This window comes from Moraxella sp. CTOTU48268, assembly GCF_032069585.1.
In the GTDB taxonomy this organism is placed as follows: domain Bacteria; phylum Pseudomonadota; class Gammaproteobacteria; order Pseudomonadales; family Moraxellaceae; genus Faucicola; species Faucicola cinerea.
This window is the reverse complement of record NZ_DAMALV010000007.1, coordinates 69,927-118,174: the sequence shown is the minus strand read 5'-3', so window position 1 is coordinate 118,174 and position 48,248 is coordinate 69,927. Positions and strand designations below refer to the sequence as shown.

Here is a 48,248-nt window from a genome sequence, read left to right as displayed (position 1 = left end):
CGCTCTAGCCTTTGCTTATCATTGGCTGAAGCTTTGAATGTTCAACAGAACCTAAAAGAACCGATAACAAAAAAATCATTTACCTTAGCTTGCATCGCAGTATTAGGCGTGGCATTGACAACGCTGAGTGAGAACTTTACATTGAGTTGGGGGATTGTGTTTGGTTTATTGTCTGGGGTGTGCTATTCACTGTATGGCATTTTAGGCAAAAGAGCCTTACACAAACACTATCCGCCGACCTTGGTGTTTTTTAGCTCGGTGGTGATTAGTGCCATGGCTTTATTATTACTACCGATGACCTATCAAACCTATGCCAAAGCCTTCACCATGCCTGCTATCACTTGGTTGTGGGTGATGGGGCTAAGCCTAGTGGGTACCGTGATTCCGTTTTTCTTGTATATGTCAGCCCTGCACAAACTCCCTGCAACCAAAGCCTCGGTCTTCACCGTGTTTGAACCGTTTACCGCGATTGTATTATCGATCGTATTACTGCACCAATCGCTCAATGGCATGCAGTACTCAGGGATGATATTAATCCTTTTAGCCACCCTACTAAACTCTATCAAATTGCCCTTGCAGCGTCATCGGCAACTGACAGAAGTCGATGCTCAAGTCTAATAACAGCCCACCACCGTGTAAACATCCCTGATTTGGGCTTCAGCATGTTGGTATCAATGCTCACTGCCTAATGTGGCACAGCCCTTGCATTCTATAAAACCATATATTTTTCATATAGTTAGATAGATATGGCTTGGCACTCAGTACTTACCTTAGCTTTTGACGCCCAACATGCGGGTGAGCATGCGCGCACCAATTTGGTACAACGCCATCACCAAGGCGCCTTGCGGGTACAAAAAGCCTTGTATCCTGAAAGCGGTGAGCAGCAAGGTATTTGTCATGTCATCATGCTGTATCCGCCCGCCGGCATCGCCTTAGGCGATAAACTCGATATTGACATTGGCGTAAAACATCACGCCCACGCCGTGATTACCACGCCCGGGGCAAATAAATGGTACGGTAATTTACCAAGTTACACCCCTAACAAGCAAACCAATGATAGTGCACCAATCGAAAAAACTCAAAAGACCCAAGAATCTCAAAAAACCCAAGAAAATTCAAATAGTTATGCTGTGCAAAATGTCACGGTTTATCTACAAGATGACAGCCGTTTTGAATGGCTACCGCAAGAAAACTGTTTTTATAACGCAAGTTTTGCCCATGCCACCAATCAGTTTTTTATCAGCCCAGCTGCCAGTGTTATCGCTTGGGAAATTAACCTATTAGGGCGAGAGCATCATGGCGAGCGCTATAGTACAGGCGAGATGCGGTTATCAAATTTATTTTGGCGCGTGGATGAGCAGCCCAAATTGCTGCTTGCTGATACTTTACATCACTGTGCCGAACACGATTGGTTTGGCTCACCCGTGGGGCTAAATAACCATAGCGTCTTTGCCAGCTTATGGGTTGTGCCAAGCGTTGATGCCCAAAAACAGCTGATTGAATGGGTTAAGCAATTACGATTATTTATCGACCACCATAGCTTGCCTGTCTCTTGCACCCAAACAGGGGAGGTGATGATTATTCGCTATTTGGGGGATGATGTCCGCCAATGTTTTGACAGTTTTGGTGCAGTCCGTGGTGAGATTCGCACTTTAATGTGGCAACAAGCCAGTCATTTGCCCCGAATTTGGGCAACCTAATGGCAGTGATGGTCTAATTTTTAATACTAAAAAAAACAATTGGAGTAACCCATGCATTTAACCCCCGCTGAAAAAGATAAATTACTCATTTTTACCGCAGGACTGGTTGCCGAACGCCGCAAACAACGTGGCTTAAAACTTAACTATCCAGAAGCGATTGCTTATATCAGTATGTTGGTACTCGAAGGGGCAAGAGAGGGCAAAACAGTGGCACAGTTGATGGGCGAAGGCACCACGTGGCTTAGGGTTGAGGATGTGATGGATGGCATCGCTGAGATGATTGACGATGTGCAAGTGGAAGCAACCTTTCCCGATGGTACCAAACTGGTGACCATTCACCAACCGATTGTGTGATTTAAACAGTATAAGGGGTAAACCATGAAAGTTGGCGAATATAAGCTAAAAGACCAAGCCATTATCCTTAATGAAGGGCGCGCCGTCCAAACTATTTTGGTCAAAAACACCGGCGACAGACCGATTCAAATCGGCTCTCACTACCATTTTGCCGAAGCCAATGACGCACTGGCGTTTGACCGTGACAAGGCGCTCGGGTTTCGCTTAAATATCTTATCGGGTACGGCAGTGCGCTTTGAGCCCGGGCAAGCGCGGTCAGTGGAACTGGTCGAGTTTGGTGGCAACAAGGCGATTTTTGGGTTTGCTGGGCGGGTGATGGGGCAAGCCACCGCATCTGTGGATACCGCAAGTTTGCCAAAATCACAAAAATCCGTACCCCGCCAAATGTATGCCGAGCATTTTGGCTTAACCGTGGGCGATAAACTGCGTCTTGCTGATACCGAGCTGTGGCTGGAAGTGGAAAAAGACTTTACCAGCTATGGTGAAGAGGTCAAGTTTGGCGGTGGCAAAGTGATTCGTGATGGCATGGGGCAAGGGCAGCGCCCATTTGCTGAGGTGGCTGATACCGTGATTACCAACGCGCTTATCTTGGATTATACCGGGATTTATAAAGCCGATGTGGCGATAAAAGACAGCCGAATTTGGGCGATTGGCAAGGCGGGCAACCCCGATGTTCAATCCAATGTCACCATCGCCATTGGCGCAAGCACCGAGATTATTGCAGGTGAAGGCAAAATTTTGACCGCGGGCGGGATTGACACCCATATTCACTTTATCGCGCCGCAGCAAGCGGAAGTTGCCTTGATGTCTGGGGTGACGACCATGATTGGCGGGGGTTCAGGGCCTGCCCAAGGCACACTTGCCACCACCTGCACCAACGGCAAATACCATATCGAAACCATGCTCAAAGCCCTTGATGACATTCCCATGAACATTGGGCTACTGGGCAAAGGCAATGTCAGCTTGCCGCAGCCGATTGTCGAGCAAATCGAAGCGGGTGTGGTCGGGCTAAAACTGCATGAAGACTGGGGTACCACGCCGCAAGCGATTGACAACTGCTTGAGCGTTGCCGAAGAGTATGATGTGCAAGTGGCGATTCATACCGATACGCTCAACGAAAGTGGCTATCTAGAAAGCACGCTAAATGCCTTTAAAGACCGCTGTATTCACACCTTTCATACCGAAGGCGCAGGCGGCGGGCACGCCCCTGATATTTTGCGGGCGATTGGCGAGCCGCATGTGTTGCCGTCGTCGACCAACCCCACGCGACCGTTTACCATCAACACCATTGATGAGCATCTCGACATGCTGATGGTCTGTCATCATTTGAGCCCTGCAATTGCCGAAGATATCGCCTTTGCTGAGAGCCGTATCCGCCAAGAAACCATCGCCGCTGAAGATATTTTGCACGATTTGGGCGCAATCTCGATGATGAGTAGCGACTCGCAAGCGATGGGACGGGTGGGCGAGGTGATTATTCGCACTTGGCAAACGGCGGATAAAATGAAACGCCAACGCGGATTTTTAGCACCCGATACAGTGAGCCAAAATGCGTCTAATATTGAGCTTCATGACATCGACCCAGTGACAGAAGATACAGTGACAGAAAATGACAATTTTCGCATCAAACGCTATATCGCCAAATACACCATTAATCCTGCCATTACCCACGGAATTGCCGAGGAAGTCGGTTCGGTAGAAGTCGGTAAATGGGCGGATTTGGTGTTATGGTCGCCCAAATTCTTTGGGGTCAAACCTGACACGATTTTAAAAGGTGGTAGCATCGCCGCTTACCCGATGGGCGATATCAATGCCTCCATTCCAACCCCGCAGCCGGTGCATTATCGTCCGATGTTTGCAAGCCTTGGCAAAGCCACCCACCAAACCAGTATCACCTTTGTATCCAAAATCGCCTTTGACAACAATATCCAACACAAGCTCGGCTTGCAAAAAGTGATTCGCCCTGTGCAGGGGATTCGTAACATTCGCAAAAAAGATATGCGGTTTAATAGCTATTGCCCCGAGATGTCGATTAACCCAGAAACCTATGAAGTGCGGGCGGATGGTCAGCTTCTCACTTGCGAGCCGTCAGCTGTGTTGCCAATGGCACAGCGGTATTTCTTGTTTTAAATGGGATTTTAGCTATGAATGCCAATGTGATGACTAAAACCGAACAATCTCATGTAACCTGTGATGAATGTGGTAGTGAGTTTTTTAACAATGTATCGCCAATGCAAAATCTTTGCCCAAACTGTTCGCATTTACTGTATGGGCTTAACAACTGTGAACATATTTAAATAGGATCGCTGTCAAAAATGCGGTTGTCATGGGCAAACTTCTGAGTAGGTAGAAAATTTAACAAAGGATAATAATGAAAATTTATAATCAGCGGGTGCAACAGTTAACTCACCAACAGCAAGCCGATTTGGTCAACCAACAAGCAAACGGGCAGTTTTTGCAGCTCGATTTTGACACACGCCAGCGGTCACGGTTTCGTGCAACCCTGCAAAATGGTGAAGCGGTCGGTATCGACCTGCCACGCACAGGTACGCTCAAAGACGGTGATGTGGTGCAAAATGCGTCAGGCGACATCATACAGATTTTTGCCAAACCACAAACCCTCACCAAAGTCACCGCCGACAATGCTTTTGAACTGATGCGGGGGGCGTACCATTTGGGCAATCGTCATGTACCACTGATGCTCGTTGAGCAGGGTCAAGCGCAGCATGCCTTGTACTTTGAGCCCGATTATGTGCTTGCCGATATGCTAGTGAAATTAGGCTTAACCGTGAGCGAGGTGGAACATGCTTTTGAACCCGAAACAGGGGCATATGGGCATTCACATTCACATTCACACGCACATGGACATGGACATGATAATCGGTTAAGCCATGCCGACACGCAAAGCACAATCGTCGGTGATTTAACCAAAGCCACGTTTTTTTCATGAAAACGATGACAAAAATATCACACCTTACACAGACGGCGCCGCCACAACAATTGCTCAAGCTGATGATGCTGGCGTCGAGCAATTTGCCGATTGGCAGTTATACCTATTCCCAAGGTGTGGAGTCTGCTATTGAGCAAGGCTTTATCCATGATGAAGCCAGTAGTTTGGTGTTTTTGCAGGCGTATCAACAAGAGGTTTTACTCAATTTTGAACTGCCGCTGATGGCAAGTATGATGCAGCTGTCAGCGCAAACAACTCACCATAGCTTGGTGGATAGTCTAGCCAATTTTTATGGGGCAAGCCGTGATAGCCATGAGTTTTTATTAGAGAGTCAACAATTGGCACAGGCATTTTGTGCCTGGCTCGATGGCGTGCTCGACCTTGCGATGCCACAAGATTGGATAGCGCAAGGCTATTTACCGTTATTCGCTCGCTTGGCGTATTTTTGGCAACTGCCGATAGCCGATAGCCTGACGACCTATGTGTTTGCTCAAATGGAAAATCTGACCTTAGCGATTGTCAAAACCTTACCGCTGGGACAAATGGCAGGGCAACGTATTATTTGGCAATTGGGGCAAGCGATGGATGAACCGATTGCCAAGCTTTGCCAAACGCAAGCCAGCAAAGTCAAAACGGCATTGACAGCCATCCATCATCAGCAAGCGGTTATGGCTAAGCTACAAGACATTGCGCCACAATTTTTACAGGCACAGCAGCATGCCCAAACATTACTGATTTTAATCAACCACTTGCAACTATCAGCGTCTGTACCGTCGTTGGCAGAATTATCCTGTCATCATGAACAACAATATAGTCGTCTGTTTCGTTCCTAAACCCTGTCTTTAATATCATTCACAAGGAAACACCATGACTGGCTTTACCCAAAAAACCCCAACCCAACAACCTCGCTTATCCCCGTTACGCCTTGGCATTGGCGGGCCTGTTGGCTCTGGCAAAACCGCTTTGACCTTGAGTCTGTGTCGCCGTCTCAAAGACGTGTACAACATGGCGGTGATTACCAACGATATTTATACCAAAGAAGATTCGGAGTTTTTGACCCGCCATGATGCCATGCCCGCTGAGCGGATTATTGGGGTGGAAACGGGCGGCTGTCCGCACACAGCGATTCGTGAAGATGCGTCGATTAATCTTAATGCCGTAGCCACCTTGCAAAATCGCTTTGACGGTCTTGAGCTGATTATCATTGAGTCGGGCGGTGATAACTTGGCGGCGACCTTTAGCCCAGAGTTGTCGGATTTGACCATTTATGTGATTGATGTGAGTGCAGGCGACAAAATCCCCCGCAAAGGTGGACCCGGGATTACCAAATCAGATTTGCTGATTATCAATAAAACCGACCTTGCACCACTCGTGGGCGCGGATTTGTCGATTATGGACAAAGACGCCAAAAAAATGCGCGGCGATAAGCCGTTTGTGTTTAGCAACATGAAAACCCAAGGCGGTTTGGATGACATTATCAAATTTATCCAACAACAGGGCATGCTAAGAGCGCTAGAGATTCCGTCACAGCCGGTCCAACATTTACCAAGCTCAAGCGAAAATATGTAAAATGCGATAAAATCAAGGAGACATAATGAAAACTTTAACCCAAAAAACGGCGTTGGCAACCGCGCTTTTTAGCCTTTCAAGTGTGGCAGTGGCGCATGTTGGTCATGGCTTAACCCAGCATGCAGGTGCAATTTCGATAGATTTAATGGCTGCCGTCACCGCAGGGCTCATGCATCCTATCTCAGGTCTTGACCACGTGGTGCTTGCAGTTGGCATGGGCATGGTGTTTGCCCGGCACAAAAAACTGGGTTTAGGCTTATTGGTGACGAGCTTACTGTTAGGCTTTGCTTTGGTGCAACTATTTCATGTGGCGATTGGCTCATCGATTATTGAAGGTGCGATTTTGCTATCGGTGGTGTTGACAGCGGTCGCAGTTTTGGCGCAGCGCACCAAGATAGCACAAGCGAATCAAAAAAGCTTTTCGCTCATGATGGCGATCAGCTTATTTGGTTTAACGCTATTTCATGGTATGGCGCATGCCGTGGAGATGCCAGTCAGTAGCGTGAGTCAAGGGTTTGGCTTAGGCATGATAACCGCGATGTCCGCCTTGTTTGCTGTGGGTGCAGGGGTGATGAATTGGGTAAAAGCACAATCCCATGTGCATCCCAAGCTGTCTTGGCTACCTTCCATTATGGCGGCATTGGGTATGGCACTGGTATTGGCTAACTAGCGATTAACAACATTTTTGATAAAAAGTGCAAGCTGTCTGGCTTGCACTTTTTTTATGCAACAAATTGGGTAATGTTATAAAGGCACTGACGATAAAGCGTTGTTTAGCGACAATTAATGCTAGCTGAATGCTAGAGCAATGCCATAGGAAATCTAGAGCAATGACAGATGAATGGTAATAGTGCAAAAAACCATTCCAGTTCATCAGATTGGTGAAATCGCTAAGGTCGCCAAAGTTTGCCCATTTTTTACCTAGTAGCAGCATTTAGCCAATGGACGATTGTTTAAAATAAATTTTTTCAACTATATCAATTTAACCTTTTGATTTAATTGATAAAATTTTCAAAAATAGCTTTTAACATGCAGATTGGCACACTAATTGAATTGTCACTATAGTCAGTTAAGACAACCAGCAACCGATAGCCAAAGCCTATCCGTTACGCTCTACCTTAAAACGGCAATCCAACTATTTTAGGAGTGACACATGTTAGACAAAAAAACCACCGAGCTAACCACGACTGAGCGTCAATTAAGCCGTCGTGCATTTGGCAGATCCTTGGTTGCCCTAGCGGTAACGGGCAGTATGATGTTGACAGGTTGTTCAAAACCGCAATCATCAAGTGACGCCAAACCAGCCAGTGGCACGTCAACCACTGCTGCCACCGGTAGTGCGCCTGCCCCTAGCAATGGTGATACTATCAAAGTGGGTATCTTGCACTCACTCTCAGGTACCATGGCAATCTCTGAAACATCGCTTAAAGACACCGCGTTGATGGCGATTGATGAAATCAATGCCAAAGGTGGGGTGATGGGCAAAAAACTTGAGCCTGTGGTTGTCGACCCTGCGTCAGACTGGCCATTGTTCGCCGAAAAAACGCGCCAGCTGCTGACACAAGACAAAGTCGCGGTTATCTTTGGTTGCTGGACATCGGTTTCTCGTAAATCTGTGTTGCCTGTGGTTGAAGAATTAAACGGCTTATTATTCTACCCTGTGCAGTACGAAGGACAAGAGCAGTCCAAAAACATCTTTTATACCGGCGCCGCGCCCAACCAACAAGCTATTCCTGCGGTTGAATACTTGATGTCACCAGAAGGCGGCGGTGCCAAACGCTTCGTCTTACTGGGTACTGACTATGTGTACCCCCGTACCACCAATAAGATTTTACGGGCGTTCTTAAAGTCTAAAGGCGTGGCAGATAGCGACATTATGGAAGAATATACCCCATTTGGCTTTAACAATTACCAAACCATCGTGGGTAATATTAAAAAATTCTCAGCGGGTAAAAAGACCGCGGTTATCTCCACCATCAATGGTGACTCAAACGTCCCCTTCTATCGTGAGCTTGGTAACCAAGGCATCAAAGCGGCGGATATTCCTGTGATGGCGTTCTCTGTGGGCGAAGAAGAACTTCGCGGTATCGACACCACCCCATTAGTCGGACACTTGGCAGCATGGAACTACTTTGAATCAGTCAAAAACCCTGTAAACATCAAGTTTGTGAATGCTTATAAAAAATACGCCATTGACCACAAACTGCCAAATGCCGATAAAGTAGTGACCAATGACCCAATGGAAGCCACCTATGTGGGTATCAATATGTGGAAGCAAGCGGTTGAAAAAGCGGGCTCCACCGACGTGGATAAAGTCCGTGCTGCCATGGCAGGTCAAAGCTTTGCCGCGCCATCGGGCTACACGCTAACCATGGATGCCGAAAATCACCACTTACACAAACCTGTGATGATTGGGCAAATCCGTGCCGATGGTCAGTTTGACGTGGTTTACAAAACCAAAGATGCCATTAAAGCGGAACCTTGGAGTCCTTATATCCCAAAATAAGCCTTTCAAATCACCTTGAATGAAGTTAACAATCGATGTTGTGACAGCCATACCGCGCATCAATACCCCAGCTGGTATGGCTTATTTTTTTGCCAAAATTTTACGATTTCACCTTTTATTGATTTAAACATTGATCCGTCACACCACCAAACAGATGGACTAATCATAAAGACTAATCATACAAACTAAGGAGCGACCATCATGCTCAATGGTAATCATTCTCTCGGGCAGTTTTTGCAAAAAAGTAAAAAAATTGTGCTCGGCATGTCGCTAGCGACCACGATGGGCATTGCGTTGCCAAGCGTGAGTAATGCACAGGCAAGTACCGCTTCGGCCACTACCATAACCAGTACAGTAACCACAGCAGCCTCAACCACCACAGCTACAAGCACGTCAGACACTAGCACTACAGCCAGCGCGGGCGATGATATTCAAAAATTCGTAGCCGCCGATTTTGCGGGACGTCAAGCCATGCTCAACAACTGGACAGGCACGAGCCAATCCTATGACAAACTGGTCGAGCTGATTAACAAAGACGAGCTGTACCGTGATGATGCCGGCAATGTCTATACTTTAGAAAATACCGACCAACTCTACCGCTATCCTGCGCATACTTTGGTAAGCAATTGGCCAAGCGACCTAAACCAAGTCACACTCAATAACGCGCTGCGTTCGGCGTTGACCTTAGGGCAAACCAAAGCCAAACTCAAATCCGACGATGCCAGCGAGCGTCTTAAAGCGGTGGATATCCTAGCTGACAATATCGCCACGCTCGATAAAAAAACCGTTGCCAATATTTATGCCAATGAAAAAGACAGTACGGTAAAAGCAGCATTGGCGCAACTGCAAGCACGTATGGATTTGCAATCGGGCGATGAGATGACCCAGATTGCGGCATTAAAAACCTTGGCGTCCAGTAACAGCCCCGATGTGTTAGCCGATATCGAAGGGATGGCAAAACAAACTAGCCATTCACCCGAGCTCAAACAAGCCTTACAAACAACCCAAGACAAAGTCAAATCGCGTATCAAAGCCAGTGAGTGGACAGGACACGTGTTTTCTGGCTTCAGCACCGCCAGTATTTTGTTGTTGGCGGCGTTGGGACTTGCCATTACTTACGGTCTATTGGGTGTCATTAACATGGCGCATGGTGAGCTCATTATGATTGGTGCCTATACAACCTATGTGGTGCAAAGTTTTTTTAAGAGCCATTTGGCAGGCTATGTCGATTGGTACATGCTTGCCGCGATTCCACTGGCGTTTTTGGTGAGCGCCGTCATTGGCATGATTATTGAGCGGGTAGTGATACGTCCGCTATATGGCAGACAGCTAGAAACCTTGCTTGCCACGTTTGGCGTAAGTTTGATTCTGATGCAGTTAGTTCGCATGATTTTTGGGGCGCAAAACGTCGAAGTCTCCAATATTTCATGGCTAAGCGGTGCTGTCGCTTTGACCCCAAGCTTGATGTTGCCATACAACCGTATTGCCATTATCGGTTTTACCATTATCGTATTGTTATTACTGGTGTTTTTACTCAAATACACCCGTTTTGGTCTGTTTGTACGTGCTGTGACCCAAAACCGGCAAATGGCGCGTGCGGTGGGTATTCGCTCGGCGCGTGTCGATATGATGGCGTTTGGGCTTGGCTCTGGCTTGGCAGGTTTGGCAGGCTGCGCTTTGGCGCAAGTGGGCAACGTCGGTCCTGATTTGGGGCAAAACTACATCATCGATGCTTTCTTGGTGGTGGTGGTCGGCGGTGTCGGTCAAATTTGGGGGGCAGTACTGGCCGCCTTGGGTCTAGGGGTGAGTGGCACCGTGCTTGAGATTGGCATGGGTGCGGTGATTGCCAAAATTATTTTGTTGGTGCTGGTGGTGCTATTTATCCAAAAACGCCCACAAGGTCTGTTTGCCCTTAAAGGTCGCTTTGTCGAGTAATCATTGGAGAGTTAAAAAATGCGTATTTTACAATTATTTGCAGATAAACCAGTGAGTCGCTTGGCAATTATGGGCTGTTTTGCGGTGTTGATGGTGTTGCCTTGGTTGCATTTGCTGCCTGCTGATTCGACGCTGCATTTATCCGCTTATTGGGTCACTTTGATTGGCAAAATCATGTGTCTAGCGATGGTTGCTTTGGCACTGGATTTGGTATGGGGCTATGCGGGGATTTTGAGCCTTGGGCATGGCTTGTACTTTGCCCTTGGCGGGTATGCGATGGGTATGTATCTGATGCGCCAAGCATCAGGCAACAGCTTGCCAGAGTTTATGCGGTTTTTGAGCTGGGATAAAATGCCTTGGTTTTGGGCAGGCACAGACAACTTTGCTTGGGCAGCGATATTGGTTGTGCTAGTGCCGGCAGTGGTGGCTTTTATATTTGGGTTTTTTGCCTTTCGCTCAAAAATCAAAGACGTGTATTTCTCAATTATCACCCAAGCCATGGTGTTTGCCGCATCACTCCTATTTTTCCGTAACGAAACTGGGTTTGGCGGTAACAACGGTTTTACCGGGTTTAAAACCATCTTAGGCATGGACATCGCTGCTCCCATAACGCGCACCTTGCTATGTTTTGCCACAGCATTGGTGCTGATGCTTGCCTACCTTGGCTTGCGTTATTTGATGCACAAGCCGTATGGTCGCGTACTGGGCGCCGTGCGTGATAGCGAAAACCGTTTGCAATACCTGGGCTACCGTACCCTATGGTACAAGCTATCTGCGTGGGTGTTATCGGCGATTATCGCAGGGATTGCTGGCGCGTTGTATGTGCCACAAGTGGGCATTATCAATCCCAGTGAGATGAACCCTGTCAACTCAATTGAAATGGCGGTCTGGGTCGCCACAGGTGGACGCGGCACGCTGATTGGGGCGATATTGGGCGCAGGTGTGGTCAATGCGGTGAAAACTTACTTTACCGTGGCATATCCCGAAGCTTGGCTATTGATTTTGGGCGGGTTGTTTGTGGTCGTCACCTTGTTTTTACCCAAAGGCATTATTGGTCTATTGAACAACATCACGCATGGCAAAAAAACGGCCAAGCCAAGCGCAAAAAATATGGAAACAAATATTGAAACAAACATAGAAGCAAAAAAAGAATCTTAGGCGGCAGGGGCTTCAGGGGCGGCACCGGCGTCATGCTGACCGCCTGCAACCAAGTAGTTAGTTTGATTATACCTGATGACTAATACCCCATTAACACCCCATTAATAACACATCAAAGAGTCTGTTATGAATACAAATGATAATAATATCAATGACTTTGCTGAGACCAACTACGGACGGCTAAAGTCACAAGAAGCGGATTTTAGCAAAGGCATTGCCCTATATATGGAAGATGTCAGTGTGTGGTTTGATAAATTCCGCGCCTTAAACAACTTATCTTTGTACATCAAAGAAGGCGAGCTGCGCTGTATCATCGGACCTAACGGTGCGGGTAAAACCACGCTAATGGACGTGATTACCGGCAAAACTCGCCCCACGGAAGGGTCAGTGTATTTTGGACAAACCCACAATCTTGCCAGCATGACCACCGAGCAAATTGCCGAAGCTGGCATTGGGCGAAAATTTCAAAAACCCACGGTGTTTGAAAATTTTACCGTCATGGAAAACCTACTGCTAGCTGCACCCAAAGACAAGCGGGTCAAAAAAAGCCTGTTTAGCAAGCTTGACCCAGATGCCCAAAATGCCCTCGACCAGACTTTAGCGACGATTCGCTTGGGTGAGTTTGTCAATAAACCTGCAGGATTGTTGTCGCACGGGCAAAAACAATGGCTGGAGATTGGGATGCTACTGATGCAGCGTCCCAAGCTGATTTTGCTCGATGAGCCAGTCGCAGGCATGACCGATGCCGAAACCGAACGCACCGCCGAACTATGTTTGGAGCTCAAAAAAGACCATACCTTGGTAGTGGTTGAGCATGACATGAGCTTTATTGACACCATCAGTGAGCAAGTGACGGTATTGGCGCAAGGGGCGATTTTGGCAGAAGGGACGCTTGCTGAAGTACAAGCCAACGACGATGTCATCGAAAAATATCTAGGGCGATAGGGGATAGCGATGTTAGAAGTAAACACAATCAATCAATATTATGGCGGTAGTCATATTCTGCGCGATGTCAGTTTGACCGCGCCTGTGGGTGAGTGTTCTGTGGTACTCGGTCGCAATGGCGTGGGTAAAACCACACTGTTAAAGTGCCTGATGGGGGTTTTACCGATTAAATCGGGTCAAATTTTGCTCGATGGCAAAGATATCAGCAAATTATCGCCCGAAAACCGCGTGCGCGCAGGCATGGCGTATGTGCCACAAGGGCGAGATATTTTTTCAACCTTAACCGTAGAAGAAAATATCTTGATTGGCATGGCAAAGTTTAAAGGCAGCAAAGCCAAAAAAGTCCCGAGCCATTTGTACGAGATTTTTCCTGTGCTCGATGAAATGAGCCAGCGCCGGGGCGGTGACTTGTCAGGCGGTCAACAACAACAATTAGCGATAGCCAGGGCGCTGGCATCTGAGCCACGGGTGCTGATTTTGGACGAGCCGACCGAAGGGATTCAGCCATCGATTATCAAAGATATCGGACGGGTGATTCGTCGCTTGGCTGACCAAGGTGATATGGCGATTATTTTGGTCGAGCAGTTTTATGACTTTGCTGAAGAACTTGCTGATAACTATACGGTTATGGCACGGGGACAAGTCATTGCCCAAGGCATAGGCAGTGATATGCCAGAAAAAGGCATCAGGGAGCTAGTAGCGATTTAGTAAATAGCAACGATACATGAGTTAGCTTTTAGCCAGATGACAGCCATCTGGCTAAAAATTTGCTGATAAAAATTGATTGATAAAAAAGTGCCATTACGCTGCATTAATCTTCACATTACTTTGGACTAGTCATGGCTTCAGGTTTGACCCACTCATCAAATTGGGCGTCAGTCAATAAACCGAGTTCAACGGCAACTTGTTTTAAGGTTTTATTTTCTTTATAAGCAGTTTTGGCAATTTTTGCTGCATTTTCATAGCCGACATGGCGATTGAGCGCGGTGACTAACATCAATGAGTTGTGTAGGAAATAATCAATTTTTTCTGTCACAGGCTCGATGCCTACCGCGCAATGGTCATTGAAGCTGTCACAGGTATCGGCAAGTAAGCGAATCGATTGCAGTAGGTTGTAGCCAATGACTGGCATAAACACATTGAGTTCAAAATTACCCGAAGCCCCCGCCATATTGATGGTGACATCGTTACCCATCACTTGTGCCACGACCATCGTCATGGCTTCAGACTGGGTCGGATTGACTTTACCTGGCATGATGGATGAGCCTGGCTCATTTTCAGGGATTTTAAGCTCACCAATCCCACATCTAGGACCTGAAGCCAACCAGCGCACATCATTGGCAATTTTATTGAGGCTTGCTGCCAAGGTTTTTAGGGCACCTGAGGCAAAAACTTCAGCGTCTCTTGCCGCTAACGCTTCAAATTTATTGGGCGCCGTGACAAAAGGCACATCGGTCAACGCAGCTAGAGTTTGCGCGACCTGCTCGGCATAATCAGGGTGAGCGTTTAATCCTGTACCGACTGCAGTACCGCCTAAAGGCAGTTCATACAAACCCTGTAGCGCGGCATCCAGACGAATGAGCGCATGATCTAACTGACTGACATAGCCGCTAAACTCTTGTCCTAGCGTCAAAGGCGTGGCGTCTTGCAAATGGGTACGTCCGATTTTTACAATGCCAGCAAACTGCTCAGCTTTGCTTGCTAAGGTGTCACGCAGTTTTTGCACCGCAGGGATAAGCAGATAGACAATCTGACGCGCCGCCGCTACCCGAATCGCGGTGGGAAAGCTGTCATTGGTAGACTGGGCATGATTGACATCGTCATTGGGATGAATCGGCTGATAACTGCCTTTGCCTTGACCCACAAGTTCATTGGCACGGTTGGCAATCACTTCATTCATGTTCATGTTTGACTGGGTGCCAGAGCCTGTCTGCCAAACCACCAAAGGAAATTGGTCACGCAGTGCCCCGTTGATGATTTCATCGGCTGCCTGCACGATAAGGTCACGTTTGTCATCACTGATACGCTGTAATTTGGCATTGGTGATGGCGGCGGCTTTTTTGACCAGTGCCATGGCTTCAATCAGCGGCTGTGGTAAGGTTTCGCCACCGATTTTAAAGTTATTGCGACTACGCTCGGTTTGCGCGCCCCAGTAGGCATCTATAGGGACGTTGACGGCGCCCATAGTATCTTTTTCGCTGCGAAATTGCTGGGTATCGGTTTGGTTGTCGGTTGTCATTATTGTTCTCTTTTTTAGTGAATTTTTTGATTCTCTCATTATCAAAGCGGCTAGTTATCGCCACGTATGCACCAAAGCACAGGGTAAAGTTTAACAGAGTTATCGACCATAAAAGTTTGAGAATATGTGTCGTTTGTTATCTTTGTTAAAGTAAGCGGTAAAATGACGGGTGATAACGAAAGATAGTTAACATTTTATTGCGATATGTTGTTGAGCAATCGTTTACTATGAACGAAATTTTGCCAGCCTCGGGAGATTTTTTGGCCTTTCGATACGCTTTGGTTTGCTATCTAACACTGTATAAAATTTACCTAACAGGTAGGTAGTAAAAAAATAATTAAAATAGCCATCGTTATCATTATTATTAAGATTATTAAGTAAATTTGACGGTATGAAAAAATCACAACAACTTCCAGATTTTAGTTCGGTCGGCACGCTATGGCGACCGTTTTTGTTTTTCTTGTTGCCTTTACTGCTGACCAACATCTTGCAATCGCTGTCAGGAACGATTAATACCATTTTTGTTGGACAGATGCTAGGGGTACAGGCGATTGCCGCCGTGTCGGTGTTTGCGCCAGTGCTGTTTTTTTTGATGGCATTTATCATCGGTATCGCTTCAGGCTCATCGATTTTGGTAGGGCAGGCTTGGGGTGCCAAAGAGTTGGATTTGGTCAAACGAATTACGGGCAATAGCTTTGCAATTATTTTGATATTAGGGGGAATGATTGCGATTGCGGGCAGCTTGCTCAGTCAATTGATTATTGTGCAGATGGGTGTCCCTGCTGAGATTCAAGGCTTAGCAAACCGTTATGCCAAATTGATGTTGGCAGGAAGTCCGCTACTGTTTTTATTTATCGCTTATACTTCGTTATTGCGCGGGGTCGGCGATTCGGTGACGCCCCTGTTTGCCGTGGGTATTTCTATTGTGATTGGGATTGTGGTGACGCCTGCGCTCATTCAAGGTTGGTTTGGGTTACCCAAGCTCGATATCCAAGCCCCTGCGATTGCGACTTTATTGTCACAGTTGTTGGTATTGCTGTTTTTGTTTTTTTATACCCGTGCCAAAAATCACCCCTTACAAATTGATACTCAATTACTCAAATATATACGCATCCAACCCGACATCGCGCGTAAAGTGATTCGGTTGGGGTTGCCTACCGCGTTTCAGATGGTCACGGGCGCGATATCTGGGTTGGTGATTATTGGGCTGGTCAATGGCTTTGGTACCAATGCCACCGCAGCTTATGGCGCAGTCAACCAAGTGTTGAGCTATGTGCAATTTCCTGCCATGTCGATTGCGATAGCGGCATCAATTTATGCCTCGCAAGCGATTGGCGCAGGTAAAGCGAGTGCCTTAAACTGCGTCACTCGCACCGCCATGATGACCAATCTGATTATTACGGGTGGGTTGATTGTTTTGGCGTATCTTTTTTCCCGTTATTTGATGGCGATGTTTATCACGGTGGAAGGCGTGATTGTACTGGCGCAGCAGTTATTGCACATTGTGTTATGGAGTTTGCTTTTCTTTAGCAGTGGCATGATTTTTAGTGGCATGATGCGTGCGACGGGCATGGTGTGGCAGCCCATGTTTATCAGTATCGGCAGTATCTTATTGGTAGAGATTCCCAGTGCGATTTTACTCAGTCGTCATTTTGGACTGCAAGGCATTTGGTGGGCGTATGTGGCGAACTTTATAGTGATGAGCGTGTTACAAGGCTTGTATTACCAATTTGTTTGGAAGAAAAAAGCGGTCGAGCGATTGGTGTAAGTAGTATTTATTTCAATGTGGCAAAAGTAAGCCATCTAGATACCGACAGCGACTATTGCTCAAAACACCCATACGCCAAACTTAGATAGCGACAGTGAGATTTCGCTGTATCATTATCTGGCAGCGGCAGCACTTGGCATTCCAACAAACAATCATACCAACAGGCAATCATGCGTATCTGACTTACCAGCTTGACGTCATCAAATGCGAGCATCGGTATTATTTGCTTGATTTAGCCGCTTGATAAAGCCTTGAATTCATTAACGGATTGCCGCAGTCAAGTCACATCCGATGACTGACAAATCTGATAGCTACCAAGTCTGATGGCTACCTAATCTATTGGCTAAGAGGCGCTTTTTTTCCAACCGGGTAAACGATAATTAAACGCCAGCGCGGCAATACGCAGCCCTGTGGTAGTGACGGTACTGATGAACATAATCACCCAAGCGGCAAGCGAGCTGTAAACTGCCAAAATCGCATACACCCAGCCGCCAACCAACGCACACATGGCATACGGACGATGGTCAAAAAACGCGGTGGGCATCTCACCACAGGCAATATCACGCATCACCCCGCCAAATACCCCAGTGATAATCCCCATGATGACTGACACCGCCATCGGCATACCGCTTGCCAGTGACGCTTGTACCCCAGAGGCGACAAACAAGCCCAAACCTAACGCATCTGCCAATTGAATCGCCGCAGGCGTAATACGAAACGGACGGCGGCTATTGACTAGCATTACCACAATACAAAGCGCAAACACCAACCATAACATCAGCTCTTGGGATACCCAAAAAAACGGCCGCCGCTCTAGCAAAATATCACGCAGCGTACCACCCCCATACGCCGATAAAAATCCCAGCACCGCTACCCCAAACATATCCATACGTTTGCGCACGCCTGCCAAGATACCTGACAAGGCAAAAGCAATCGTGCCGATGACTTCTACGGCGATTCTGAGTGATTCACCCCAAGGTGCCAAATCAGTTAGCTGCATAGCATAAAAACCAAACAATCATAAAAAATCACATCATACCATACCCACCAAAATTACCGGCTAGCAAAAACCCAAGGTATTTTTATTATCTATGACAAGACAATTGCCTAAGACAGGTCGATATAGACGGGAGCGCATTATGCTTCAAGAACGGTATATGCTATAAACGGCATAACCAAAAACGCTGTATAAATCGACAGGCATGACACAGTAAAGAACCTGCCAAATAGCTCGATGTTAGTTGATTTTTATTTTTAACTGTGTGACAGTTGCTATTGCCAATAGCTCATCGGTGAGTCTTCAAGTTCATTCAGAATTTTTCTTAGCCCATCTGACCAGTGTTGGCGGATGCTGGCAAAGTATTCATCGTTTTCATCAATGCGATACCCTTGTGGCATCTGTAGGCTGTCATTGTGATAGACCAACACGTCAATGGGCATACCGACGGATAGATTGGAACGGATGGTTGAATCAAAAGAAATCAGAATGGCTCGCATCGCTGATTTGAGTGATGCGTCATAATTCATGGAACGGTCTAAAATAGGTTTGCCGTATTTACTTTCGCCTAACTGGAAAAAAGGCGTATCGGTTGTTGCTCTGATGCAATTACCTTCAGGGTAGATAAAATAAATTTCGGGGGATTGCCCCTTGATTTGCCCACCCAAAATAAAACTGCTTCTAAACTTGGTATCCGTTTCTTGTGCGATGGTTTGGGCATGGATGGTGGTTTCTCGCAGGCACTCACCCACCAATTGCGCGGCATCATACAGGGTAGGGACGGTATGCAAATTACGCTCTTGCGCAAGTTTGATGGCGTTATCTAATTTGGTAAATACCGCTTGTGACGTAGCCAAGTTCCCCGCGGTCTGTAGCACCAAAAACCGCTCGCCTTCAATGCCGTATTGATACATTTTGCGAAACATCGATACTTGGTCGACGCCCGCGTTGGTGCGAGTATCACTGGCGAAAATCATCCCGTCTTTGAGTCGGATACCCACACAATAGGTCATGGTTGTTCCTTTTTAGCAAATACTGGTTTAGCAAATATTGGTGAATGAATAGTGGCAAATCACTGCTGCGCTGCAAACTGCGCGTTAAGCTGTGGTATGTACTGGGGGCTTGTAGATACCATGACTTGACTATACAGTCGCTCGTCACCGCCCCCTGTTCGCACCCCGCGCACTGGCGCTGCATCGGCATAGTCACGCCCAAAGGCGATGTAGACATGGGAGTTGGGGGTAAAATGTTGGTTAGAGATATCAAAGGTGTACCAATTACCCGCAAGCCAGACCTCTGCCCATGCATGGCTTGCCATATGCGCTTGGGTCGCTTCATAAATATAACCCGATACATAGCGCGCTGCAATGCCTTTATCCCGTAGCAGTGCCAAAAATACATGGGTATGGTCTTGGCACACACCAGCCGCCATCGCAAACGCTTGCTCTGCTGTGGTACCGACATGGGTCACGCTTTTGGTATAGGGCATTTTATCGAGCAAGTCTTTTGCCAATGATTTGAGGATGGCTAACTGGGCATCGATGTCCTCACTTTGTAAAAACTGCTCAAGCGCGTCATGGGCAAATTCACGCATGGCTTCGGAGCATTGGGTCAGCTTGGTGGGTACGGCAAAAATCTGATACGGCACTTGCTGATTGTCAGGGATAAATAGGGTATCAGCGTTAATTTCTACTTCACCAAAGGCTTGGATTTGCAAATTGTTGTGCGGTTCATGACGGCTTAGGGTGAGCCATTGGTTGCCAAAGCCATCCGTTTGCATTTGTGCGACTTTAGGCAGCATCACTTGCCAGTTATGGATAGTTTGGTGGGGTAGGGTCATCGGCGTCATGCGGATGTATTGCACACTGCGTAAGGCAAGTTGTTCATAAAAATAATTGGTTTGGTGGCTGATTATAAGTCTCATTGTACTCTCACTAACTGCTTATTTTTGTCAAAATGATGGTAGTCATCTAATAGATTTGGCTTACACACCTTGCTGTAAAATATTTGAAAATGCGCCCGATAGTGACTGAAAATCTTTTGGTTGGTTAGACTTTAACAGCTGATTGACCAATCGATCCAGCTCACGCCAGCGGGTGTTTTCTGGCAAGGTATTAACAACCTCTTTAAGTTTTTGCACGCACTCACGGCAATCTTTTTTCATCAATATATGACAGTCCAGCGATTCAAAACATTGTCCGAGTTGCCAAAACGTGACCACAATCGGGTTTTCTTGTTGCATCGAGGCATTGCAGGCATATAGCTGTAGGCTGGCAGCGCGGTACGCCCCTGTATTGGCCAAACGTTTGATGAGGTTATAGAGTTCAGCCGTATCTTTGCCAATAACGCCTTTGACGTCTTGGACATTTTGCTCGATAAAGCCAATGGTTTCGGGCACCTTGTTGTTGGCAAGATAATCATATAGGGCATCAGCATCGGCTGAAATCGGCAAGCCAAGATTGTGCACGATTGCATCGACGTCTGTTTGGCTGCACTGATCATTTGACAGCCGTGTAATGATTTGTTCATAGTAGCGTAAGCGCTCACTGTATCGACCTAGCCATACTAAGTAGCTCGCTGTTGATAACAGTAAAATTAAGCGATTATGGTTGATATTTTCATACGCCAATAAAGTCGACGATTGCGATTTTCGTTCATGGTTGGTTTGAATGGTGCCCAAATGAGCGGTGCCTTGTTTGCCGCTGAGTTTGCCATTGACGGTATCGACCACCCAAGTATCTTTTACCCCACCGCCTTGGGATGAGTTCACCACCAATGAGCCTTCGGTCATTGCCACCCGTGTCAATCCGCCTGGTACAATATCCACTGTGCCATCGCCATGTGACAACACAAAAGGGCGCAAATCAATATGGCGCGGTGCGATGCCACTGGCGACCGCGGTTGGGTTGGTGGACAAGCTAATGGTCGGCTGGGCGATAAACCCTGCTGGATTGTCTAGTAAGCGTTTGCGGTAAGCGGCAATTTGTTCTTTGCTTGACGTCGGTCCTATCAGCATCCCATATCCCCCCGAGCCCTGCGTTTCTTTAATCACCAACTCTGGCATATGGTCGAGCACATATGCCAACTCATCGGCATCACTGCATTGATAAGTTTGCACATTGGGTAAAATCGGTTTTTCACCCAAATAATACTCAATCATCTTGGGTACAAATGGATACAGGCTTTTATCGTCAGCAATGCCTGTGCCTGGGGCGTTGGTTATCACCACATTGCCTGCGCGATACGCACTCATCAGCCCTGACACCCCCAAGATTGAATCGGGTAAAAACGCCAATGGATCCAAAAATGGGTCGTCAATACGGCGATAAATCACATCCACTTGTACCTTGCCACGCACCCCTTGGATGTAGACATGGTTGTTTTCTACAATCAAATCATAGCCATGCACCAAGGGCACATTCATCTCACGCGCCAAAAACGCATGTTCGTAGTACGCACTGTTAAAACGTCCTGGGGTGAGTACCACGATTTGTGGGTCGTATTTGTTGGTGGTGCTTGATAGACACGCCTTTAACCGTTGTGGATAGTCCGCCACCGGCAACACCGACTGAGATTGGTAGAGTTTACTCAGTAGGGTTTGCGACACATTGCGGCTCTCGAGCATATAAGAGACGCCAGAAGGGGTGCGTAAGTTGTCCTCGAGCACACAATATTGTCCGTGCTGGTCGCGAATCAAATCAATGCCACTAATATGGGCATAGACGGGTTTATCCAAGTTGATACCTAGCATCCATGGCTCGTAGCCACTGTTTTTAAACACAAACTCGCTTGGCACAATGCCTTCTTTGACAATCGTCTGTTCGTGATAAATATCATGGATAAACTGATTGAGCGCGCGGATACGTTGTTGGCAGCCTTGTTCCATCACTTGCCATTCTTGAATGTCAATGATGCGCGGGATGATATCAAAGGGTATCATGCGCTCAATGTTGCTGGCATCGCTATACACAGTGAAGGTCACGCCGCGGCGATAAAAAATATCCGATGCTTGGTTATTCAAACTAATTAACGTGTCTGAATTCATCTCTTGAAGCCAAGCACCCACCTGTTGTGCCGAATGTCTATATTGCCCATCGGCGAGTTGCAGTTCATCAAATGCTTTGGCAATTGGCATTATTGGCTCCTTATTCATGACAAAAGATGGAATAGTTTTTGCCTCACGATGGCAGACATTTTCTTGATAAATTATTCTATAAATAACTTATTAAATAATTCATCAAGTTTCATGCCAAAAAAAACAAAGTAAAAGGCTGTTAAATAGTTGAAAAATAGATTAAAAATCGCTCAATTTTGCACCAAAATTAATCGAATTATTGAAGTTGGTGCAGTATAAAACAAAAAATCTATGCCATAGGCGCATAAAAATCATGAAATGAACCAAATTAATGCAAGAGAAATATTTTGGTGAAAAATTAAACGGATATTTTTCTACTAAATTGTTGTTATATGAAAAATTTTTTTATTAAAAATTATTGCAATACATAATCAGATAATGCGCATACTAATAGCAATAGTCAATACCCAACTTGTACAATTCAAACAACATGAACTAGTCGGATATCTGCTTCATTACCCAATCGAGCCTAAGGCTCGTGACCTAAAGGATAAAAACAGTTAACAGGCTAATCGTTTTTTACGCTAATCGTTTTTTATTAAGTTATCCACCAAAAAATCAATTAATAAGCGTATTTTTAAATTTAAAAATGCCCGATTCATGTAGACCGCATAAATCGCTACGCTGCTAAATGGCTGCTCAAACAATTTGACCAGTAGCCCTTGTGCAATTTCATCCTCAATCAGCCATTCGGGCAATATCGCAGCGCCCATGCCTGTCAGCGCCATCTGTGCCATCATCACGGTGTTATTACTGCTGTTATAGGGTTTGAGTGTGGTTGCCATGTGTGTATAGTTGGGTAAAATCCCTGGCAAGTTACTGAGCGCCTCTGCAGACGTAGGCGGTTCGTGCTGCGCAAGAAAACGCGGACTTGCGACATAATAAAAATCTATTTTGCCCAGTGGTTTGACAATCAAATTATCTTGTGGCGTGTTGACTACCCGCAGCGCTAGGTCATAGCCTGCAGCAATCAAATCGGTGAAGCGATTTTCCAAGTCAACCGTTAGCTCAATTTTGGGATAATCTTGCTGGAATTTGGCAAGCAGATTGACAAAATAGGGCGTGGCAAACCATACCGGTGCAATGATTCGCAGTTTTCCTTGTGGCAATACACTGCCATCATGTGCCTTGGTTTTTGCCTGCTGCAAAATATCTAGGGCGTGTACCGCTTCTGCGTAGTATTGTTGACCAACTTCAGTGAGGCTCAAATTACGGTTGTTGCGATGTAACAGCTTGGCTTGCACATAGGCTTCAAGGTGTTGTAAGTGTTTGCTAGTCATGGCAAGCGACATATCGAGTGCATCAGCGGCTTTGGTAAAACTGCCTTTTTCTACGATGGTGCGAAACACTTGCAAACTTTTGAGCGTATCCATGGGTATCCTTAATTCAGTTAATGCTTCAAGTGAATTAACGCTTGAATGCGTCATTTCAATTATCAACTAATAAGAAATAATATCTCAATATTCTATGTGTTTTTCTCTTAATAAGATATCAATATAATGGCGTCATCACATATATTCATGACTTTAACTTTAGACTAATAGGACACAACAATGAACAATTTTTCTCGATATCAACCTCATGTACTTGGTTTGCTTCGCATTGTACTGGGCTACACCTTTATGCTACATGGCATGGCAAAATTATTTGGGATGCCGCATGTGGCGATGTTTGATGGCTTGCAATTGTTTTCGCTTATGGGCTTAGCAGGCGTGTTAGAATTGGTCGGTGGCGTGTTACTGATTTTGGGCTGGTTCACGCGTCCTGTCGCTTTTATTCTGTCAGGTCAAATGGCGGTGGCATACTTTATGATGCACGCGGGCATTGATAATTTTTGGTTGCCACTGCTCAACCAAGGGGAAGCCGCTGTTCTATATAGCTTTGCTTTCTTATATTTATCTGTCACAGGCGCGGGTGCTTTCTCCATTGATAATCGTGGACAAACTGTCAGTGCCTAGTTAATCAAAATCTTAGCTAATAAAAATTTTAGTTGATAAAAGTTTTAGGTGATAAAAGTTTTAGGTGATAAAAGTTTTAGGTGATAAAAGTTTTAGGTGATAACAATAGGAGGTCGCCATGAAGGGTTTAACATTAACTGATGTATTAGGCGCAAGCATTGACAAGCCAACGCTGCCGAGTTTATTTATCTCGCATGGCGCACCGACGATTGCAATCGAAGATACGCCGTTTACTCAGGCGCTGCATCAGCTCGGTGCAGCTTTAACCAAGCCGAAGCTTATCCTCATCATGTCGGCGCACTGGGAAAGTGGCGAGTGGCTGATCAACGCCAATCCAGCCCCCAGCACTTTACATGATTTTGGGGGTTTTCCTAAGGCGTTATTTCAAATCCAATACCCAGCAGCCGGTCATCCGGCGGCTGCGCAAAGTATCGCCAAGCAGCTAGCGCAAATGCCAGTGGCGGTTAAAGTGGTCGACAATCAACCATTTGATCATGGTGTCTGAACACCGCTACTACACATGTACCCCAATGCCGATGTGCCAATCGTGCAGGTGTCGTTGCCACACGGGTTTAGCCCCAGTCAGTTGTATCAACTTGGGCAGTTGTTTGCGCCGCTACGGCAACAAGGGGTATTGATTGTGGCATCGGGCAGTATTACCCATAACTTATACAATGTGCGTTTTAATAGTCAACAGATTGAGCCGCAAGCCAAAACCTTTAAATACTGGATAATAGATCAGCTAAAAGCCAATGACAAAACGATGTTTGATTGGCAGGCGCATAGCTTGGCTCGCCACAATCACCCAACGCCCGAGCATTTATTGCCTGTATTTTTTGCGCGGGGCGCAGGGGATGTGATGTCGGTGGTGCATGAAAGCTTTGCTCACTACAATCTGGGCATGGATATCTATCGGTTTGATTAGTGGATAAAAAAGGCAATTAACCGCAGTAAATTTGCCTTATCATCAATCTATCGCAAAATGAAGCTATCGCAAAATGAATCTAGCGCAAAAATGTATCGCACAAGCTTTATAAAGCTTCATAAGAATGTCATTTGCATGGCTTATGATTTTAGCACTTTTAATCCAATATTGTAGCGGCTGAACCAACCTCAAAAGAAGCCTCAAAAAAAGCCATTATCCTAGGATAATGGCTTTTTTATGGTGATAGAAAATTTTTGATAACTACCGCTCAAGGATTAAGTTGAAAATTGTTTACTTGTATGTAAAGGATTGTAGCTAGCCGTCAGCAACCCTGCTATCAATCCTCAATATCTGCTAAAATAACACAGATAATTTTAAACTACTGATAATCAATTATGGGTTTATTTCGTTTTTTTGAAAATCGTCTGGAAGTCTATCCAGAAGACAATTACAACCTACCGACGGATAATTTTTTGAAGTTTCTGTGGGCGTGTACCAAGGGTCTGCGCGGTTGGATTTTTGCCTTCATGTTCTTGACAGGTTTGATAGGCGTGTATGAGTCGCTACTGTACAAGTGGATTGGCGATATCGTCAACTGGCTGGGTGCTTATACGCCCGCTAATCTGTGGACAGAAAAAGGCGATAGTTTGCTAATGATGGCGGCCGTATTGGTGGTCAGCCCGATTTTGGTGGGCTTAAGTTCGCTGATTCATTTTCAGACCTTGCAAGGCGTGTTCCCGATGCAGATGCGCTGGCGTTTTCACCGTCAGATGCTTGGTCAATCCATGCAGTTTTATCAAGACGAGTTTTCCGGTCGTGTGTCTGCCAAGGTGATGCAAACCGCGCTTGCGGTGCGCGATACCATTATGACCATTGCCGATATGCTGGTCTATGTATTGGTATATTTTGTCAGTAGTGGCATTATTTTATTTCACCTTGATGGTTGGTTACTTATCCCATTTTTGTTATGGATGGTGATGTTCTTTGCCACTGTGGCGTATTTTATCCCCAAGCTTAAAAACTCTGCCAGTCGCCAAGCCGATGCCCGTGCCTTGATGACAGGGCGGATTACGGATGCGTATGCCAATATCACGACAGTAAAATTATTTAGCCACTCTCGCCGTGAGCTGACTTATGCCAAAGATGCGATGAGCCAGTTTTTGGGTACGGTGCATGAGCAAATGCGCTGGGTTTCTCGCCTTGAGCTGGTCAATCATTTGATTAATGTGGTGTTGGTCGGTACTACGGTAGCCCTCGGTTTGTACCTGTGGTATTACAACGGCTTGAGCGTGGGAGCGATTGCGGCAGCGACTGCGATGGCGATGCGTCTTAACGGCTTGACCCATTGGATAATGTGGCAAACGGCGGCATTGTTTGAGAATATCGGTACCGTGCAGGACGGTATGAAAACCTTGTCAAAACCGCATACCGTGGTAGATAAGCCGAATGCTAGGGACTTACTCATCACGCAAGGCGAAATCAACTTTAGCCATGTCGATTTTAATTATGGTCGCAGTGGCAATAAAACCAATGACACCGATGCCAAGCAAAAACTACTCGATGATTTTAACCTTGAGATTAAAGCAGGTGAAAAAATTGGTCTAGTGGGACGCTCTGGGGCAGGTAAATCAACCTTGGTGAATTTGCTACTGCGTTTTTATGATGTCGATGGTGGCGCGATTTTGATTGATAATCAAAACATCAGCGATGTCACCCAAGAAAGCCTACGCCAACAAATCGGCATGGTCACCCAAGACACCTCACTACTACACCGCACCGTGCGAGAAAATATTGCCTATGGTCGCCCAGATGCCACCGATGAGCAAATCATCAGCGCCGCCAAACAAGCACATGCGTGGGAGTTTATCCAGCATTTAAGCGACGCCAAAGGCAATGTCGGCTTGGATACCCAAGTCGGTGAACGAGGGGTCAAGCTCTCGGGCGGACAACGCCAGCGTATTGCCATCGCCCGTGTGATGCTCAAAAATGCCCCGATTTTGCTGCTGGATGAAGCGACCTCGGCACTCGATAGCGAAGTGGAATACGCCATCACTGACAGTCTTAACGATATGATGGCAGGCAAGACCGTGATTGCGATTGCTCACCGATTATCGACAATTGCGTCGATGGATAGATTGGTGGTGATGGATAGAGGGCAAATTGTCGAGCAAGGTAGCCATGCCCAGCTTTTAGCTCAAAATGGTGTATATGCCAAATTATGGGCAAGACAAAGTGGCGGGTTCTTGGGGGAATATGATTAAATAAAGATACGGCTAACTTACACTAGATTTGATATAACCCAAGGGCAAGGGTGAATGGCAAGTCACAAAAGGGGTAGTTATAACTTTTCACTGGGTCTTATAATCAAGTGACTAAGTGATTAATTAGGACAATTAGCATGGAAGAACAACGCATCAATCTAAATGGCAAAAACGCCAAATACTATAACATCAAAACCCCCACTGCCAGCCAGACTGCCCATTTTTACGGCGGCAACGGCTTTGCCTTAGGCGTCTATGAGCCACTCTTGAACGACTTGGCGCAACATCTTAATATCACCGCGCTAACTATGCGAGGGGAATGGTACGATAAACCGACCGAAAACGCGCTGACGCGGGAACAAGATGCCGATATCTTGATTGAGTTCTTGCAAGCCACCCTAGCAGAGCGAGACGGCAAGCCCGTCATCGGTATCGGACACTCACAAGGGGCAACTGCCACCACCATGGCGGCTGCCAAACGCCCTGACTTGTTTAGCGCGCTTTATTTGCTTGAGCCTGTCACCTTTACCAACCAGCAAGGCAAGCTTTATAGTCTAGTGCCACGCGTGGTGAAAATGACCCGAGAACCCTTTAAAAGCACCCAAGTCAAACTAGCCGACTGGCACAGTGTGGATGCGTATTATCAGTTTCTTCGCCGTCATAAAGCGTACAAACGTATCACCGATGAACACCTTTTAACCTATGCCAAAAATAGTTTAGAGGCAGGTCAATCTGCTGAGCTCACGCTACGTTTTTCACCCAAGCAAGAACTCGCCAATTATTTTGGTACACCGCTGATTATGAAGCCGTTACAACAGCTTATTGCCGACAATAAAGTGCCTGTGCAGTTAATCATCGGTAAGCCGTCAATGTTTATCAGTCAACAAGTGCGCCAAATGTGGGATACGTTCGTGCCCAGTGAGCAACTGACGGTGCTCAATGACTATGGACATTTACTGCCACTTGAAGCACCAGAATTATGCGCCAAGCTCATTTTTCAAAAGCTGAAGTTGACAAGCTAACATGACATTATTTGCCGCCAATCCCAACGAGAATTTGTTGCCATACGATGGCATTGTCAATGATTTTGGGCAGGTTTTTGACAGCCCCGCTGATGAGCCCAATGCGCTTTATCGGCATTTTTTAACGCAGTTACCTTGGCAGCATGACGTTGTAACCCTTTTTGGCAAAACCCATGTCACCCACCGCCAAATCGTGTGGATGAGTGAAAACGACTATCACTATTCTGGACAACGTAAGACCGCAACGCCTTGGACAGCGGATGTTTGGGCATTAAAACAGCACATAGAATTGCTACTGGCTGAGCAACAGATGAGCGCAAATTTTAACGCCTGTTTGTTTAATTATTACCCCACAGGCGATGATGGTATGGGCTACCATGCCGATAATGAAAGCGAACTGGGCAATGAGCCCATTATCGCGTCTGTTTCATTAGGGGCAACCCGTAAATTTGTATTCAAGCACCGCATCACCAAGGAAAAAGTCGAGATTCCCTTGCAAAATGGACATCTCATTGTCATGCGCGGACAAACCCAGCGCCATTGGTTACACAGCCTGCCTAAGACCAAAAAAGTAACGGAAGGTAGAATTAATCTGACCTTCCGTCATATAGCGAATTAAATATCATTTAGCTATCGAGTAGCGCCTGCGCTGCAGCAATATCGAGAGTACCTTCATAAATGGCACGCCCTGTAATAATACCTTCAAGATAATCACTGTAGGGTTTTAGATTTTCGATGTCTTGTAAGTCCGTCACCCCACCTGAGGCAATCACCGGAATACCGCCTTCTTTTGCCAAGTTGACCGTTTGCTCGACATTGACGCCTTGCATCATGCCATCACGCGCAATATCGGTATAGACGATAGAAGATACGCCTGCATCGGCAAAGCGTTTTGCCAAATCCACTGCTTTGACATCGGTGACATTTGCCCAGCCATGCGTCGCTACCATGCCATCTTTGGCATCAATACCCACAATGATATGACCGGCAAATTCCTGACATGCTTGTTCAACAAATTCAGGTTGTTCGACTGCTTTGGTACCGATAATAATATAGGTCAAACCCGCTTCTAAATAATGACGGATGGTGTCAAGGCTACGGATACCGCCACCGAGTTGAATGGGTAAATTTGGGTAGGCTTTGGCAATCGCGGTGACGACGTCTTTATGCACCGGCACGCCATCGAAAGCACCGTTTAAATCCACCAAATGCAGGCGTCGAGCGCCTTCTTTTACCCAGCGGCTTGCCATTGCAACAGGGTCGTCACTAAATACGGTATCGTCTTCCATACGCCCTTGTTTTAGGCGGACACATTTGCCGTCTTTGAGGTCAATGGCAGGGATAATTAAAGTTGGCGTAATTGATAACGTCGTCATGGGGCTGTCCTGTTGTCAGTTGGCGCAAATTGAGCAAGGTTGGTCAAAATGCGTGTCGCTAGAATTTGGCGATAATTTTACCGTATAATGCCAAATAAGGTTAAGATATTTTGCATGTGGGTATTAGCATCACAGGGGGAAGGACAATGTTATACGTGGTGATAGCAGGGATTTTTATATTAGGGTATATGGCGATTGCCTTTGAGCATAACATCCATGTCAACAAAGCTGCCAGCGCGCTACTGACTGCGATTGCGTTATGGGTACTGCTGACCTTTGGTATCGATACGCTTGTTGCCAACCATTCGGTGACCGCAAGCCTTGCCAATCATCAAGATTCTTTGCATTTTGTCGGTGAGCAGTTACGTGAGCATTTGGCAGAAATCGCCGAGATTTTGTTCTTCTTGATGGGCGCGATGGCGATTGTTGAGCTGATTGATGCGCATGATGGCTTTCGAGTGATTACCGATAAAATCCATACCAAAAATGCCAGTAAACTACTCGCCATTATTACGATTATCACCTTTTTTCTCTCATCGTTACTCGATAACTTAACCACCACCATTGTGATGGTATCACTGGTGTCAAAAATCATCGATGACCAAAAAATGCGATGGTATTTTGCAAGTCTTATTGTGATTGCGGCCAATGCAGGCGGCGCTTGGTCACCTGTGGGTGATGTCACCACCACCATGCTATGGATTGGCGGGCAGATTACCGCAACGGGCATTATGGCAAATGTGTTTATCCCAAGTATCGTATGTACGTTAATCCCAATGGGCTTGGTGATGATGCAGCTAAAGGGGCAAACCGTGCACGCGCCTGTACTGCCAAGCGGACAAGAATCTGACAGTGAATTGGCTAGCATGCCTATAGAGCAGCGTATCGAAAGCCTACGTGCTACCATCAAATCAAATGCCCAAGACAGCATCAGTCAAAAAACGCGCATGACAGTGTTACTACTGGGGTTGGGTGCATTGGCATTTGTGCCAATTTTTAAAACCCTTACCCATTTGCCCCCTTATGTCGGGGTGTTGTTTGGCTTGGCAGTACTGTGGATGGTCACTGAAATCATGCACCGTCACCAAGATAATTATATCCGTGAGCGTATCGGGGTTGAAGGCGTATTAAGCCGTATTGATATTCCCAGTATTTTATTTTTCCTCGGTATTTTATTGGCGGTGGCAGCGCTTGCTACTGCGGGCATACTCGGTGATGTAGCAAAATGGCTGGATGCCACTTTTGGCAATGTATATCTCATCAATGTCATGATTGGCTTGTTATCCTCAATCGTGGACAACGTGCCTCTGGTAGCAGGGGCAATGAATATGTATCCGCTGACCACCGATGCCAGTATCGCGCAAGCGGCGGCAGCTGAAGCAGTGCGCCTTGAGCTGTTTCGTCAAGATGGCATGTTTTGGGAGTTTTTGGCTTATTGTGCGGGGACAGGCGGCAGCTGTTTGATTATCGGCTCAGCGGCAGGCGTGGCAGCGATGGGGATGGAAAAAATCCCGTTTATGTGGTACATGAAAAAAATCACTTGGCTTGCACTGATTGGCTATCTGGTCGGGGCGGGGGTGTATGTGCTGATTGAAACCATGATTCGATAATACGATAATTGGCTATTCAATCATAAAAAAGGCGCAAATAAGCGTCTTTTTTATGGGCTGGTTTTATGGACTGGTGGGTGATGGCATAGCTTCAATGTGATTAAACTTGCGCTAAATATAAAAAGTCAAAATTTACCCCAAAAAGCTATTGATTTTGATAAAAATATGCTAAACTATTGCCCTTTTTGGTGTACCTAAACTTTGCTAAAACAGTATTTATGCCGTTTTTTCAATTGTTTGGGTCTTTTAGGCTCTAACCACTGAACTAGATTCAATTGATTGCATTCACAGAGAGAACATTATGGTAGTTATCCGTTTACAACGCGGTGGTGCGAAAAAACGCCCATTTTATCAAATCGTGGTAACCGACTCACGCAATGCCCGTGACGGTCGTTACATCGAAAACATCGGGTTCTTTAACCCACTAGCGCAAGGTCAAGAAGTGCCATTACGTATCAACGCTGACGCTTACCAAGCATGGATCAACAAAGGTGCACAACCTTCTGACCGTGTTGCCGCTTTATTTAAAGCAGCTAGCAAAGCACAAGCAACTGCTTAATTTTTTATAAAAATTAAGTAGAGCGGACTTTAATATGGCAAAACAACCGACAGACTTGCATACCAATGAGGCTAACGCATCGCTGTTTAAAATCGGCGAGCTAAAAAAGCCTTATGGCATTCATGGCTGGCTATGGGTATTTAGCTTTACTGAAGACCGTGAAGCGATATTTCATATGCAGCCTTGGGTCATCAATACTGCCATGGGTCAAAAGACCTTAACGGTAAAAAACTGGCGACAACAAGGTAAAGGCTACGTGGTACAACTTAACGAAGTACCCGACCGCAATATCGCAGAAACTATGTTTGGCGTGAGCCTTTGGGCAGAAAAAAACAATCTGTCTGAGCTTGCAGAAGACGAATATTATTGGTCAGATTTGATTGGTTTGACGGTGATTAGCCAGTCAGAAAATGTCATTTTAGGATGTGTAAAAGAGCTGTTTGAAACAGGGGCACATGCCATTATGGTAGTCGAGCCGACTGCCGATAGTGTAGATGGCGAAGAACGCCTGATTCCTTGGCACAAACAGACCATTGGCGATGTGGATTTAGCCGAGCAAACCCTGATGGTCGATTGGGGCAGTGATTATTAAACATTGATAACTAGCATTGATGATTAACATTTGCGTATTCATTCTTGATGGGTGCCTAGCATTTACTCGATGGGAGTTGTCAATCAACAAGGCGTTGTTAATGCCAAGCTAAAGTGAGTGTAGCGTATGTTTTTTGCGGTGATAACCATTTTGCCCGAAATGTTTGCTAGTATTACTGACTTTGGTATCACTGGGCGGGCGATGGCTCGCAAGCAAGTGGAAATCTTGCTGATTAACCCAAGAGACTTTACCACAGACAATTATCGGCGTATCGATGAGCGTCCGTTTGGTGGGGGTCCTGGCATGGTGATGATGGCAGAGCCGTTACAAAAAGCCATCGACTACGCCAAAACGCAAGCCAATGCGCGCGGTAAAACCTGTCCTGTGGTGTATTTGTCGCCACAAGGCAAGACACTGAGCGAAAGCAGGGTGCTTGATTTTTGCCAATATGACGGCTTGATTTTGTTATGCGGTCGTTATGAAGGCATCGATGAAAGACTACTGAGTCAGTATGTCGATATTGAGTGCTCAATTGGTGATTATGTGCTGACAGGCGGTGAATTGCCCGCGATGGTATTGATGGATAGTGTGATACGCCGATTGCCCAATGTGATGGGCGATGATTTATCGGCGCAGCAAGACTCCTTCGTGGATGGCTTGCTCGATTGTCCACAATATACCAAACCGACTGAATTTCAAGGGATGAAAGTGCCTGACGTGCTGTTGTCAGGGCATCATGCCAACATCGCCAAGTGGCGATTTATTCAGCAGGCAACACGCACCCAGTTAAGACGTCCTGATTTGTGGCAAGCCTTTGTGCCAACCAAACAGCAACAAAAATGGCTGAAAGAAGCAGCGCAATCTGCTAAAGACAGCAACCCAGATTCATCCACTTGACGGATGTCCTAATCGTGTCGATTGCTATCAAGGCACATAAAATTAGCGGGGAGTATGCGCATTTGCTGACGCCAACTAACTTTAGTCAGCTTAGCCTCTGTCCCCAGTGAGAGGAGAAAATCTCATGAGTAACAAACATCCTTTGGTTCAACAAATCGAAAACAGCCAGCTTAAGCAAGACGTACCAAGTTTTGGTCCTGGTGACACTGTTGTCGTACAAGTAAAAGTGCGTGAAGGCGACCGTGAGCGTCTACAAGCATTTGAAGGTGTTGTTATCGCTAAACGTAACCGCGGCTTAAACTCTGCGTTTACCGTACGTAAAATCTCTAGTGGTGTAGGTGTCGAACGTGCGTTCCAAACCCATTCACCACAAATTGCAAAAATTGAAGTAAAACGTCGTGGTGATGTACGCCGTGCCAAACTTTACTATCTACGTGACCGTTCTGGTAAATCAGCACGTATCCGTGAAAAACTGTCAGTGCGTAAAGAAGAAGCGCAAGCTTAAGGCTTTAACTGCGTTATTTATTATCTGCCTAAATGGGTTAAACTTTGATTGTCATGGTTTAATCAACACCAAAAAAGCAAAAACCCCAAATAAATCTATTTGGGGTTTTTTGTTGGCTAACTTTAGCCTTTTATGAGTGGGCTAGTCATGATTAATTAAGCTATGCTCTTTGGTATCTTTCATACGAGTATAAACAATCAATGAAATCCCAATCATAATCGTCACATACAAGAAAAACCATTCTTCATGACCTGCTTGCTTGAAGGATAGTGCCACATACTCGGCTGTACCGCCAAACAAAGTATTAGCAATGGCATAGGGTAACGCCACGCCCAACGCACGAATATGCGCAGGGAACATTTCAGCTTTGACTACGGCATTAATTGACGTATAACCTGTGACGATTATCAGACCAAACAAACATAACGCAAACGCCATCCACGGGTCTGTCGTGCCTGCCAAGGTGTTAAAAATAAAGTAAGTAAATAACACCCCCATCACACCAAATCCCATCATCAGCGGTTTACGCCCGATTCTATCGGATAATGCCCCAGCCACAGGTTGTAAGAGCATAAAAATAAATAACGCAATAGCGGTGATTTGTGTGGCTGACTCTTTACTAAAGCCTGACGTATTGACCAAGAATTTTTGCAAATAAGTGGTGTAAGTATAAAATGCCAACGTACCGCCTGCCGTCAATCCAATGACAGTAAATGCCGCTTTCGGGTGTTCTTTAAATAAAGCCAATGCGCCGGATTTTTTTTGCGAACTACTGGTATCAACTTTATTAAAGGATTCCGTCTCAAGCAAGCCACGGCGAATATAAAATACAAAAAACGCCAACAAAGCTCCAATGACAAACGGAATACGCCAGCCCCAAGCTTTGAGCTCAGCAGGGGTTAAAACTTGCTGTAGAATAATCAGAAGCACCAGCGCAATTAACTGCCCAGAAATTAGCGTAACATATTGAAAACTGGAAAAAAATCCGCGTCTATCTTTACCCGCCATCTCGCTGAGGTAAGTGGCACTTGCCCCATATTCGCCGCCTACGCTGATACCTTGAATTAAACGAGCAGTCACCAACAGTATTGGGGCAAAAATCCCAATACTGTCATAACTTGGGGTAACCGCAATCATCAGTGAGCCTAAGCACATTAATGTTACTGATAGCGTAAGACCTGCTTTACGACCTTTCTTATCCGCATAAACGCCCATTATCCATGCACCGATCGGTCGCATGACAAAACCCACCGCAAAAATCGCTGCGGCACTCAGTAATTGAGCCGTTTGGTTGCCTTTTGGGAAAAATACAGGCGCAAAATATAAGGTAAAAGCTGCATACGCGTACCAGTCGTACCATTCGACCATGTTACCCGCTGAACCGCCTAAAATAGATTTTAACCGTGTTTTTTGGTCAATAGTTTCAATCGATTGAGACATTGAAAATCCTTGTCAAAGACTTGTTGAATACATGCTAAAGGTTATTTTTGCGCTGTCCAGCCTTTGGGGCGTTCGTAGTCTTCATTATCCAAAAATTTATTGCGCTGCTCGGTAATAAATTTTTTGGCTTCTGGGTCAATCATACTTAAGTGATTTTCATTGATAAGCATGGTTTGGTGCTCTAGCCATTCGTTCCACGCTTTGGCAGACACGGTGTTTTGCAATTCTTCGCCCAGCTTGTTAGGAAACGGCGGTTTTGCCATTTTGGGTAGCTTTTGTTTGTATTTACGGCACATGACCATGTGGTCAGCGGGGTTATAAGTTTCCATTTGTTATCCTGTTAATAGTTGCTAGTCTGTGTCGCTTGCATCGGCGTAAATCCACGCGGTAGCGCCACTGTCAAAGTGACCTTCCACTCGTGCGTAGGCATCGACTTCGTAGCGGTCGGCTTGGGCAAGCTCATCATCGGTAATGTCAAAAATCACACCTGCCACTTTGTCGGTTGGGTTATTGGTTTTAAGTAGTATCGGATGAAAACGTTTGCCACTTGTGGCGAGCACATCGTCATCGGTGATTTCAATTTCACCCAACTGGTAGCCAATGAGTTGGTCTTTACTACCCACCAGTGTACGCCCAAAGGTAGCAAGCTGTACATTTTCTTGTTGTAATGTGCCATACGAGAACAGTTTTGGCATATTAATGACCTAATTGTTCGATACGCTCACGACCACGCTCAATTGCCATTTTGACTTGATTGGGCGCTGTACCGCCAATGTGGTTACGGGCATTGAGCGAACCTTCAAGGGTCAGATATTCAAACACGTCCTCACCAATCAAATCACTAAAGCCTTGAAGCTCATCGAGCGATAATTCACTCAAATCTACGCCTTTTTGCACACCTAACGCTACTGCTTTACCCACTACTTCATGCGCGTCGCGGAAGGCTAAGCCTTTACGCACTAGATAATCCGCCAAATCGGTGGCGGTCGCATAACCTTTCATGGTCGCGGCACGCATATTTTCTTTGTTTGGAATCAAGTTTGGTAGCATATCAGCAAAGGCAAGTAGGGAGCCGGTTACAGTATCTACCACGTCAAATAGCGGCTCTTTATCTTCTTGGTTGTCTTTGTTGTAAGCCAGCGGTTGGTTTTTCATCAAGGTCAATAGGGTAATCATATCACCAAACACGCGGGCAGCTTTACCCCGTACCAGCTCTGGCACATCGGGGTTTTTCTTTTGTGGCATAATCGATGAGCCTGTGCAAAAACGATCCGGGACGACCACAAACCCAAATTGCGCTGACATCCATAAGATGATTTCTTCACTCATACGTGACAAGTGCATCATTAACAGGCTTGCGCTACTGGCAAATTCAATGGCGAAATCACGGTCGGATACGGCATCTAGTGAGTTTTGGCAAATCCCTTCAAAGCCTAATAGCTGTGCGGTAAATTCCCGCTCAATCGGATAAGTCGTACCTGCCAGCGCTGCGGCGCCTAGGGGCATTTGGTTGATACGTTTTCGACCATCAATCAAGCGCTCGCTATCACGCATTAGCATCTCAAACCATGCCATCACATGATGACCAAAGCTAACAGGCTGCGCGGTCTGCAGATGGGTAAAGCCTGGCATGATAGTGTCGGTATGCTCGCTTGCCAAATCCAGTAAGCCCGTTTGTAGACGTTTTAGTAATCCTAAAATAATATCGGTTTGGTCACGCAGATATAAACGGATATCGGTCGCGACTTGGTCATTACGACTACGCCCTGTATGCAGTTTTTTGCCGACATCGCCAATAATAGCGGTCAGACGAGATTCCACATTCATGTGCACGTCTTCAAGCGCCACCGACCACACAAATTTACCATCGGCGATTTCTTGTTTGATTTGGGTCAAACCGCCAACGATTTGGTCTTTGTCCGCCTCGGTAATAATCCCCGCTTTAGCAAGCATGGTGGCATGAGCAATCGAGCCTGCGATGTCTTGATTGGCAAAACGTTGGTCAAATCCGACAGACGCGGTAAATTCAGCGACAAAACTGTCAGTGGCTTCGCTAAAACGTCCACCCCACATACTAGATGTGCTAGAATCAGCGGAAATGTGATTGCTCATAATACGTCCATTTTTTGTATAAGTGTGAAAGGAATAAAAACAATGAGATTGCTGGAGCTGTTATTTCCCTCTGCAAAATCTAGGGCTAGTATAGCAAAAACTGAGGATGCCTCACAAATTTCACTCAAGCGGATTAAAGAGCCGCTCACCAGCACATTTTTCCTGCCCAATCTGAGCGAAAAACAGACCATCAAACTGTGGGCAAGCTATATCGCGTTTTATTCACTGGTTTCGATTGTAACGCTGTTAACTTTTACCCATGATATCAGTTTGATTATCCGTCATAGCATTGAAACAGTGGTGATTACTAGCTTAGTTGTGACGGGTGAAATGGTTTTTTTGGCGAATTCTGCCAAAAAATTCAGAGAATTTAATTGGCGCTCAAAACAAATCACCGGCTATCTGCTATCGACTTCGTTTATTATCGTGCCGGTACTGAGTTTGCTAGGACGGTTGCTGTTATTTTTCACACTGGGCTATGAAGTCAGTTTAAATACGCTGATACTAGAAACCCTGGTGAATACTTTATGTGCCTTTTTGATGATAGCGGTGCTGCTCACCTTTTTTGAGATACAGTACCAAAATATTCGCCGCGCTGAACTGCGTAACCAACAGAAACTCATCGAGCAAAACGAGCAGTTAAAAGCGCGTATCACCCCGCATTTTTTCTTTAATCTACTCAATACTATGCAATATCTGATAGAAACCGATGCGTATGAAGCAGAGAGAATGATTTGTCATATCTCAAATCTGTATCGGGTGAGCTTTGATGAAACGCGTGAGATTGCGCTACTTGATGAGATGGAGCTATGCGAAAGCTATTTGAGCATCGAAAAATACCGTTTTGATAAAAAGCTGAAGGTAACCTGGCATTTGCCCGATGAAGATTTGCTCTATGACATGGTGATTACCTCGTTATCGCTACAAATAGTGATTGAAAAACTGATCGTACTGATTGTTGAAAACAGCACCGACCCCATTCACATTATTATTAGTATCGATTGGCAAAACGATGTTGCCAAAATTGATATCGAAATTGAGCTACCGGCAACGACGTATCAGCTGATTTGTCAAGATATTCGCCAAAAACTGCAGTTTAATAGCCAAGTGGCAATTTTGCGTCAGTATTTTGGTCATGAAGCCAGTATTCACTTTGAATTATCTGGTCAATTGCTAATCACTCAAATTCGCTATCCCCTTAAGGATGTCGCAGCTTTTTAGCCCATTTATTTTGTTAGTCGGAATTGGCATAAAAAAGTCACCAATCTAATGCGGCATTTTACATTTTATTTAACAAACTATGATATATTAGCATCTACTTAATAAAATGCGTTTATTAGTTTATCTAATCAGTTAAGCGCTATTTTATAAGGGTTTGATTGCTCACAAAGAGGTTGTGTTGGATTTGGCATAAGATTTTGAAGTACGTAAGATTTGTAGGGTTAAAGGCATGTGTTTTTGACCTCAAAGGAGCAAAGGAGTAAACAGTGAGAATTGTGATCTGTGACGATGAGCCACTAGCCCGAGAGAGGTTGGCACGTATCGTAAGAGAAGAGGGACATGAAGTAATTGCCCTGGCAGCCACCTGTATGGAGGCCATTGCAAAAGTCAAAGAACTCGCACCCGATGTAATTTTGTTAGACATTCGGATGCCAGGAATGGATGGCATCCGCTGCGCACAAGAGCTCAATGAGCTTAATAATGCGCCCGCCATTATTTTTGTGACCGCGTATGACCATTACGCGATTGCCGCATTCAAAGCACACGCGGTTGGCTATTTGTTAAAGCCTGCCAACAAAGAAGAAGTGTTACAGGCGCTAGCGAGAGCGTCCACGCTTAGTAATGCACAGATCAATGAAATCAGTCGATTGGAAGATCCGCTAGCACAGTCCAATCGTCAGCATATTGCGGCGCGTACCCATCGTGGTGTGGAGCTGATTGCGCTGCAAGATATTTATTACTTTACGGCTGACCAAAAATACGTGCAAATCCGTCATAAAGGTGGCACGGTTTTAATTGATGAAACCCTCAAAGAGCTTGAACAAGAATTTGGGGATGCGTTCTTTCGTATCCATCGCAATGCATTAATCAATCTTAACTACCTAGAAATGCTTGAAGCGATTGACCAAGGCCAGTACCAAGTGTGTTTCAAAGGCTTGCCCGACAAACTTGCCATCAGCCGCCGTCATTTGCCATTACTACGGGATAAAATCCAATCAATGTAGCGTAGGCTTTCGTATGTTTGCGTCTACTTCAATGAGTCGTAAGAGTAATTAGCCTGACATTTTGCTATACTGTTGCCTAACTCGCTGAATCACTGACAGATACCCATCTGACAAATGCCTAGCTTAGAGAGTTAGGCATTTTTATCGAATGCTAAAAAAGACACTGCTATGACTACGTTAACGACTTTAAATATCGCCACTCGCCAAAGCCCGCTTGCATTGTGGCAAGCCGAACACATCCAAGCGCGTTTGCAAGCGCTGTACCCAAGCCTGACCGTCAATCTAGTACCGATGGTCACCCAAGGCGACAAAATCCTAGATACCCCGCTGGCCAAAATCGGCGGCAAAGGCTTATTTGTCAAAGAGCTTGAGCAAGCCTTATATGAAAAACGTGCCGATATCGCCGTGCATTCGCTCAAAGACGTACCCATGGTGCTCCCTGAAGGTCTGACGCTTGGCGCATATTGTGAGCGTGAGCAGCCAACCGATGCCTTCATATCAAATCACTATGCGAGTCTAGATGCGTTGCCACAAGGGGCTAAACTTGGTACATCAAGTTTACGCCGTCAATGCCAAATTCAGCAATATCGTCCTGACTTAGAAATTATCAGCTTACGCGGCAATGTAGGCACACGCTTATCCAAGCTAGATGCAGGTGAGTATGATGCCATTATTTTGGCAACCAGTGGCTTGACGCGTTTGGGGCTTACCGATCGTATTCGCCATGAACTCGATACGCATATCAGCCTGCCAGCAGTCGGACAAGGTGCGCTTGCCATTGAATGCCGAAGTGATGATGCCGATGTGCTGGCACTATTAAAACCGCTCAATGACGAGCCAAGCCGTCTATGCGTGATGGCAGAACGCGCCATGAATCGTCATTTGCAGGGTGGTTGCCAAGTGCCGATTGCAGGCTTTGCTACCATTCAAGATGGACAAATTCATTTACAAGGTCGGGTCGGCAGTGTAGATGGTAAAACCTTGTTAAAAGCCGAGCATCATAACGCGTTAGTTGATGACGTACGGGAGTCTGAGCAAATTGCCGAAGCCGTGGGCGTGGTGGTGGCTGAAGCGCTCATTGCACAAGGTGCGGACAAAATCTTGGCGCAGATTTATCAAGACGGCTGATATTGAGATCCTCCTACCCATGCAATTTATCAATACCAGACCCGATCAGCGAGCCAAGGCACTAAGTCTATTTTTGCGCCAGCATGGCGTTAAAGTGATTGACCTGCCGCTGTTGGCATTGGTAGAAAAGCCGTTGACAGTGGCAGAGCGGGCAGTTTTGCAATCGATTGACCGTTATCAAGTGGTGGTGCTAGTCAGCGAAGCGGCAGTAAAGTATGGCTTAGCGAGGCTTACCACCTTGGTTAAGCTAACTGAAATGTCCAAAAAGATTGTATGGGTGGCGGTGGGTGACAAAACCGCGAATTACTTTAACCAGACCTGGCAGCAGCTCTCAGAGTTGCCAGCGCCTACGGTTATCTTTCCCCATGAAAAACACGCGCAAAACAATGAAGGGCTATTAAATTTGCCGGTAATCCAAGCGCTTGGCACAGGCGATTGTTTGCAGGTATGGCGCGGCATCGGCGGACGAGAATTATTGGCAGATACATTGGCGGCAAAAGGTGTGCAAGTACATTTGCTAAACTTTTACCAACGGGTTCTACCAAGCGCAACTACCCAAGCATTTGCGGTTTGGCAGCAAACGCAGAGCCACAACCAACCCATCGTTGTACTTATCTCAAGTTTGACCGCCTGGCAAAACTGGCAACAACTAACAGCAGACAATGAAATGGTTGCCAGTTGTTATTATTTGGTATTGCAATCGCGTATTGCAGAGCAAATGTTATTACAGCAGGCCAATCTTAATATAACCATCATCCCTGATTTAATGCCTGCGACGATTCTACAAGCATTAACCCCTTGTCAATAGCTGCATGGCTTTTGGTTTGGCTAAGCTGTTTTGCGCTGAATCATCTACCCATGACAGCGTTTGCAGCGCTTGTTGCAGTGTTTGAGTCAGCCGTATACCCTGCTCTATTGTCAGCGTTATGGTGATTGAGGTCAAAAACCAATGAAAATGGGTGAGGCTATGTTTAACAGTATCAGGGCTATCTAAGTTAACCTGCTCGATATTTAGCAGCTGCTCGGCTTGTAAGAAATCAAAGATAATCTGCTCAGCGATATTATATTCTGCTTCAAATGTTGACTCTTGCTGCCAGGTTGCCAGTAGCGGCGCGCCTGTGTTTTTTGCCCCCGATTGTTTTTTGACAAAGGCCAATGGTAAACACCACAGCCCACCCCAAATCCCAGTGTCAGGACGTTGTAGCCACAAGGTTTTGTCATCGCAAACCAGCTTTAACGCTAGCGAAAACTTAGATGGATTGGGGGATTTTTTACTTTTTACCGGATAAAAACTTTGCTTGCCTTGGGCATTTGCTACACAGTCGGCTTGCACCGGACACAGTAGGCAGGCAGGTTTGGCTTTGGTGCATAGCGTCGCCCCCATATCCATCATCGCTTGGGCATAGTGCCCGCTATCACGGTTCGGTGTTAGACGCTCGGCAAGTTGCCAAAGCGCTTTGGTTGTGGCAGTTTTGGTGATATCGCCGTCAATACCAGCCCAACGGGTCAGCACACGTTTGACATTACCATCGCAAATCACTCCTCTGTCACCGCCATATTGGTCAGCTCTGACACCCATCGCCACAATCGCGCCTGCCGTAGATTGACCCACGCCTGAAATCTGCTGCCAGTGGGCAACCGTTTGCGGAAATTTACCAGTTTGCTCGATGATATCCACCAGCTGCTTGGCACCTTTATGCAGGTTGCGCGCACGCGCATAGTACCCCAGTCCTGCCCAGTGCTCAGCGACTTGCTCCCAAGATGCGTTTGCCAAATCCTGCACCGTGGGAAAACTTGTCATAAATCGCTCAAAATAAGGAATGACCGTCGCTACTTGGGTCTGCTGTAGCATAACCTCAGATAACCACACCGGATAGGGGTCTGGCGTGTCAAGCTGATGCTGCTGCCACGGCAAATCATGACGCCCGCTATGGTCAAACCATGTCAAAATACGCGGTGCAAAACTATCAAGCTCCGTTTCGGTATGCGCTTCGGTATGATTGTGGCTTAAGTGCTGATTAGGACTTGGCATCGCTGAGGGGTTTGTATTCGGATGTGCGTTCAAAATTTACCATCGGGTTACTATCGTGATAGCTATATAAGACTTTCTAGTTGGGATTCAATACTGACTGATAAGATGGCTAAAAATCTTGACTAAAACTGGGACATAGGCATAAAAAAAGCAATATCATGAGGGATATTGCTTTTGGGGCTAACGATGCAGCGGCTGTATGTTATACAAGATTGTCTTGCATAAACGCAATCATTTCATCCCAGCTGGCTTTTGCCGCATCTGCGTCATAGCCCAAATCCACGCCATTTTCTTCGGCGCGTTTGTCAGCATTAGGATTGGTAAAGCCGTGTTTCGCCCCTTCGTACACATCGACTGTGTATTCAACATCGGCGTTATCCAGCTCTTTTTTTAGCCCTTCAATGGCATCCATCGACACCATGCTATCGGCTTCACCATGTGCCACCAACACTTTGGCGGTGAATTTGCCTTTTTGTGCCGGTTGTTTTGGGGTAGGGTTGCCGTGGAAAGTCGCCACTGCTTTGAGTGGGAAGCCTTCACGCGCCATGTCTAGAGCAATTTTACCGCCAAAGCAAAAACCAATCGCGCCCAGACGGTTTGTGTCAACAGCTTCAAGGTCAGTAAAGTCATCCATAATGAGTTTACAGCGCGCCATCAACATGTCTTGGTCAGCGAGCATTTGGCTCATCCATTCATTGGCTTGGGCGGCATCTGTGGTCAGTTTACCTTCGCCATACACATCCATGGCGACGGCAGCAAAACCCGCTTCGGCTAAACGCTCAGTGACTTTTTGTGGGTGCTCAACCACGCCCCACCATTCAGGCGCCACCAAAATCGCTGGGGCAGGGTTGTCGTGGCTCGCTGATTCTGGTAGACAGACATAGCTTTTAAGCTCCACGCCATCGGTGGTGGTAGATTCGAGTTGTAAAATTTGAATTGGCATCATAAATCCTTATGTTATGGTAAATGATATGATTGGTTGCTATTGTTATAAGACACTGGCGTTATAAAAACGCTGGATTCATACGCTAATGAGAGCGTGACAAGTCAGTGCAACGGTTAATACAGGCACTACTGTATACTGAAATCATCGCATTTTCCGTTATAATACTGTCACTGTTTTATCCAAGCCAAAAGTTGAAAACATAATGAGCCAATCTGTTACCTTACGCCCGCAATTTTGGGAGCGATTTTCGTTAGAACAATTGACCCAAGCTGAATGGGAAGCCTTATGCGATGGCTGTGGGGCGTGTTGTTTGATTAAATTTAAAGACGATGACAGCGATGAGGTTGAATACATTGATGTCGCCTGTCGACTGCTTGATTGTGCCACAGGGGCTTGCCAGCATTATCCAACAAGGCGCGACTATGTGCCCGACTGCATCAGCCTAACCATCGATAACATTGGCGAGATGTATTGGCTACCGGCAAGCTGTGCCTACAAGCGCTTGTACTACGGGCAACAACTGCCAAGCTGGCATTTATTACTTACTCAGGATGCCGCCGTGACACAAACCATGATGCGCCAAAAAAATATCAGCGTGGCGGGACGCTGTCAGTCTGAAACAGAGGTCTCTGAACTTGAGCAAGAAGAAAGGATAATTCATTGGATTCGCCAATAGTGCTTGTTTATTCAAGGCTTTACTAGCACCGAGCAAGCTGATGGGTGAGTAAAATCAGCCAATAAATACAATAAAATTAAGAAAAATACCATTGCAATCATCATGGGGTTAAGGTAAGGTAAAAAAATCTTTCGCCATATGAGGGTCTCGTCGGCTATGTCAGACGACAATTCGAGTTCACACCTGTCAAACAAACAGCAAGGCAGTAGCTGGTCACGCGGTCTAAAACGCTGGCTATCCACCGCCCCTGAAACCCGTGATGAACTAGTCAAATTGGTACATGATTCGCGTCGATTTTTGGCGCCCGACACCGTCGATATGTTAGAGGGCGTGCTAGATTTACCCGCTATTCAAGTGCGAGAAATTATGACCCCTGTCAGCCACGTTGCGGGCATCACCCAGCACCAAAACTTGCAAGATATCATGTCGCTCTATATGGAAACCGCCCACTCGCGTTATCCTGTATTTATCGATGACAACAAAGACACAGTGATGGGTATCTTACTTGCCAAAGATTTGATTCCGTTTTTGGTCGCCAAGGCGCAAGGTCAAAACATTGACCATTTCAATCTTGAGGCAATTGTACGTCAGCCAATTTATATCAGTGAAACTGCGCGTTCTGACAACCTGCTGCGTCTATTTCAAAAAAATCAAATTCATATGGCAATCGTCATCGATGAGTTTGGGGTGGCATCAGGCGTGGTGACGATGGAAGACTTACTCGAGGAAATTGTCGGTGATATCATCGATGAGCATGACGACATCGAAGAAGATACCGATATCAATCATATAGTGCCTGTGCCCAACCAGCTTGACACATGGATTGTGCAATCCATCACCTCAGTCTCAGACTGTAATGAACAGCTAGGTACCCATTTTGATAGTGAGGATGTCACTAGTATGGGTGGACTGGTCATGCAAGAGCTTGGCGAAGTCAATGAGGTATTGGGTCAAACCGTCTTTATTGACGATTGTCGTTTGACGGTATTGTCAGCAGATGGTCGATTTATCCAAGAAATTGAACTGGTTAAAAGGTATAATCAGCTCGACGATTAGTCCAATTACTTATGTTTGCAAAACCGTTTAACCCTAAAGGCAATACCCGCCAATGCGTCTTACTACCCAGTCCCTAAAAAAGCAACTTTCTGTACAATCTCATCACGATAGTGCCAAATCTGCAAATACCAAACAGCCGCTGTTACCCAAACTGGTGCTGGCTTGGCTTGCGGGTGCGGCATTTATCTTTGCGTTAGCGCCTTACGATTTTTGGATAGTAGCACTGTTATCGCCACTGGTGCTGTATTGGCTGTTATTGCCTGCAATGTCAAATTGGCGGGCGTTTTGGCTCGGTGAAATGTATGGCATGGGATTGTGGAGCGTGGGCGCGTTTTGGTTGTTTACCTCCATTCATACCTATGGTAATACCCCTACCTTGTTAGCCTTACTGATGATTGGTTTTGTGGGCTTAGGAATGGGATTGTTTCATGGTGCCTTGGCGGTGATTTTTAATCGCTTTGTGGCAAAACAGCCGCTAAGCTTTGCGTCATTATGGGTGGTACAAGAGTGGTTAAAGACCTGGCTATTTACAGGGTTTCCTTGGCTATTCGTGGGCTATGCTTATACAGCGCAACCTTGGCTGACGAGCCTTGCCCCAATTTTTGGGGTGTTGGCGCTGAGCTTTGTATCGGTGTTTGTCTCAGCAAGTCTGGTGGAAGCGGCGCGAAAAAAATACCGTTTTTTAATTCCCTCATCTGTGATGTTACTGGCAAGCGTGGCGCTGTGGCTTATTGCCCCGCAATGGACGACCCCCAAAGGCACACCGAATCTGAAAGTTTCATTAGTACAAGGCAATATTCCGCAGGACTTAAAATGGCTGCAAGAATACCAAATCCAAACGCTGGGTATCTATGCAGGTTTAAGTAAAACGGAATGGGGGCAGGACATTATCTTATGGCCAGAGTCGTCGATTCCGATGTTTCAAACCGACGCCATGCCCTTTATCAGTCAAATTGCTGCCCAAGCCCGCGAAAGCAATACCGCATGGCTCACCGGTATTCCGTATGTGGATGTCAATGAATACGACCCAAAAGTTGATAAGTACGAGCCATTTTACAACAGTGTGATTGCTTTGGGCGCCGATGCCAAAGGCTTATACAAGAAACAAAATTTGGTACCCGTGGGCGAATATATCCCGTTTGAAGGAATGTTAGATTGGGCATTGCCAAACTTGATGGGCGGTACCATGAGTTTTCGCAGTGGTTCTGCGCACCAAGCGCCCTTGCAAGTCAAAAACCACCCAGTCGGCGTGGCGATTTGTTATGAAGTCGCCTATCCTGATACCACCCGCCGCAATGCCAAAAATACCGACTTTTTATTGACCGTATCCAATGATGCCTGGTTTGGCACATCGGCAGGTCCATTACAGCATCTACAAATGGTGCAAATGCGCTCGATTGAAACCGGTCGCTGGTTTATGCGCGCGACCAATACAGGCGTGACCGCAATCATCAATGATAAAGGCAATATTGTTGCCAAAGCGCCAGCCTTTGAGCGCACGGTGTTACGGGGTGAGATTCAATCGCGCGTTGGTAATACGCCATTTATGCGCTGGGGTAGTTATCCTATCTTGGCACTGGCAGCGCTCTTGCTACTGATTAGTTGGCTGGTTCGTAAAACACGTTAAAAACCTTAAATGCAGTAAGGTTTTGTCACCAATTGCAAAAATTTAGTATATAATGGTTACAAAGTTCCGTATAATAGTTATAAATTAGATTTGAATTCATTTAGATTCAACAACTCTTGCCCCAATGATTTACAGTGAGGTTTACGATGGCTCATCATGAAGTCGTGGAAAACAATGTCAAAAAAGAACTTAGTTACTCTTTAATTGGCGTTTTAGCGTTTCTAGGCGTGGTTTTATTAATCCTTATTTCAGCAATTGTACGCCCTGCTGGTAACCACGTTGACGTTGCAAAACTCAATGCTGAAGTGGAAGCCAAAGCCGCTGCATCTGCTGCTGCCGCTGCCAAACCAGCAGGTTCGACGCCTGCGGCAACCTCACCTGCGGCGGGTGAAACCACCACCGCCACTGCCAATGCAGACACCGCAACAGGTCCAAATACCACGGTTGCCAGCCCAGACAATGCCTCTATGACGCCATCTTCTGCACCAACGGCTACGGCAAAAACATCGACCATTGAAGCGCGTAATGCCTCAACGGCTGAAGCCAAAGCAGAGATTAAAGCCAAAACAGGTGACACCCCAAATATCGCACCACCTGTTGCCTCAGCGGTCAAGTCTCAAGAACAATCAAAATAATACATTGGCTGCATAAAAAAACCACGTTAGATAACGTGGTTTTTTTGTGCGCTAAGTCGTCACTGTCAAGCTTAAGTTTTTTGGTAAGTAACAAACTGATAGCTTAACCCACTTTGCTCATCCGTGAATTTTTCACTTTCTGATGTTTTGACAAAATCACTGGTAATCTCTGGATAAAACGCCGCTGCGTTGTCAATCACGGTATCGACCTGGGTGATTTCTAATCGATCACTAAACAGTAGGGCTTGTTGGAAGACTTTTTCGCCACCAATCACCCAAATCGTTTGCAAACCTTTACCATGGGCGAGCGATGAGGCTTGGGTCAGTGCGTCATCTAGGTTGTGCATCACAATGACGGCATCATCCTCCACTTGGTAATCCAAGTTGGTGGTAATCACAAAATTGGTACG

The 48,248-nt window shown here is 46.1% G+C and carries 45 protein-coding genes and 2 pseudogenes (1 of these 47 only partly in view); 33 read left to right on the top strand and 14 right to left on the bottom strand.

The window, feature by feature from the left end; translation table 11 throughout:
* The 14 genes and pseudogenes from RT143_RS04335 to urtE all read left to right on the top strand — a co-directional run.
* Positions 1-618: DMT family transporter (locus RT143_RS04335; RefSeq protein WP_313091436.1), on the top strand; the 618-nt coding region annotated here is incomplete at its 5' end.
* A 128-nt stretch (positions 619-746) separates the two neighbouring features.
* Entirely contained in the window at positions 747-1,700 is a 954-nt protein-coding gene (locus tag RT143_RS04330) for an urease accessory protein UreD (protein ID WP_313091434.1), read from the top strand.
* A gap of 51 nt (positions 1,701-1,751) precedes the next feature.
* Entirely contained in the window at positions 1,752-2,054 is a 303-nt protein-coding gene (gene ureA, locus RT143_RS04325; RefSeq protein ID WP_060995978.1) for an urease subunit gamma, read from the top strand.
* Positions 2,055-2,078: 24 nt separating this feature from the next.
* Complete coding sequence (gene ureC / locus RT143_RS04320) at positions 2,079-4,184, top strand: urease subunit alpha (protein WP_313091432.1); 2,106 nt, start codon at positions 2,079-2,081, stop codon at positions 4,182-4,184.
* 14 nt (positions 4,185-4,198) lie between these two features.
* Entirely contained in the window at positions 4,199-4,351 is a 153-nt protein-coding gene (locus RT143_RS04315; protein ID WP_313091431.1) for a hypothetical protein, read from the top strand.
* A 74-nt stretch (positions 4,352-4,425) separates the two neighbouring features.
* Positions 4,426-5,004 carry an urease accessory protein UreE gene (gene ureE, locus RT143_RS04310; RefSeq protein ID WP_313091429.1) on the top strand — a complete coding sequence of 193 codons (579 nt, stop codon included), beginning with the start codon at positions 4,426-4,428 and terminating at the stop codon, positions 5,002-5,004.
* A 5-nt stretch (positions 5,005-5,009) separates the two neighbouring features.
* Positions 5,010-5,837, top strand: coding sequence for an urease accessory protein UreF (locus RT143_RS04305; protein WP_313091427.1), 828 nt, complete (start codon positions 5,010-5,012; stop codon positions 5,835-5,837).
* Positions 5,838-5,871: 34 nt separating this feature from the next.
* A complete protein-coding gene (ureG, locus tag RT143_RS04300; protein ID WP_313091425.1) occupies positions 5,872-6,573 on the top strand; it encodes an urease accessory protein UreG in 702 nt (233 codons plus the stop codon).
* A 25-nt stretch (positions 6,574-6,598) separates the two neighbouring features.
* Complete coding sequence (locus RT143_RS04295; RefSeq protein ID WP_313091422.1) at positions 6,599-7,243, top strand: HupE/UreJ family protein; 645 nt, start codon at positions 6,599-6,601, stop codon at positions 7,241-7,243.
* 582 nt (positions 7,244-7,825) lie between these two features.
* A complete protein-coding gene (gene urtA / locus RT143_RS04290; RefSeq protein WP_060996033.1) occupies positions 7,826-9,079 on the top strand; it encodes an urea ABC transporter substrate-binding protein in 1,254 nt (417 codons plus the stop codon).
* A 282-nt stretch (positions 9,080-9,361) separates the two neighbouring features.
* On the top strand, positions 9,362-11,014 hold the full coding sequence (gene urtB, locus RT143_RS04285; RefSeq protein WP_409519686.1) for an urea ABC transporter permease subunit UrtB: 1,653 nt from the start codon (positions 9,362-9,364) through the stop codon (positions 11,012-11,014).
* An 18-nt stretch (positions 11,015-11,032) separates the two neighbouring features.
* A pseudogene (urtC, locus tag RT143_RS04280) lies at positions 11,033-12,079 on the top strand (urea ABC transporter permease subunit UrtC); the annotation flags it as partial.
* A gap of 219 nt (positions 12,080-12,298) precedes the next feature.
* Positions 12,299-13,117, top strand: a complete 819-nt coding sequence (gene urtD, locus RT143_RS04275) for an urea ABC transporter ATP-binding protein UrtD (RefSeq protein WP_313091420.1) — start codon at positions 12,299-12,301, stop codon at positions 13,115-13,117.
* A 9-nt stretch (positions 13,118-13,126) separates the two neighbouring features.
* A complete protein-coding gene (gene urtE / locus RT143_RS04270) occupies positions 13,127-13,825 on the top strand; it encodes an urea ABC transporter ATP-binding subunit UrtE (RefSeq protein ID WP_313091419.1) in 699 nt (232 codons plus the stop codon).
* 115 nt (positions 13,826-13,940) lie between these two features.
* Here the strand turns inward: urtE and fumC are convergent, their stop codons facing one another.
* The gene (gene fumC / locus RT143_RS04265; RefSeq protein WP_313091416.1) at positions 13,941-15,356 is read right to left on the bottom strand and encodes a class II fumarate hydratase; all 1,416 of its coding nucleotides are present in this window, start codon (positions 15,354-15,356) and stop codon (positions 13,941-13,943) included.
* Between the two features lie 391 nt (positions 15,357-15,747).
* Between fumC and RT143_RS04260 the strand changes: the two genes are divergently transcribed.
* The gene (locus tag RT143_RS04260; RefSeq protein ID WP_313091414.1) at positions 15,748-17,124 is read left to right on the top strand and encodes an MATE family efflux transporter; all 1,377 of its coding nucleotides are present in this window, start codon (positions 15,748-15,750) and stop codon (positions 17,122-17,124) included.
* A gap of 343 nt (positions 17,125-17,467) precedes the next feature.
* Here RT143_RS04260 and RT143_RS04255 read toward each other — a convergent pair whose 3' ends face one another.
* The 5 genes from RT143_RS04255 to RT143_RS04235 all read right to left on the bottom strand — a co-directional run bounded on the left by RT143_RS04255 (position 17,468) and on the right by RT143_RS04235 (position 23,629).
* On the bottom strand, positions 17,468-18,124 hold the full coding sequence (locus tag RT143_RS04255) for a trimeric intracellular cation channel family protein (RefSeq protein WP_060995987.1): 657 nt from the start codon (positions 18,122-18,124) through the stop codon (positions 17,468-17,470).
* 272 nt (positions 18,125-18,396) lie between these two features.
* Complete coding sequence (locus tag RT143_RS04250) at positions 18,397-19,134, bottom strand: proteasome-type protease (RefSeq protein WP_282841646.1); 738 nt, start codon at positions 19,132-19,134, stop codon at positions 18,397-18,399.
* 59 nt (positions 19,135-19,193) lie between these two features.
* On the bottom strand, positions 19,194-20,045 hold the full coding sequence (locus RT143_RS04245) for a transglutaminase family protein (RefSeq protein ID WP_159768062.1): 852 nt from the start codon (positions 20,043-20,045) through the stop codon (positions 19,194-19,196).
* A gap of 60 nt (positions 20,046-20,105) precedes the next feature.
* A complete protein-coding gene (locus tag RT143_RS04240; RefSeq protein WP_313091411.1) occupies positions 20,106-22,256 on the bottom strand; it encodes a circularly permuted type 2 ATP-grasp protein in 2,151 nt (716 codons plus the stop codon).
* A gap of 524 nt (positions 22,257-22,780) precedes the next feature.
* A complete protein-coding gene (locus RT143_RS04235) occupies positions 22,781-23,629 on the bottom strand; it encodes a LysR family transcriptional regulator (protein WP_313091410.1) in 849 nt (282 codons plus the stop codon).
* Between the two features lie 180 nt (positions 23,630-23,809).
* Between RT143_RS04235 and RT143_RS04230 the strand changes: the two genes are divergently transcribed.
* The 5 genes and pseudogenes from RT143_RS04230 (at position 23,810) to RT143_RS04210 (ending at position 29,041) form a co-directional block, all read left to right on the top strand.
* Positions 23,810-24,214, top strand: a complete 405-nt coding sequence (locus tag RT143_RS04230; RefSeq protein ID WP_313091407.1) for a DoxX family protein — start codon at positions 23,810-23,812, stop codon at positions 24,212-24,214.
* 118 nt (positions 24,215-24,332) lie between these two features.
* Positions 24,333-25,139 (top strand): annotated as a pseudogene (locus RT143_RS04225) (DODA-type extradiol aromatic ring-opening family dioxygenase).
* Positions 25,140-25,534: 395 nt separating this feature from the next.
* Complete coding sequence (locus RT143_RS04220; protein WP_313091406.1) at positions 25,535-27,400, top strand: ABC transporter ATP-binding protein; 1,866 nt, start codon at positions 25,535-25,537, stop codon at positions 27,398-27,400.
* 137 nt (positions 27,401-27,537) lie between these two features.
* The gene (locus RT143_RS04215; protein WP_313091404.1) at positions 27,538-28,422 is read left to right on the top strand and encodes an alpha/beta fold hydrolase; all 885 of its coding nucleotides are present in this window, start codon (positions 27,538-27,540) and stop codon (positions 28,420-28,422) included.
* A gap of 1 nt (position 28,423) precedes the next feature.
* Entirely contained in the window at positions 28,424-29,041 is a 618-nt protein-coding gene (locus RT143_RS04210; RefSeq protein ID WP_313091401.1) for an alpha-ketoglutarate-dependent dioxygenase AlkB family protein, read from the top strand.
* A 7-nt stretch (positions 29,042-29,048) separates the two neighbouring features.
* Here the strand turns inward: RT143_RS04210 and hisA are convergent, their stop codons facing one another.
* Positions 29,049-29,798 (bottom strand): 1-(5-phosphoribosyl)-5-[(5-phosphoribosylamino)methylideneamino]imidazole-4-carboxamide isomerase, encoded by a 750-nt coding sequence (gene hisA, locus RT143_RS04205; RefSeq protein WP_313091400.1) that lies wholly within the window; start codon positions 29,796-29,798, stop codon positions 29,049-29,051.
* A gap of 146 nt (positions 29,799-29,944) precedes the next feature.
* On the opposite strand from hisA, the gene nhaD reads away from it, so the two are divergent.
* The 5 genes from nhaD (at position 29,945) to rplS (ending at position 33,961) form a co-directional block, all read left to right on the top strand.
* On the top strand, positions 29,945-31,408 hold the full coding sequence (nhaD, locus tag RT143_RS04200) for a sodium:proton antiporter NhaD (RefSeq protein WP_313091399.1): 1,464 nt from the start codon (positions 29,945-29,947) through the stop codon (positions 31,406-31,408).
* A 301-nt stretch (positions 31,409-31,709) separates the two neighbouring features.
* Positions 31,710-31,967 (top strand): 30S ribosomal protein S16, encoded by a 258-nt coding sequence (gene rpsP / locus RT143_RS04195; RefSeq protein WP_007115987.1) that lies wholly within the window; start codon positions 31,710-31,712, stop codon positions 31,965-31,967.
* Positions 31,968-32,001: 34 nt separating this feature from the next.
* The gene (rimM, locus tag RT143_RS04190) at positions 32,002-32,559 is read left to right on the top strand and encodes a ribosome maturation factor RimM (RefSeq protein WP_313091397.1); all 558 of its coding nucleotides are present in this window, start codon (positions 32,002-32,004) and stop codon (positions 32,557-32,559) included.
* A 126-nt stretch (positions 32,560-32,685) separates the two neighbouring features.
* The gene (gene trmD / locus RT143_RS04185; protein ID WP_313091395.1) at positions 32,686-33,456 is read left to right on the top strand and encodes a tRNA (guanosine(37)-N1)-methyltransferase TrmD; all 771 of its coding nucleotides are present in this window, start codon (positions 32,686-32,688) and stop codon (positions 33,454-33,456) included.
* Positions 33,457-33,580: 124 nt separating this feature from the next.
* The gene (rplS, locus tag RT143_RS04180; RefSeq protein ID WP_007115984.1) at positions 33,581-33,961 is read left to right on the top strand and encodes a 50S ribosomal protein L19; all 381 of its coding nucleotides are present in this window, start codon (positions 33,581-33,583) and stop codon (positions 33,959-33,961) included.
* Between the two features lie 141 nt (positions 33,962-34,102).
* Here rplS and RT143_RS04175 read toward each other — a convergent pair whose 3' ends face one another.
* The 4 genes from RT143_RS04175 to argH are packed head-to-tail and all read right to left on the bottom strand — an operon-like array spanning position 34,103 to position 37,474.
* Positions 34,103-35,401: an MFS transporter gene (locus tag RT143_RS04175; RefSeq protein ID WP_313091392.1), complete on the bottom strand. Its 1,299-nt coding sequence runs from the start codon at positions 35,399-35,401 to the stop codon at positions 34,103-34,105.
* Between the two features lie 41 nt (positions 35,402-35,442).
* Positions 35,443-35,730 (bottom strand): oxidative damage protection protein, encoded by a 288-nt coding sequence (locus RT143_RS04170; RefSeq protein ID WP_100274196.1) that lies wholly within the window; start codon positions 35,728-35,730, stop codon positions 35,443-35,445.
* A 21-nt stretch (positions 35,731-35,751) separates the two neighbouring features.
* Positions 35,752-36,096: a gamma-glutamylcyclotransferase family protein gene (locus tag RT143_RS04165; RefSeq protein WP_313091390.1), complete on the bottom strand. Its 345-nt coding sequence runs from the start codon at positions 36,094-36,096 to the stop codon at positions 35,752-35,754.
* Between the two features lies 1 nt (position 36,097).
* Entirely contained in the window at positions 36,098-37,474 is a 1,377-nt protein-coding gene (gene argH / locus RT143_RS04160; RefSeq protein WP_313091443.1) for an argininosuccinate lyase, read from the bottom strand.
* Positions 37,475-37,555: 81 nt separating this feature from the next.
* Between argH and RT143_RS04155 the strand changes: the two genes are divergently transcribed.
* From RT143_RS04155 to RT143_RS04140, 4 genes are all read left to right on the top strand, one after another.
* A complete protein-coding gene (locus RT143_RS04155) occupies positions 37,556-38,734 on the top strand; it encodes a histidine kinase (protein WP_313091389.1) in 1,179 nt (392 codons plus the stop codon).
* A gap of 266 nt (positions 38,735-39,000) precedes the next feature.
* Positions 39,001-39,738, top strand: a complete 738-nt coding sequence (locus tag RT143_RS04150; protein ID WP_313091386.1) for a LytR/AlgR family response regulator transcription factor — start codon at positions 39,001-39,003, stop codon at positions 39,736-39,738.
* A 168-nt stretch (positions 39,739-39,906) separates the two neighbouring features.
* Positions 39,907-40,866, top strand: coding sequence for a hydroxymethylbilane synthase (gene hemC, locus RT143_RS04145; protein ID WP_313091383.1), 960 nt, complete (start codon positions 39,907-39,909; stop codon positions 40,864-40,866).
* A gap of 19 nt (positions 40,867-40,885) precedes the next feature.
* Positions 40,886-41,674 carry a uroporphyrinogen-III synthase gene (locus RT143_RS04140; protein ID WP_313091381.1) on the top strand — a complete coding sequence of 263 codons (789 nt, stop codon included), beginning with the start codon at positions 40,886-40,888 and terminating at the stop codon, positions 41,672-41,674.
* Here RT143_RS04140 and mutY read toward each other — a convergent pair.
* On the bottom strand, positions 41,657-42,931 hold the full coding sequence (gene mutY, locus RT143_RS04135) for an A/G-specific adenine glycosylase (RefSeq protein ID WP_313091379.1): 1,275 nt from the start codon (positions 42,929-42,931) through the stop codon (positions 41,657-41,659). The two genes, RT143_RS04140 and mutY, sit on opposite strands and share 18 nt — an antisense overlap.
* A gap of 169 nt (positions 42,932-43,100) precedes the next feature.
* Positions 43,101-43,841 carry a dienelactone hydrolase family protein gene (locus RT143_RS04130; protein WP_007115153.1) on the bottom strand — a complete coding sequence of 247 codons (741 nt, stop codon included), beginning with the start codon at positions 43,839-43,841 and terminating at the stop codon, positions 43,101-43,103.
* 205 nt (positions 43,842-44,046) lie between these two features.
* On the opposite strand from RT143_RS04130, the gene RT143_RS04125 reads away from it, so the two are divergent.
* From RT143_RS04125 to RT143_RS04110, 4 genes are all read left to right on the top strand, one after another.
* Positions 44,047-44,520, top strand: a complete 474-nt coding sequence (locus RT143_RS04125; protein WP_313091376.1) for a YcgN family cysteine cluster protein — start codon at positions 44,047-44,049, stop codon at positions 44,518-44,520.
* Positions 44,521-44,676: 156 nt separating this feature from the next.
* On the top strand, positions 44,677-45,576 hold the full coding sequence (locus tag RT143_RS04120; protein WP_313091375.1) for a CBS domain-containing protein: 900 nt from the start codon (positions 44,677-44,679) through the stop codon (positions 45,574-45,576).
* 52 nt (positions 45,577-45,628) lie between these two features.
* Complete coding sequence (gene lnt, locus RT143_RS04115) at positions 45,629-47,203, top strand: apolipoprotein N-acyltransferase (protein WP_313091372.1); 1,575 nt, start codon at positions 45,629-45,631, stop codon at positions 47,201-47,203.
* Positions 47,204-47,349: 146 nt separating this feature from the next.
* On the top strand, positions 47,350-47,838 hold the full coding sequence (locus tag RT143_RS04110; RefSeq protein WP_007115149.1) for a hypothetical protein: 489 nt from the start codon (positions 47,350-47,352) through the stop codon (positions 47,836-47,838).
* Positions 47,839-47,909: 71 nt separating this feature from the next.
* Here RT143_RS04110 and RT143_RS04105 read toward each other — a convergent pair whose 3' ends face one another.
* A protein-coding gene (locus RT143_RS04105) for a dihydrofolate reductase (RefSeq protein ID WP_313091370.1) crosses the window boundary here: on the bottom strand, positions 47,910-48,248 show its 3' portion. Its footprint extends 189 nt past the window's final position; the window shows 339 of its 528 coding nt (coding positions 190-528); its start codon lies off the right edge, out of view — the gene reads right to left on this strand; its stop codon occupies positions 47,910-47,912.

Excerpts from the sequence above, each read along its gene's own strand:
- urtE (WP_313091419.1), top strand. The coding sequence starts at position 13,127 with ATGTTAGAAGTAAACACAATCAATCAATATTATGGCGGTAGTCATATT.
- RT143_RS04155 (WP_313091389.1), top strand. The coding sequence starts at position 37,556 with ATGAGATTGCTGGAGCTGTTATTTCCCTCTGCAAAATCTAGGGCTAGT.
- RT143_RS04330 (WP_313091434.1), top strand. The coding sequence starts at position 747 with ATGGCTTGGCACTCAGTACTTACCTTAGCTTTTGACGCCCAACATGCG.
- ureG (WP_313091425.1), top strand. The coding sequence starts at position 5,872 with ATGACTGGCTTTACCCAAAAAACCCCAACCCAACAACCTCGCTTATCC.
- rimM (WP_313091397.1), top strand. The coding sequence starts at position 32,002 with ATGGCAAAACAACCGACAGACTTGCATACCAATGAGGCTAACGCATCG.
- rpsP (WP_007115987.1), top strand. The coding sequence starts at position 31,710 with ATGGTAGTTATCCGTTTACAACGCGGTGGTGCGAAAAAACGCCCATTT.
- lnt (WP_313091372.1), top strand. The coding sequence starts at position 45,629 with ATGCGTCTTACTACCCAGTCCCTAAAAAAGCAACTTTCTGTACAATCT.
- RT143_RS04210 (WP_313091401.1), top strand. The coding sequence starts at position 28,424 with ATGACATTATTTGCCGCCAATCCCAACGAGAATTTGTTGCCATACGAT.
- argH (WP_313091443.1), bottom strand. The coding sequence starts at position 37,474 with ATGTGGGGTGGACGTTTTAGCGAAGCCACTGACAGTTTTGTCGCTGAA.
- RT143_RS04250 (WP_282841646.1), bottom strand. The coding sequence starts at position 19,134 with ATGACCTATTGTGTGGGTATCCGACTCAAAGACGGGATGATTTTCGCC.
- RT143_RS04165 (WP_313091390.1), bottom strand. The coding sequence starts at position 36,096 with ATGCCAAAACTGTTCTCGTATGGCACATTACAACAAGAAAATGTACAG.
- ureA (WP_060995978.1), top strand. The coding sequence starts at position 1,752 with ATGCATTTAACCCCCGCTGAAAAAGATAAATTACTCATTTTTACCGCA.
- hemC (WP_313091383.1), top strand. The coding sequence starts at position 39,907 with ATGACTACGTTAACGACTTTAAATATCGCCACTCGCCAAAGCCCGCTT.
- RT143_RS04245 (WP_159768062.1), bottom strand. The coding sequence starts at position 20,045 with ATGAGACTTATAATCAGCCACCAAACCAATTATTTTTATGAACAACTT.
- RT143_RS04120 (WP_313091375.1), top strand. The coding sequence starts at position 44,677 with ATGTCAGACGACAATTCGAGTTCACACCTGTCAAACAAACAGCAAGGC.
- RT143_RS04175 (WP_313091392.1), bottom strand. The coding sequence starts at position 35,401 with ATGTCTCAATCGATTGAAACTATTGACCAAAAAACACGGTTAAAATCT.
- ureE (WP_313091429.1), top strand. The coding sequence starts at position 4,426 with ATGAAAATTTATAATCAGCGGGTGCAACAGTTAACTCACCAACAGCAA.
- RT143_RS04110 (WP_007115149.1), top strand. The coding sequence starts at position 47,350 with ATGGCTCATCATGAAGTCGTGGAAAACAATGTCAAAAAAGAACTTAGT.
- RT143_RS04305 (WP_313091427.1), top strand. The coding sequence starts at position 5,010 with ATGACAAAAATATCACACCTTACACAGACGGCGCCGCCACAACAATTG.
- RT143_RS04260 (WP_313091414.1), top strand. The coding sequence starts at position 15,748 with ATGAAAAAATCACAACAACTTCCAGATTTTAGTTCGGTCGGCACGCTA.
- urtD (WP_313091420.1), top strand. The coding sequence starts at position 12,299 with ATGAATACAAATGATAATAATATCAATGACTTTGCTGAGACCAACTAC.
- urtB (WP_409519686.1), top strand. The coding sequence starts at position 9,362 with ATGGGCATTGCGTTGCCAAGCGTGAGTAATGCACAGGCAAGTACCGCT.
- nhaD (WP_313091399.1), top strand. The coding sequence starts at position 29,945 with ATGTTATACGTGGTGATAGCAGGGATTTTTATATTAGGGTATATGGCG.
- RT143_RS04230 (WP_313091407.1), top strand. The coding sequence starts at position 23,810 with ATGAACAATTTTTCTCGATATCAACCTCATGTACTTGGTTTGCTTCGC.
- RT143_RS04220 (WP_313091406.1), top strand. The coding sequence starts at position 25,535 with ATGGGTTTATTTCGTTTTTTTGAAAATCGTCTGGAAGTCTATCCAGAA.
- RT143_RS04130 (WP_007115153.1), bottom strand. The coding sequence starts at position 43,841 with ATGCCAATTCAAATTTTACAACTCGAATCTACCACCACCGATGGCGTG.
- RT143_RS04240 (WP_313091411.1), bottom strand. The coding sequence starts at position 22,256 with ATGCCAATTGCCAAAGCATTTGATGAACTGCAACTCGCCGATGGGCAA.
- ureC (WP_313091432.1), top strand. The coding sequence starts at position 2,079 with ATGAAAGTTGGCGAATATAAGCTAAAAGACCAAGCCATTATCCTTAAT.
- RT143_RS04295 (WP_313091422.1), top strand. The coding sequence starts at position 6,599 with ATGAAAACTTTAACCCAAAAAACGGCGTTGGCAACCGCGCTTTTTAGC.
- RT143_RS04140 (WP_313091381.1), top strand. The coding sequence starts at position 40,886 with ATGCAATTTATCAATACCAGACCCGATCAGCGAGCCAAGGCACTAAGT.
- RT143_RS04215 (WP_313091404.1), top strand. The coding sequence starts at position 27,538 with ATGGAAGAACAACGCATCAATCTAAATGGCAAAAACGCCAAATACTAT.
- rplS (WP_007115984.1), top strand. The coding sequence starts at position 33,581 with ATGAGTAACAAACATCCTTTGGTTCAACAAATCGAAAACAGCCAGCTT.
- fumC (WP_313091416.1), bottom strand. The coding sequence starts at position 15,356 with ATGACAACCGACAACCAAACCGATACCCAGCAATTTCGCAGCGAAAAA.
- RT143_RS04255 (WP_060995987.1), bottom strand. The coding sequence starts at position 18,124 with ATGCAGCTAACTGATTTGGCACCTTGGGGTGAATCACTCAGAATCGCC.
- trmD (WP_313091395.1), top strand. The coding sequence starts at position 32,686 with ATGTTTTTTGCGGTGATAACCATTTTGCCCGAAATGTTTGCTAGTATT.
- RT143_RS04170 (WP_100274196.1), bottom strand. The coding sequence starts at position 35,730 with ATGGAAACTTATAACCCCGCTGACCACATGGTCATGTGCCGTAAATAC.
- RT143_RS04125 (WP_313091376.1), top strand. The coding sequence starts at position 44,047 with ATGAGCCAATCTGTTACCTTACGCCCGCAATTTTGGGAGCGATTTTCG.
- urtA (WP_060996033.1), top strand. The coding sequence starts at position 7,826 with ATGATGTTGACAGGTTGTTCAAAACCGCAATCATCAAGTGACGCCAAA.
- RT143_RS04235 (WP_313091410.1), bottom strand. The coding sequence starts at position 23,629 with ATGGATACGCTCAAAAGTTTGCAAGTGTTTCGCACCATCGTAGAAAAA.
- RT143_RS04315 (WP_313091431.1), top strand. The coding sequence starts at position 4,199 with ATGAATGCCAATGTGATGACTAAAACCGAACAATCTCATGTAACCTGT.
- hisA (WP_313091400.1), bottom strand. The coding sequence starts at position 29,798 with ATGACGACGTTATCAATTACGCCAACTTTAATTATCCCTGCCATTGAC.